Annotated in this window: 43 protein-coding genes (2 of these 43 cut by a window edge); 26 read left to right on the top strand and 17 right to left on the bottom strand. The window is 58.7% G+C overall.

Annotated elements, in window-relative coordinates:
• The 11 genes from nuoE to METAL_RS07350 all read left to right on the top strand — a co-directional run.
• On the top strand, positions 1-64 hold the 3' end of the coding sequence (gene nuoE / locus METAL_RS07400; protein WP_005371055.1) for an NADH-quinone oxidoreductase subunit NuoE. The gene continues 419 nt to the left of window position 1, outside the view; the window shows 64 of its 483 coding nt (coding positions 420-483); its start codon lies beyond the left edge, outside the window; it ends in the stop codon at positions 62-64.
• 15 nt (positions 65-79) lie between these two features.
• Positions 80-1360: an NADH-quinone oxidoreductase subunit NuoF gene (gene nuoF, locus METAL_RS07395; RefSeq protein WP_040578483.1), complete on the top strand. Its 1281-nt coding sequence runs from the start codon at positions 80-82 to the stop codon at positions 1358-1360.
• Positions 1360-4053: an NADH-quinone oxidoreductase subunit NuoG gene (nuoG, locus tag METAL_RS07390; protein WP_005371052.1), complete on the top strand. Its 2694-nt coding sequence runs from the start codon at positions 1360-1362 to the stop codon at positions 4051-4053. The genes nuoF and nuoG overlap by 1 nt, the downstream gene beginning before the upstream one ends.
• Positions 4050-5003 carry an NADH-quinone oxidoreductase subunit NuoH gene (gene nuoH, locus METAL_RS07385; RefSeq protein ID WP_005371051.1) on the top strand — a complete coding sequence of 318 codons (954 nt, stop codon included), beginning with the start codon at positions 4050-4052 and terminating at the stop codon, positions 5001-5003. The genes nuoG and nuoH overlap by 4 nt, the downstream gene beginning before the upstream one ends.
• 22 nt (positions 5004-5025) lie before the next feature.
• The gene (gene nuoI, locus METAL_RS07380) at positions 5026-5541 is read left to right on the top strand and encodes an NADH-quinone oxidoreductase subunit NuoI (protein ID WP_005371050.1); all 516 of its coding nucleotides are present in this window, start codon (positions 5026-5028) and stop codon (positions 5539-5541) included.
• A 10-nt stretch (positions 5542-5551) separates the two neighbouring features.
• Positions 5552-6070: an NADH-quinone oxidoreductase subunit J gene (gene nuoJ / locus METAL_RS07375; RefSeq protein WP_005371049.1), complete on the top strand. Its 519-nt coding sequence runs from the start codon at positions 5552-5554 to the stop codon at positions 6068-6070.
• The gene (gene nuoK / locus METAL_RS07370) at positions 6067-6375 is read left to right on the top strand and encodes an NADH-quinone oxidoreductase subunit NuoK (protein ID WP_005371048.1); all 309 of its coding nucleotides are present in this window, start codon (positions 6067-6069) and stop codon (positions 6373-6375) included. Before nuoJ ends, nuoK begins: the two co-directional genes overlap by 4 nt.
• Before the next feature lie 232 nt (positions 6376-6607).
• Complete coding sequence (gene nuoL / locus METAL_RS07365; RefSeq protein ID WP_005371046.1) at positions 6608-8422, top strand: NADH-quinone oxidoreductase subunit L; 1815 nt, start codon at positions 6608-6610, stop codon at positions 8420-8422.
• Positions 8419-9921: a complex I subunit 4 family protein gene (locus tag METAL_RS07360; protein ID WP_005371044.1), complete on the top strand. Its 1503-nt coding sequence runs from the start codon at positions 8419-8421 to the stop codon at positions 9919-9921. The genes nuoL and METAL_RS07360 overlap by 4 nt, the downstream gene beginning before the upstream one ends.
• Entirely contained in the window at positions 9921-11378 is a 1458-nt protein-coding gene (locus METAL_RS07355) for an NADH-quinone oxidoreductase subunit N (protein WP_005371043.1), read from the top strand. Before METAL_RS07360 ends, METAL_RS07355 begins: the two co-directional genes overlap by 1 nt.
• Positions 11379-11437: 59 nt before the next feature.
• Positions 11438-11983: a DUF3782 domain-containing protein gene (locus METAL_RS07350; RefSeq protein WP_005371041.1), complete on the top strand. Its 546-nt coding sequence runs from the start codon at positions 11438-11440 to the stop codon at positions 11981-11983.
• Between the two features lie 66 nt (positions 11984-12049).
• Here METAL_RS07350 and METAL_RS07345 read toward each other — a convergent pair whose 3' ends face one another.
• Together METAL_RS07345 and METAL_RS07340 are read right to left on the bottom strand one after the other, a co-directional pair.
• Entirely contained in the window at positions 12050-12205 is a 156-nt protein-coding gene (locus METAL_RS07345) for a hypothetical protein (protein ID WP_245549489.1), read from the bottom strand.
• A 778-nt stretch (positions 12206-12983) separates the two neighbouring features.
• Positions 12984-13376: a helix-turn-helix domain-containing protein gene (locus tag METAL_RS07340; RefSeq protein ID WP_005371039.1), complete on the bottom strand. Its 393-nt coding sequence runs from the start codon at positions 13374-13376 to the stop codon at positions 12984-12986.
• 467 nt (positions 13377-13843) lie between these two features.
• Between METAL_RS07340 and METAL_RS20610 the strand changes: the two genes are divergently transcribed.
• The 3 genes from METAL_RS20610 to METAL_RS19885 are packed head-to-tail and all read left to right on the top strand — an operon-like array spanning position 13844 to position 23560.
• Entirely contained in the window at positions 13844-14047 is a 204-nt protein-coding gene (locus METAL_RS20610) for a hypothetical protein (RefSeq protein WP_005371037.1), read from the top strand.
• Positions 14048-14102: 55 nt separating this feature from the next.
• The gene (locus METAL_RS21825) at positions 14103-16247 is read left to right on the top strand and encodes a DUF4347 domain-containing protein (protein ID WP_005371035.1); all 2145 of its coding nucleotides are present in this window, start codon (positions 14103-14105) and stop codon (positions 16245-16247) included.
• A 26-nt stretch (positions 16248-16273) separates the two neighbouring features.
• Positions 16274-23560, top strand: a complete 7287-nt coding sequence (locus METAL_RS19885) for a cadherin domain-containing protein (RefSeq protein WP_005371028.1) — start codon at positions 16274-16276, stop codon at positions 23558-23560.
• A 254-nt stretch (positions 23561-23814) separates the two neighbouring features.
• Here METAL_RS19885 and METAL_RS07325 read toward each other — a convergent pair whose 3' ends face one another.
• Positions 23815-24147 (bottom strand): Uma2 family endonuclease, encoded by a 333-nt coding sequence (locus METAL_RS07325; protein WP_005371027.1) that lies wholly within the window; start codon positions 24145-24147, stop codon positions 23815-23817.
• Positions 24148-24272: 125 nt separating this feature from the next.
• Here METAL_RS07325 and METAL_RS07320 point away from each other — a divergent pair, with 125 nt between their 5' ends.
• From METAL_RS07320 to METAL_RS07305, 4 genes are all read left to right on the top strand, one after another.
• On the top strand, positions 24273-24752 hold the full coding sequence (locus METAL_RS07320; RefSeq protein WP_005371026.1) for a nuclear transport factor 2 family protein: 480 nt from the start codon (positions 24273-24275) through the stop codon (positions 24750-24752).
• A 254-nt stretch (positions 24753-25006) separates the two neighbouring features.
• A complete protein-coding gene (locus METAL_RS07315) occupies positions 25007-25342 on the top strand; it encodes a rhodanese-like domain-containing protein (protein ID WP_005371017.1) in 336 nt (111 codons plus the stop codon).
• Between the two features lie 25 nt (positions 25343-25367).
• Positions 25368-25901 carry a formaldehyde-activating enzyme gene (fae, locus tag METAL_RS07310; protein WP_005371016.1) on the top strand — a complete coding sequence of 178 codons (534 nt, stop codon included), beginning with the start codon at positions 25368-25370 and terminating at the stop codon, positions 25899-25901.
• A gap of 69 nt (positions 25902-25970) precedes the next feature.
• Positions 25971-27260: a PepSY-associated TM helix domain-containing protein gene (locus tag METAL_RS07305; RefSeq protein WP_005371015.1), complete on the top strand. Its 1290-nt coding sequence runs from the start codon at positions 25971-25973 to the stop codon at positions 27258-27260.
• 62 nt (positions 27261-27322) lie between these two features.
• Here METAL_RS07305 and METAL_RS07300 read toward each other — a convergent pair whose 3' ends face one another.
• The gene (locus tag METAL_RS07300) at positions 27323-29521 is read right to left on the bottom strand and encodes a patatin-like phospholipase family protein (protein ID WP_005371014.1); all 2199 of its coding nucleotides are present in this window, start codon (positions 29519-29521) and stop codon (positions 27323-27325) included.
• Positions 29522-29645: 124 nt separating this feature from the next.
• Entirely contained in the window at positions 29646-30371 is a 726-nt protein-coding gene (gene aqpZ, locus METAL_RS07295) for an aquaporin Z (protein ID WP_005371013.1), read from the bottom strand.
• Between the two features lie 386 nt (positions 30372-30757).
• Here aqpZ and METAL_RS07290 point away from each other — a divergent pair, with 386 nt between their 5' ends.
• Entirely contained in the window at positions 30758-30937 is a 180-nt protein-coding gene (locus METAL_RS07290; RefSeq protein WP_031431395.1) for a hypothetical protein, read from the top strand.
• 200 nt (positions 30938-31137) lie between these two features.
• On the opposite strand, the gene METAL_RS07285 is transcribed toward METAL_RS07290, so the two are convergent.
• The 4 genes from METAL_RS07285 to grxD form a co-directional block, all read right to left on the bottom strand.
• Complete coding sequence (locus METAL_RS07285; protein WP_005371012.1) at positions 31138-31836, bottom strand: metallophosphoesterase family protein; 699 nt, start codon at positions 31834-31836, stop codon at positions 31138-31140.
• Positions 31837-31944: 108 nt separating this feature from the next.
• Positions 31945-33801 (bottom strand): cytochrome c peroxidase, encoded by a 1857-nt coding sequence (locus tag METAL_RS07280; RefSeq protein ID WP_036304485.1) that lies wholly within the window; start codon positions 33799-33801, stop codon positions 31945-31947.
• A 60-nt stretch (positions 33802-33861) separates the two neighbouring features.
• Positions 33862-35427 (bottom strand): hypothetical protein, encoded by a 1566-nt coding sequence (locus METAL_RS19880; protein WP_005371010.1) that lies wholly within the window; start codon positions 35425-35427, stop codon positions 33862-33864.
• A 233-nt stretch (positions 35428-35660) separates the two neighbouring features.
• Positions 35661-35984: a Grx4 family monothiol glutaredoxin gene (grxD, locus tag METAL_RS07270; protein WP_005371009.1), complete on the bottom strand. Its 324-nt coding sequence runs from the start codon at positions 35982-35984 to the stop codon at positions 35661-35663.
• A 172-nt stretch (positions 35985-36156) separates the two neighbouring features.
• Between grxD and METAL_RS07265 the strand changes: the two genes are divergently transcribed.
• The 5 genes from METAL_RS07265 to cpdA all read left to right on the top strand — a co-directional run bounded on the left by METAL_RS07265 (position 36157) and on the right by cpdA (position 41288).
• On the top strand, positions 36157-37344 hold the full coding sequence (locus tag METAL_RS07265; protein WP_005371008.1) for an acetylornithine transaminase: 1188 nt from the start codon (positions 36157-36159) through the stop codon (positions 37342-37344).
• On the top strand, positions 37341-38243 hold the full coding sequence (argF, locus tag METAL_RS07260) for an ornithine carbamoyltransferase (protein WP_005371007.1): 903 nt from the start codon (positions 37341-37343) through the stop codon (positions 38241-38243). The genes METAL_RS07265 and argF overlap by 4 nt, the downstream gene beginning before the upstream one ends.
• 39 nt (positions 38244-38282) lie before the next feature.
• Positions 38283-38960: a TIGR04211 family SH3 domain-containing protein gene (locus METAL_RS07255; RefSeq protein ID WP_005371006.1), complete on the top strand. Its 678-nt coding sequence runs from the start codon at positions 38283-38285 to the stop codon at positions 38958-38960.
• Positions 38961-39188: 228 nt separating this feature from the next.
• Entirely contained in the window at positions 39189-40505 is a 1317-nt protein-coding gene (argA, locus tag METAL_RS07250) for an amino-acid N-acetyltransferase (protein WP_005371005.1), read from the top strand.
• Positions 40506-40514: 9 nt separating this feature from the next.
• Positions 40515-41288 (top strand): 3',5'-cyclic-AMP phosphodiesterase, encoded by a 774-nt coding sequence (gene cpdA / locus METAL_RS07245; RefSeq protein WP_005371004.1) that lies wholly within the window; start codon positions 40515-40517, stop codon positions 41286-41288.
• A 45-nt stretch (positions 41289-41333) separates the two neighbouring features.
• Here the strand turns inward: cpdA and METAL_RS07240 are convergent, their stop codons facing one another.
• A complete protein-coding gene (locus METAL_RS07240) occupies positions 41334-41915 on the bottom strand; it encodes an RNA pyrophosphohydrolase (RefSeq protein ID WP_005371003.1) in 582 nt (193 codons plus the stop codon).
• 152 nt (positions 41916-42067) lie between these two features.
• On the opposite strand from METAL_RS07240, the gene METAL_RS07235 reads away from it, so the two are divergent.
• The gene (locus tag METAL_RS07235) at positions 42068-42754 is read left to right on the top strand and encodes a histidinol-phosphatase (protein WP_005371001.1); all 687 of its coding nucleotides are present in this window, start codon (positions 42068-42070) and stop codon (positions 42752-42754) included.
• Positions 42751-43926: a lytic transglycosylase domain-containing protein gene (locus tag METAL_RS07230; protein ID WP_005370999.1), complete on the top strand. Its 1176-nt coding sequence runs from the start codon at positions 42751-42753 to the stop codon at positions 43924-43926. The genes METAL_RS07235 and METAL_RS07230 overlap by 4 nt, the downstream gene beginning before the upstream one ends.
• Here the strand turns inward: METAL_RS07230 and METAL_RS07225 are convergent.
• From METAL_RS07225 to METAL_RS07195, 7 genes are all read right to left on the bottom strand, one after another.
• The gene (locus METAL_RS07225) at positions 43920-45239 is read right to left on the bottom strand and encodes a hemolysin family protein (RefSeq protein ID WP_005370997.1); all 1320 of its coding nucleotides are present in this window, start codon (positions 45237-45239) and stop codon (positions 43920-43922) included. The two genes, METAL_RS07230 and METAL_RS07225, sit on opposite strands and share 7 nt — an antisense overlap.
• Positions 45240-45780: 541 nt before the next feature.
• A complete protein-coding gene (locus METAL_RS07220; protein ID WP_005370995.1) occupies positions 45781-48891 on the bottom strand; it encodes an efflux RND transporter permease subunit in 3111 nt (1036 codons plus the stop codon).
• Positions 48888-50060 carry an efflux RND transporter periplasmic adaptor subunit gene (locus METAL_RS07215; RefSeq protein WP_005370994.1) on the bottom strand — a complete coding sequence of 391 codons (1173 nt, stop codon included), beginning with the start codon at positions 50058-50060 and terminating at the stop codon, positions 48888-48890. The genes METAL_RS07220 and METAL_RS07215 overlap by 4 nt, the downstream gene beginning before the upstream one ends.
• A complete protein-coding gene (locus METAL_RS07210; RefSeq protein ID WP_245549488.1) occupies positions 50057-51424 on the bottom strand; it encodes a TolC family protein in 1368 nt (455 codons plus the stop codon). Before METAL_RS07210 ends, METAL_RS07215 begins: the two co-directional genes overlap by 4 nt.
• A 934-nt stretch (positions 51425-52358) precedes the next feature.
• On the bottom strand, positions 52359-53795 hold the full coding sequence (locus METAL_RS07205; protein WP_005370991.1) for a TolC family protein: 1437 nt from the start codon (positions 53793-53795) through the stop codon (positions 52359-52361).
• Positions 53796-53797: 2 nt separating this feature from the next.
• Positions 53798-56956, bottom strand: coding sequence for an efflux RND transporter permease subunit (locus METAL_RS07200; RefSeq protein WP_005370988.1), 3159 nt, complete (start codon positions 56954-56956; stop codon positions 53798-53800).
• 19 nt (positions 56957-56975) lie between these two features.
• Positions 56976-57671 carry the 3' portion of an efflux RND transporter periplasmic adaptor subunit gene (locus METAL_RS07195; RefSeq protein WP_040578302.1) on the bottom strand. The gene runs 414 nt beyond the window's last position, so the window shows 696 of its 1110 coding nt (coding positions 415-1110); its start codon lies off the right edge, out of view — the gene reads right to left on this strand; its stop codon occupies positions 56976-56978.

Here is a 57671-nt window from a genome sequence, read left to right as displayed (position 1 = left end):
GGTGAACGGCGAACTCAGGCCGGATCTGACCGACAATATCGTACGGGAACTCCTCGGAGAATAAGGCGAGATGGCGACGATGGACAGACCGTTAACCCAGAACATCCGCGCGGACCGTGACTTCGCCACCCTGGCGGATTACCGCAAAACCGGCGGTTACGAAGGACTGAGGAAGGCCGTAACCGACCTCGGCCCGAAGGCAGTGCAGCAATGGGTCAAGGACGCGGGACTCCGAGGCCGGGGCGGCGCCGGCTTCGGCACCGGGCTCAAATGGAGCTTGGTGCCGATCGGCCAGGCGCCGGACCACCCCCCTTATCTGGTGGTCAATGCGGACGAGATGGAGCCCGGCACCTTCAAGGACCGGCTGCTGCTCGAAAAGGACCCGCATCAGTTGATCGAAGGCATCGCCATCGCCGCTTATGCGATCCAGGCGCAAACCGCTTACATCTTTCTGCGCGGTGAATACCGCCTGGCCGCCGAGCGCTTGACGCGGGCCCTGCAGGAGGCCCGTGCGGCACATTATGTCGGCGCGCATCTCCTCGATTCGGATTTCTCGCTCGATATTCATCTCCATACCAGCGCCGGCCGCTATATCTGCGGCGAAGAGTCGGCGCTGCTGAATGCACTGGAAGGCAAGCGGGCCACGCCGCGCCCAAAACCGCCCTTCGCGGTGGTCAGCGGCCTGTGGGGCCGACCGACGGTCGTGAACAATGCCGAGACGATCTGCAACGTGCCGCATATCCTGCGTCATGGCGCGGACTGGTACAAAGGGCTCGGGCGCGGCGCCGATGCGGGCACGAAGCTGTTCGGCGCCAGCGGCCGCGTCAAACGCCCCGGCCTGTGGGAACTGCCGATGGGCACGCCGATTCGCGAAATCCTGGAAGAGCATGCCGGCGGCATGAAGGACGGCTACCAATTGCGCGGCTTCCTGCCCGGCGGCGCTTCGACCGATTTTCTGCTGCCCGAGCATCTGGACGTGCCGATGGAGTTCGATACGGTCGCCAAGGCCGGCAGCCGGATGGGCACCGGCACGATCATCGTGCTCGACGATAAGACCTGCCCGGTGCGGATGGTGTTGAATCTGGAACGGTTTTTCGCGCAGGAATCGTGCGGCTGGTGCACCCCGTGCCGGGACGGCCTGCCGTGGACAGTGACGCTGTTGCAGGACATCGTCGAAGGCAGGGGCCGTCCCGAAGATCTCGATACCCTGTCCCGATTGACCCGGATGCTCGGCCCCGGCAACACGTTTTGCGCGCTCGCGCCGGGCGCGATGGAACCGCTGCAGAGCGCGCTGAAATATTTCCGCGAAGACTTCGAACGCTACATTTTTCAAAACCGCCCGCTCAAGGAGGCCGTCTGATGGCCCGGATCGAAATCGACGGCAACCTGCACGACGTGAAGGACGGCGACAATGTACTCGCTGCCTGTCTGTCGCTGGGACTGGATCTGCCCTATTTTTGCTGGCATCCGGCGATGGGGTCGGTCGGCGCCTGCCGGCAATGCGCGGTGATCCAGTACAAGGATGCGGAAGACCCTCGCGGCCGCCTGGTGATGGCCTGCCTCACGCCGGTCGCGGATAACCTGCGCATTTCTCTGAATGCCGGCTTGGCCCGGCAATTCCGCCAGGACAACATCGAGCTGTTGATGACCAATCACCCGCACGACTGCCCGGTCTGCGAGGAAGGCGGCGAATGCCACCTGCAGGACATGACGCTGATGACCGGCCACACCGCGCGCCGCTATCGTGGACGCAAGCGGACGCACCGGAATCAATATCTCGGCCCTTTCGTGAATCATGAAATGAACCGCTGCATCGCCTGCTACCGCTGCGTCCGCTTCTACAACGACTACGCGGGGGGCAACGATCTCGAAGTGCTGGGCATCCACAACAACGTGTATTTCGGCCGCTTCGAGGACGGCACGCTCGAAAACGAATTCAGCGGCAACCTGGTCGAAGTCTGCCCGACCGGCGTCTTCACCGACAAGCCGTTCAGCAACCGCTATACCCGGAAATGGGATTTGCAGACCGCGCCTTCGGTCTGCGTGCATTGCAGCCTGGGCTGCAATACCACGCCGGGCGAACGCTACGGCGAGCTGCGCCGGATCGTGAACCGCTACCACGGCGACGTGAACGGCTATTTTCTGTGCGACCGGGGGCGCTTCGGCTACGGCTTCGTGAACAGCGATCTGCGGATTCGCTGTCCGCGAATCGAGGGACAACCGGTTACCGTGGCCGGAACCGCGATCGAGCATTTCAGAACCTGCCTGCAAAACGCGAAAGGCGTGATCGGGATCGGCTCGCCGCGCGCTTCGCTGGAGGCGAACTTTGCATTGCGCAAACGGGTCGGCGAGGCCAACTTCTTTCTCGGGCTCGATGACACCGAACACGACCTGCTCGAATCCATCCTCGACATCATGGCGAACGGCGGCATTCAGACGCCGACGCTCCGCGAAACCGAACAGGCCGATGCGGTCCTGATTCTGGGCGAGGACCTCATCCATAGCGCGCCCCGCCTCGCCCTGTCGCTCCGTCAGGCGGTAAGGAACGCGACGTTGGATCTGGCCAAAAAACTGAAAATTCCGCATTGGCTGGACAACGCGGTCCGGCAATTGCAGGGACAGGCGCAAAGTCCGCTGTTCATTGCCGCCGTGCGCGCCTCGCGCCTGGACGATATCGCGGCCGGGACCTTTCACGGCAGTCCGGAAGCGATCGCCCGGCTCGGCTTCGCGATCGCGCATTACCTGAATCAAGAATCGCCCCTGCCCTTCGGCCTGGACGAAGCGGACAATGCACTGGCAAGCCGTATGGCGGCCCAGTTGCGCCAGGCGAAACGGCCGCTGATCGTTTCGGGCACAAGCGGCTCAAGTCTGGCGGTGATTCAAGCGGCCTACAATGTCGCCAAAGCGCTGCCGGCTCAGGACAAAGGATTGATTTTCGCGTTGCCCGAGGCGAACAGTTTGGGCCTGGCGATGCTCGGCGGCAAGCGGCTGGAAGCAGCTTTCGCGCGCGTGAAAAACGGTTCGGCCGACACGGTCGTGATTCTCGAAAACGACCTTTACCGGCGTGCGCCGCAAGAACAGGTCGATGATTTTTTAAATTCTGCACAACAAACCGTCGCGATCGACCATCTCGAAAACACGACGACCGCGAAAGCCGGCCTGCTGCTGCCCGCCGCCACCTTTGCCGAATCCGAAGGCACTTTGGTCAGCAACGAAGGCAGAGCCCAGCGTTATTTCCCGGTTTATCCGGCCAAAGAACCGGTGCTCGCCGCTTGGCAATGGCTGAGCCGCGTTATTGAAAAAAACCGCTGGAGCCATTTCGGCGATTTGTCTTCGGCCTGTGCGGCGGAAATTCCTGCGCTTGCCGGGCTTGCGCGCCTCGGCCAGGCAAATGCGCCGGCCGTCGAGGGAAAAATCCCCCGGCAACCGCACCGCTACAGCGGACGCACCGCGATGTACGCGAACATCGAGGTCAGCGAGCCCCCTTCCCCGGAAGACCATGAAACGCCGTTCGCTTTTTCGATGGAGGGCGACACCGTCCATGCGCCGCCCGCGATGGTGCCGGTCGTGTGGGCGCCGGGCTGGAACTCGAATCAGGCGATCGGCAAGTTTCAGGACGAAATCGGCGGCCCGCTGCACGGCGGCGATCCCGGCACCCGGCTGATCGAAGCTTCGGGAACCCTGCCCTGGTTCGACGGGATTCCGCCGGCTTACACGCCCGATCCAAAGCTTTGGCGAGTCATCAGGCTGCCGAATATTTTCGCCGGCGAGGAATTGAGCCGGCATTCGCCGCCGATCGCGGAACGGCTTCCGGACCTGTGCATCTTCATGAATCCCGTGGATGCCGAAGCGCTGGCTGTGCGCGACAACGATCCCGTCGAGATTGCCGATGTGGCCGGATTCGCCTTACATAAGCTTCCGGTCCGGATCGAACCGACCTTGTCGCCCGGTTTGCTCGGCGTGACCGCGGGCCTGCCGCCTTTTCAAAATATGCGAAACGACGCCCGAGTCGTGCTGAAAAAAGCTTCGGTCCAAGAGGAGGATCGCCTATGAACGCCGAACTCGGCGAAGCCGCCGACATCGCCGGTATTTTGATTGCGGTGATCGTCGTCGCCGCACTGCTGATCTGGGTCGAGCGGCGCCTTCTGGCTGTCTGGCAGGACCGGCTCGGTCCCAATCGCGTCGGACCGTTGGGGCTGATGCAGGTGGTCGCGGACATGATCAAGATGTTTTTCAAGGAGGACTGGATACCGCCTTTTGCGGACAAACCGATCTTCGTAATCGCCCCGACGATCGTCTTCATGACGGCGCTCGCGGCTTTCGCGGTGATCCCGTTCGCGCCGGGCGTCGGGATCATCGATTTCAATTTCGGGCTGCTTTATTTTCTGGCGCTGTCTTCGCTGTCGGTCTATAGCATCGTGCTGGCCGGCTATGCGTCCAACAACAAATATTCGCTGCTCGGCGGCTTGCGCGCGGCCGCGCAGACGGTCAGCTACGAGGTCTTCATGGGCATTTCGATCATGGGCGTCGTGATGCTGGCCGGTACGTTCGATTTAAGAGAAATCGTCGAGGCCCAGCGCGGCGGCTGGTTTATCGTGCCGCAGTTTTTGGGTTTCGTGATCTTTCTGATCGCGATCGTCGCGGAAAGCCGCCGCGGCCCGCTCGACCTGCCCGAAGCAGAGCAGGAACTGGTAGCCGGCTTTCATACCGAATATTCCGGAATGAAATTCGGGATGTTTTTCGTCGGTGAATATGTCGCGATCATCCTGAATTCCGCGATCATTGCGACGCTGTTTTTCGGCGGCTGGCTGGGACCGTGGCTGCCGCCCCTGGCTTGGTTCTGCCTGAAGACGGGCATCGGGGTCATGTTTTTCATCCTGATCCGGGGCGCCTTGCCGCGCCCGCGCTACGATCAGTTGATGGCCTTCGGCTGGAAAATCCTGCTGCCGGCCGGCCTGTTGAACTTAGTGATCACCGGCGCGCTGGCGCTCCCGCCGGGCTGACCATCGAGACCGGGAGTCTTCCATGCTAAGCCAGTTGCGATCGTTATGGGAAGTGTTGAAACACACGTTCGTCAAAGCGGACACGGTCGAATACCCGGAACAGAAACCGGCGCTGTCCCCGCGCTACCGGGGACGCATCGTGCTGACCCGCGACCCGGACGGCGAGGAGCGTTGCGTCGCCTGCAATCTCTGCGCGGTGGTATGCCCGGTCGATTGTATCGCCTTGCAGAAAACCGAGAACGAAGACGGCCGCTGGTATCCCGAGTTTTTCCGGATCAATTTTTCGCGCTGCATTATGTGCGGATTTTGCGAGGAAGCCTGCCCGACCTGCGCGATCCAGCTGACGCCCGACTTCGAGATGTGCGAATACGACCGGCAGAACATGGTCTACGAAAAGGAACATCTGTTGATCGACGGCACCGGCAAATATCACGATTACAACTTTTACCGGGTTGCCGGGATGGCGATCGGCGGAAAAACGAAGGGGCAGGCTGAAAACGAAGTCCCGCCGATCGATGTGAAAACCCTGTTGCCCTGAAGGAAACCCTATGGCGCCGATCCTGTTTTACCTGACCTCCGCAGTCGCGGTGTTCGCGACGGTGATGATGCTGACCCGGCTGAATGCGGTCCACGGGCTCCTGTACCTGATCCTGTCGCTGTTGGCGGTCGGCGTGATCTTCTTCCTGATGGGCGCCTATTTCGCCGCGGTGCTGGAAGTGATCATCTACGCGGGCGCGATCATGGTGCTGTTCGTATTCGTGATCATGATGCTCAACCAGGGTCAGACGACAACCGCCCAGGAGCGTGCTTGGCTGCAGCCCGGCGTCTGGATCGGGCCATCGTTGCTGGCCCTAATTCTGCTCGCCGAAATGGCCGTGATCATCGTTCACGGCGGTCATATGGAAACCGGCCGGATCGTAAGTGCGAAACAAGTCGGCATCGCCTTGTTCGGCCCTTATCTGATCGCGGTCGAACTGGCCTCGATCCTGCTGCTGGCCGGGCTGGTCGGCGCTTACCACCTCGGCAGGCCGATACCGAAAACGTTACCTCCGGAGAACGGCCCATGAACACGATTCCTTTGGAATTCGGGCTGATGCTGTCGGCGGTGCTGTTCGTGCTCGGCTTGATCGGCGTATTGGCGCGCCGCAATCTGATCATGATGCTGATGTCTCTGGAAGTGATGCTAAATGCCGCCGGACTGGCGTTTATCGTGGCGGGTTCGCGCTGGGGACAGGCGGACGGACAGATCATGTTTTTGCTGGTGCTGACGCTGGCCGCCGCGGAAGTCGGTATCGGACTGGGGCTGGCGCTGCAGATTTTTCACCGTTTCAAAACGCTGGACGCCGATGCGGTCAGCGAAATGCGGGGTTAGTACAGGTAGGATGTGCCGACGTAAGGAGGCGCATCGTTCGCGATGCGATACCCTGAAAGGCATTTGATGCGCTTCACTTCGTTCAGCACATCCTACGCATTTTTCATCTGCCGAGGTATGGATGGCCGCCTCATAGTTGTTAAATAAAAACTTTATTTTGCCCTCATCCTAACCCTCTCCCCAAGGGAGAAGGAATCGTTCTTTGAACTTAGCCGTACAGGAGGATTCGACCGTGTTGCAATTGTTAGGCTGGATACCGCTTTTTCCGTTGCTCGGCTTCCTGAGCCTGGTTTTTTTCGGCCGTCTCCTGTCCAAGCCGACGATTGCCCGGATCGGCGTCGGCAGCGTGGGAATTTCGGCCTTGCTGGCCTTCCTGGTCGGCTTCGAATTCCTGCGCGGCTCGATGGCGCCCTACCGGCTGGCGCTGGGCGCCTGGATCAGCAGCGGTGACCTCGCGATTCCGTTCGACCTTTATCTCGATGCATTGTCGCTGACGATGCTGTTCGTGGTGACCGGCGTCGGCTTTTTGATCCACCTGTATTCGGCCGAATTCATGGAAGAAGATGCCGGCTATGCGCGTTTTTTCGCCTATATGAACCTGTTCGTTGCCGCGATGCTAGTGCTGGTGCTCGCGGACAATCTGCTGCTGCTCTATCTGGGCTGGGAAGGGGTCGGACTCGGCAGCTATCTGTTGATCGGCTTCTGGTACGAAAATCCGGAAAACAGTTACGCCGCGCGCAAGGCGTTCGTGATGACCCGCGTCGGCGACATGGCGCTGGCGTTGGGCCTGTTTTTACTGTTCACCGAACTGCATACGCTCGATATTCAAACGGTGATGGAGCGGGCGCAGAGCCAATGGACGGTCGGCGCGACCCTGCCTGTGGCTGCGGCGGCGCTGCTGCTTGGCGGCGCGGTCGGCAAATCCGCGCAGTTGCCGCTCCAAACCTGGCTGCCGGACGCGATGGCCGGCCCGACGCCGGTCAGCGCATTGATCCATGCCGCCACGATGGTCACCGCGGGAGTTTATCTGATCGCGCGGACGCATGTATTGTTTACACTCGCCCCACCTGTGCAAACCGCAGTCGCCGTGGTCGGCGGGATTACTTTACTGATCGCGGGGTTGTCGGGCCTGGTGCAGACCGACATCAAACGGATCCTGGCCTATTCGACGATCAGCCAGATCGGCTACATGTTTCTCGCGCTCGGCGGCGGCGCCTGGTCGGCGGCGATTTTCCACCTACTCACGCACGCCTTCTTCAAGGCGTTGCTGTTCCTGGCGGCCGGCGCGGTGATCTTCTGTTTCCACCACGAACACGACATTTTTAAAATGGGAGGCCTCCGCAAAGCGATGCCGCTTGCATTCTGGAGCTTCCTGATCGGCAGCGCCGCGTTGGCCGCGCTGCCTTTCACTTCCGGTTATTACAGCAAGCATGAAATCCTGCTGGCGGCCTTCTCGCGTTCGCCGGCGTTATGGGGAGTCGGCTGTCTCGGCGCCTTGCTCACCGGCATCTACAGCTTCCGGCTGGTCTTCGTGGTGTTTTTTGGTAGCCAAACCCGGCAAGTCGAGACGACCATCGGCCACCGGATGGGCATTCCCCTCGTCCTGCTGAGCATTTTGGCGTTGGCGGGCGGCATGCTGCAAATCCCGCTCGATTCGGTCTTTCCGGTCTCCCACGCCGAGGCTGTTTCTCCGCTGGTCTCCCTTGTCACGCTGAGCATGCCGATACTGGGTTTGTTGATCGCGGCGCTTTTTTATCTGACCGGCACGTTTTCGCCGGCCGCTTTCGCGAACGAGCCGATCAGGCGGCTGCTATTCTCGGGCTGGGGCTTCGACGCTATCTATCGGGCGCTGTTGATTCATCCTTTCGCCGCACTGGCCCGATCGAATAAAAACGATCGGGTGGACAGCCTGTACGCCGGCATCGCCCGGCTGAGCCGGCAACTGCACGCACTCGCCACAGTCACCCAAACCGGAAGCGTCCGCGGGTACGCTACGTCGATGGCGTTAGGCTCCGCCATCGTGATCGCGATAGGGCTGCTGTCATGATGCTGTCTTCCTTGATCGCCGTTTTGTTCCTCGGCGGCATCGCAGCCTGGACGGCCGAACGCTGGAACCCGAGCGCGCCGCGCTGGATCGCGATCGGTACGCTGGCCCTGGAAGCCCTGCTGGCCGGCTCGCAATTTGCGGGGCTTGATGCTAGTGCCACCCTTCTCTCTACACCAGGTCTATCATCCGCATGGCTGGCCGAAGTCGATTTGCCCTGGATTCCCCGCTTCGGCATCGATTTTCACCTGGCCGCCGACGGTCTGAGCCTGTTGCTGATCGCACTGACCGTACTGCTCGGCTTTATGGCGGCCAGCAGTTCCTGGACCGAAATCGGCCAACGGACCGGCTTCTTTTACTTCAATCTTTTAACCTGCCTGGCCGGCACGGTCGGCGTGTTTCTGGCGGTCGACCTGTTCCTGTTCTTTCTGTTCTGGGAAGTGATGATCGTCCCGATGTATTTCCTGATCAGCATCTGGGGGCACGAAAACCGGATTTACGCGGCGATCAAGTTCGTGATTTTCACGCAGGTCAGCAGCCTGTTGATGCTGATCTCGATCATCGTGCTGGCGCTGGTCCATTACCATGCCACAGGCGCCTTCACGTTCGATTATTTTGTTCTGTTGAACGCCAGGCTCGATCCCGAATTGTCCATCTGGCTGATGCTCGGTTTTTTTATCGCGTTTACGGTCAAGCTGCCGGCGGTGCCCTTCCATACCTGGCTGCCGGACGCGCATACGCAGGCACCGACCGGCGGCAGCGTGATTCTGGCCGGCGTGCTGCTGAAGACCGGCGCCTACGGGCTGCTGCGCTTCGTGATCCCGCTGTTTCCGGATGCCGCGCACCGGTTCGCGCCGGTGGCGCTCGCGCTCGGCGTGGTCAGCGTGCTGTACGCGGCGCTGATGGCGTTCGCGCAATCCGATTTCAAACGGCTGGTCGCTTACACCAGCGTCAGCCACATGGGTTTCATTCTGCTGGGCGCATTTTCCTGGAACCTGCTCGCGATGCAGGGCGCGGTCGTGACGATGCTCGCGCACGGGCTCAGCGCCGGCGCCCTGTTCATGATTGCCGGTTCCCTGCAGCACCGCCTGCATAGCCGGGAATTCGGAAAGATGGGCGGCTTGTGGCAGGTCATCCCGCAATTGTCCGCCTTTACGCTGTTTTTCATAATGGCGACGCTGGGGCTTCCGGGACTCGGGAATTTCGTCGGCGAGTTCCTGGTGCTTATCGGGGTCTTCCAGGCAAATACGGCCGCGGCCGCAGTCGCCGCGCTCGCACTGATCCTATCGCCGGTCTATGCGCTGATCGTGATCCAGCGAGCCTACCACGGTCCCTTGCAAACACGGCCCCTGCTGGCTGATTGCAGCGTCCGCGAACTGGCCTCGCTGGGGCTGCTGGTCGCGGCCCTGGTCTGGCTGGGCCTGCATCCCCAGGCCGTCCTGGACGTTTCGAAGCCGGCGCTGCAGCCGTGGGTGCAGAACCTCAATGCAAAGGAGACCTGATGAAACTCGGTTCGCTGATCGCTCTGGCGCCTTTTCTGGCAATGACCGTCACGGCCGTTGCCGCGATGCTCGCGATCGCGGTCAAACGGAATTTAGCGCTGATTAACGGGATTGCGGGCGCCGGCATCGTGATCTCGCTGCTGTTGCTCGCTCCGGCCCGACAGCAGGCTCCGGCACAAGTAACTCCGCTGCTGCGGATAGACGATTACGCGCTGTTCTTTATCGCCTTGCTGCTGTGCGCAGGTCTTGCGGTGCTGGGCCTATGCCATGATTATTTCAAGGAACGCGGCGGCGAAAACGAAGAACTTCCGCTGCTGCTCGTCACCGCGCTGCTCGGCGGCTCGGTGCTGGCCGCCAGCAGCCATTTCGCGGCCTTTTTTCTGGGGCTCGAAATACTGAGCATTTCGTTGTTCACGCTGATCGGCTATCCGGTCAATCAATTGCGCCCGCTCGAAGCCGCGATCAAATATCTGATATTGTCCGGCGTGTCTTCCGCCTTTCTGCTGATGGGCATCGCATTCCTTTACGCACAAAGCGGCGAATTGAGCTTCAACGGCATGAGCCGTTTTATCCTGTCCCAGCCGGCAATGAACACCGTCGTGCTGAGCGGCATCGTGCTGATCGTGGCCGGACTCGGTTTCAAACTGTCGTTGGTGCCGTTCCATTTGTGGACGCCGGACGTCTACGAAGGCGCGCCCGCGCCGGTCACCGCTTTTATCGCGACCGTTTCCAAAGGCGCCGTTTTCGCGCTGCTGCTGCGCCTGTTCGCCGAGACCGGCAGCTACGCGTACGCACCGCTCCAGCCGGTGCTCGGCTTCATCGCGGTCCTGTCGATTCTGGGCGGCAACCTGCTGGCGCTGCTGCAAAAGAACGTCAAGCGCCTGCTGGCCTATTCGTCGATCGCCCACATGGGCTATCTCCTGGTCGCCTTCATCGCCGGCGCGCGGATTGCCAAGCCCTTGGTCGTGGAGTCGGTGGGCTTTTATCTGGTGGCCTATTTCATCACCACGATCGGCGCGTTCGGGGTCGTGTCGGTGCTGTCGTCGGCGGATCAGGAAGCCGGCGATATGGCCGTTTACCGGGGCTTATTCTGGCGGCGCCCCTGGCTGGCCGGTACATTTACGCTGATGCTGCTGTCGCTGGCCGGAATTCCTTTGACCGCCGGCTTCATCGGCAAATTCTATATTTTCGCCAGCGGCGCCGACGGAAAGCTCTGGGGCTTGCTGGCGGCGGTCATCGTCGGCAGCGGGCTGGGGCTTTTCTACTATCTCAGGATTATCGTGACGATGTCTACGGAGGAGGATGAAGGAAAAGAAACCGAACTTCGAACAATGCCCGGCGAACAGTTATCCGCCCTAACGCTTGCCGTTTTAAGCCTGTTGCTGGTCTGGTTCGGAATTCTTCCCGAGTCTCTTATCCATTCTATTCGCGCCGTAGCAGATATTTTCGGCAAATAACCCAAACGCGAAAATGTGTTATAGTGCAAACCCTTATTTTTCCACTGAGTTAAACCTCCATGTCCACACCGGCTGAAGACATCTGGGCCATTTTGCGGGAAGTGGCCGAATCGCAAAAAGAAACCGACCGCAAGTTTCAAGAAACCGACCGCAAACTCAAGGAACTCGGCAAGCAAATCGGCGGCTTGGGAGAAAAATTCGGCAGCTTTACCGAAGGTTTGGCGTTGCCGTCGATGGAAAAAATCCTGCGCGAACGTTTCGGCATGGAGGTCGTCAGCCCCAGCGTGCGCGTCAGCAAAGGCGGCGAACACATCGAAATCGACGTGCTGGCCTACACCAACGGCGAGCTCAATCGCGCCTACGTGGTCGAAGTCAAAAGCCATGTGCGCGAAGAAGCGATCAGCCAAATCCTGACTTTGCTGAAACGCTTCCGCGACTATTTTCCCGAGCATAAAAACAAAACGGTCTACGGCATTCTGGCGGCGGTCGACATGACGCCGGCGTTACGCGAGCGCGCGCTCAGTGAAGGGCTTTATGTCGCGCGCATCCATGACAGCGTCTTCGAGATGGACACGCCGGAGAAATTTGAGCCGCAGGCGTATTGATTGTTTAGAGATTAGATAAATAGAAGGGAAAAAGCCCTTATGGCGGAACCGCTAGCGCGTTCCGCCCTACGCGCTCTCGGTCAGCAATCTCTCATAAGGAATATGCAACCCGTCGTGCAAGCGCTTAATCATCCTTAAACTCAACGGACGCTTGCGGTTAAGCACTTCCGAGACCCGGCCGCTGCTGCCGATATAGCCGAGTAGGTCGGGCAACAGCTTCATCGTTGCCCGACGATAGGCGGCAATCTTGCTTCGCTATTGCAACAACCTGGAGCCGCCACCCCATTGGACCCCGGCCATGTCGGGCACAAAAAAACGTGCCCGACCTACGCGGCTATCTGCTGTAGGGCGTTTTCGCGATAGCAAAACGCCAATAGCCGGGTAGGTCGGGCAACAGTCCCATCGTTGCCCGACATTCGGTGGCAATCTTGCCTCGCTATTGCGACAATCCGCAGCCGCCACCCCATTGAACCCCGGCCATGTCGGGCACAAAAAAACGTGCCCGACCTACGCGGCTATCTGCTGTAGGGCGTTTTCGCGATAGCAAAACGCCAATAGCCTTCAAAGCGGAGGCGGATTGCCTAACGGCGAATCCGCCCTACAAGAGCTCGCGTGGAGCCGGGTAGGTCGGGCAACAGTCCCATCGTTGCCCGACATTCGGTGGCAATCTTGCCTCGCTATTGCGACAATCCGCAGCCGCTACTCAATTGAAACCCTGCAATGTCGGGCACAAAAAGCGTGTCCGACCTACTCGGCTACCTGCTGTAGGGCGTTTTCGCGATAGCAAAACGCCAATAGCCTTCAAAGCGGAGGCGGATTGCCTAAAGGCGAATCCGCCCTACAAGAGCTCGCGTGGAGTCCAAAGCTTGCTTTGGTTGATTTTCCAAAGCAAGCTTTGGACTCCATTTTTCTTAACTTAATGACAGCGCGTAGCACGGGTAAAGGCGCCAGCCGAAACCCATCCATCGAAAAAACAAGAACATGCAACGTCCGGAAGTCATCATGATTTACCGTTTCTGGGCGCCTTCAGCAAATCGATAATTTCTTTCAAATACGCCACTTCTTTGTCTTTCTGCTCGACGAGCAATTGCAGTTTTTCCAGCTCGACTTGCAAGTGCATGGATTCGGGCGAGGACTCACCGATGTACCAATTGCCCTGCTTGTTATGCGTGCCAGTCTGGTTGAAAACATTTTTTTCATTTAGCTCCAGCAAATCCACGAGCTTGATGCCGAACAAGGCGGCAATCTGCTCGAGCCGCGACAAATTCACGTCCGTTTCGCCGCGCTCGATACTGCCGTAACCGTTCGGCGACATTTCCAGCTTACTGGCCGCCTCTTCCTGCGACCAGCCTTTCAACTGTCTGAGCAGGCGAATTTTTTCATGTACAGCCATAAAAAACACATCCCATGGGTGAAATACCAAGTCTGGCTTGATTGTAGCAAACTCGCGGCATTTTTATAATTCGAGCAGCAACGTAAAACGTAAGGTGGATTTGCCGACACGACTGCCGGGTAGCGTCGGGCACAAAAAAACGTGCCCGACCTACTCGATCATTTCAGTCAAATGACCGATAACAGGCTCGCATGCCATGAAATAAATTAGCCGGGTAGCCGAGTAGGTCGGGCAACAGCTTCATCGTTGCCCGACGATAGGCGGCAATCTTGCTTCGCTATTGCAACAACCTGGAGCCGCCACCCTATTGAACCCCGGCCATGTCGGGCACAAAAAAACGTGCCCGACCTACGCGGCTACAGCTCTCTTCGGCAAACATTTCAGTCAAATGACCGATGACAGGCTCGCATGCCATGAAATAAATTAACAAGCTCCATGTTATTTCTACCGTTAGAAGACGTTTCTCCATGTGCGACAAAAAAAACAGCAACGATAACCGCCGCAAGCGAAAACAGCCGCTTGCCGACACCCTCATTCCCAATGCCGTTAAATTAAGCCGTCATCTCGGCACGGATTGCCGAGATCCAGACTACAGGGATGTATTGAAGCTCGCCATCCCTGGCGCCTGGATTCCGGCATTCCTTGCCGGAATGACGAATTCCTCCTCTTAACTTAACGACATTACTCCATCCCCTGTACCCAATCATTGAATAAGGAACCCCCCCAATGAGCCTTCGTATCGCCTTTATCGACGCCCGTATCGGCAATTATCAAGCCCTGATCGCCGCCCTGCCGGACGGTGTCGACGCCATCGTGCTCGATCCGAACCGGGACGGCCTCGAACAAATCGCCCAGGCCCTGCAAAACCGGCCCGCGCTGGACGCGATCGACATCGTGTCGCACGGCTCGCCGGGATCGCTGACCCTGGGCGCCGGCGTCCTGAACGGCGGCAACCTGGCGGATCATGCCGCGCAACTGGCCGAAATCGGCAGCCATTTGACCGTCGGCGGCGACCTGCTGCTCTACGGCTGCGACGTGGCCCTGGGCGATGCCGGGCAGGCGTTCATCGAACGGCTCGCGCAATTGACCGGGGCGGACGTCGCCGCATCGACCGACCTGACCGGCGCGGCCGGGCTGGGCGGCGATTGGCGGCTGGAAGCGGCGACCGGCCCGCTGGAAACCGCCAGCCTGGCGCTGCCTTATGACGGCCTGTTGCTGAACGTTTCCGGCACGGACGGAAACGACACGCTCACCGGCACCGACGGCGACGACGTATTGACCGGCGGCCTGGGCGACGACCTTCTGCAAGGCGGTTTGGGCAATGACATCGCGGTATTCACCGGCAACCTGGCCGACTACCGAATCGCCGCCTTCGGCGACGGCAGCCTGCAAGTACGCGACCAGAATCCCGCCGACGGCGACGAAGGCACGGATACGCTGTTCGGCATTCAAACCTTGCGGTTTGCCGATCGCGATATCGGCGTGGCCGGCGTGGGCAACGAATTTCAGGTCAATACCACCACGGCCAGCGATCAATGGTATCCCGCCGTCGCCGCGCTGCACGACGGCGGCTACCTGGTGACCTGGGAGTCTTCTGGCCAGGACGGCAGTGGCACGGGCATCTACGGCCAACGCTACGCGGCCAATGGTAGCACCGTGGGCGGCGAGTTTCGGGTCAACACCACCACGGCCAGCGATCAACAATATCCCGCCGTCGCCGCGCTGAACGACGGCGGCTACCTGGTGACCTGGCAGTCTTGGAACCAGGACGGCAGCGACATCTACGGCCAACGTTACGCGGCCAATGGTAGCACCGTGGGCGGCGAGTTTCAGGCCAATACCACCACGACCAACAATCAAGACACTCCCGCCGTCGCCGCGTTGGACGATGGCGGCTATCTGGTGATCTGGCAGTCTATCCAGAACGGCAGTGACTACGACATCTACGGCCAACGCTACGACGCCGGCGGCAGCGCCCAGGACGTCGAGTTTCGGGTCAACACCACCACGGCCAGCGATCAAACCTATCCCGCCGTCGCCGCGCTGAACGACGGCGGCTTCCTGGTGACCTGGACGTCTTATGGCCAGGACGGCAGTGGCTGGGGCATCTACGGCCAGCGTTACGACGCCGACGGCAACGCCCTGGGCGGCGAGTTTCAGGTCAACACCACCACGGCCGACTCTCAATACGATCCCGCCGTCGCCGCGCTGAACGACGGCGGCTACCTGGTGACCTGGATATCTTATGGCCAGGACGGCAGCGACCGGGGCATCTACGGCCAGCGCTACGATGTAGACGGACAGCCGGTCGGCAGTCTGAAACTGATCGGCAGCCCTAAAAACGACAGCCTGAGCATCGCGGCCGACACAGCCCTTCCCGTCATGTTGCTCGGCGAGGCGGGCAACGACATTCTGTCTGGCGGCGGCGGAAACGACCGGCTGCTGGGCGGGCCCGGCGAGGATATCGCCCAATACGCCGGCAACCGGGCCGATTACCAATTCAGCCTGGACCCCCAAGGCCATGTTACCGTGCGCGACACCCATATGGCCGATGGCGATGAAGGCACCGACACCTTGCTCGACGATCTCACGCTGCGTTTTGCCGATGGCGACTACGTTGCCACGCCCCAGATCAGAGGCGGCGAGTTTCAGGTCAATACCACTACGGCCAGCGATCAATGGTATCCCGCGGTCGCCGCGCTGAACGACGGCGGCTTCCTGGTGACCTGGCAGTCTTTTGGTACCAGGATGGCAGTGGCTACGGCATCTACGGCCAGCGCTACGACGCCGACGGCAACGCTCTGGGCGGCGAGTTTCAGGTCAACACCACCACGGCCAACGATCAAGAGTATCCCGCCGTCGCCGCGCTGAACGACGGCGGCTACCTGGTGACCTGGATGTCTTATGCCCAGGACGGCAGCGGCTACGGCATCTACGGCCAGCGCTACGGCGCCAACGGCGATCTCCAGGACGAGGAGTTTCGGGTCAATACCACCACGGCCGACAATCAAGTCTATCCCGCCGTCGCCGCGCTGAACGACGGCGGCTACCTGGTGACCTGGATGTCTTATGCCCAGGACGGCAGCGGCCGGGGCATCTACGGCCAGCGTTACGGCGTCGATGGCACCCCCCAAGGCAGTGAGTTTCGGGTCAATACCACCATAAACGACTATCAAAACTCTCCCGCCGTCGCCGCGCTGAACGACGGCGGCTTCCTGGTGACCTGGATGTCTTCTGGCCAAGACGGCAGCGGCTGGGGCATCTACGGCCAGCGCTACAACGCCGACGGCGATCCCCAGGAAGGCGAGTTTCAGGTCAACACCACCACGGCCAGCGATCAACAATATCCCGCCGTCGCCGCGCTGAACGACGGCGGCTTCCTGGTGACCTGGCAATCTCAGAACCAGGACGGCAGCGGCTACGGCATCTACGGCCAGCGCTACGGCGCCGACGGCAATCCCCAGGAAGGCGAGTTTCAGGTCAACACCACCACGGCCAGCGGTCAATGGTATCCCGCCGTCACCGCGCTGAACGACGGCGGCTACCTGGTGACCTGGATGTCTGATGGCCAGGACGGCAGCGGCTACGGCATCTACGGCCAGCGCTACGACGCCGACGGCGATCCCCTGGACGAGGAGTTTCAGGTCAACACCACCACGGCCAACCAGCAAAGCAATCCCGCCGTCGCCGCGCTGGACGACGGCGGCTACCTGGTGACCTGGATGTCTGATGGCCAGGACGGCAGCGGCTACGGCATCTACGGCCAGCGCTACGGCGCCGACGGCCAGCCGGTCGAGTCGGTGGTGCAAGTGACGCTCAACCATGCGCCCGCCACCACCCCGGTCGCGCTCGACGCCGCCGACGAAGACAGCCCCGGCGTCACGATCACCGCCGCGCAACTGCTCGCCGGCGCCAGCGACGAGGACGACGGCGATACCCTGCAAATCACCGCGCTGAGCCTGAACGATCCCGCGCACGGCCAGTTGACGGCGGAACCGGACGGCACCTGGACCTTCGTGCCCGCCGCCAACCTGAACGGCCCGGTCGATTTCAGCTACACGGTCAGCGACGGCCACGCCGCCTTCGCCAGCGGCAGCGCCAGCCTGACGCTGACGCCGGTCAACGACGCGCCGAGCGGCACCGACAAGACGGTAACGGTGCCGGAAGACGGCAGCCACGCGTTTACGGCGGCGGACTTCGGCTTGACCGACCCGAACGACACGCCGGCCAACAGCCTGCTGGCGGTCAAGATCACCACGCTGCCGGCGGCCGGCAGCCTCACGCTCGACGGCGTGGCCGTGACGGCGGGCCAGGCGATCGTGGCGGGCGACCTCGGCAAGCTGGCGTACGCGCCGGCGGCCAACGCCAACGGAGCGGGCTACGCCAGCTTCACTTTCCAGGTGCAAGACGACGGCGGCACCGCCAACGGCGGGGTAGACCTGGACGGCACGCCCAACACCCTCACGGTAAACGTGACGCCGGTGGACGACGCACCGAGCCTTGCCGATGCGAGTCGTTCGATCGATGAGAACAGCGCCAACGGCACGCTCGTGTACGACGTAAACGACAGCGTGACCGGCACCGACTCGGACATCGACAGCCAAGCCATTACCTACGGCATCACCGGCGGCAATAGCGCGGGCGGCTTCGCCATCGATCCGTCGACCGGCAAAATCACGGTGGCCGACGGCACGAAGCTGGATTTCGAAACCCAGCCAAGCTTCACGCTGACGGTGACGGCCAGCGACGGCGCGCTGAGCGATACGGCGACCATTACCGTCAATCTCGACAATCTGGACGAAGTGGCGCCGGTGTTTACCTCGGGCACGACGGCGACGGCGATCGATGAGAACAGCGGCGCCGGGCAGGTGGTGTATAACGTGGTAGCGAACGATCCGGCGACGGACGGCGGCCCGTCCAACCCGCTGGTCTATAGCCTGAGCGGTGCCGACGCGGCGGCGTTGACGATCGACAGCGGTACCGGCGTGGTGACGCTGACCGGCAACCCAAACTTTGAAGCGAAACCCAGCTACAGCTTTACGGTGGTAGCCACCGACGCGGCCGGCAATGCCGCAACCCAAGCGGTGACGTTGGCCGTCAACAACGTGGACGAAGTGGCGCCGGTGTTTACCTCGGGCGCCACGGCAGCCGCGATCGCTGAAAACAGCGGTGCCGGCCAGATGGTATACACGGCCACCACGACCGACAATCCGGATGGCAGCCATCCAAGCGACGGCCCGTCGACGCGCACCTACAGCCTGAGCGGCGCCGACGCGGCGGCGTTGACGATCAACGGCAATACCGGCGCGGTCACGCTGACCGGCAACCCGAACTTTGAAGCGAAACCCAGCTACAGCTTCACGGTGGTGGCCACCGATGCGGCCGGCAACGCCGCAACCCAAGCGGTGACGCTGGCGATCAACAACGTGGATGAAGTGGCGCCGGTGTTTACCTCGGGCGCCACGGCGACGGCGATCGCCGAAAATAGCGGCGCCGGGCAGGTGGTGTACACGGCCACCACGACCGACAATCCGGATGGCAGCCATCCAAGCGACGGCCCGTCGGCACGCACCTACAGCCTGAGCGGCGCCGACGCGGCGGCGTTTACGATCGATTCCGAAACTGGCGAAGTGACGCTGACCGGCAATCCGAACTTTGAAGCGAAACCCAGCTACAGCTTCACGGTGGTGGCCACCGATGCGGCCGGCAACGCCGCAACCCAAGCGGTGACGCTGGCGATCAACAACGTGGACGAAGTGGCGCCGGTGTTTACCTCGGGCGCCACGGCGACGGCGATCGCCGAAAATAGCGGCGCCGGGCAGGTGGTGTACACGGCCACCACGACCGACAATCCGGATGGCAGCCATCCAAGCGACGGCCCGTCGGCACGCACCTACAGCCTGAGCGGCGCCGACGCGGCGGCGTTGACGATCAACGGCAATACCGGCGCGGTGACGCTGACCGGCAATCCGAACTTTGAAGCGAAACCCAACTACAGCTTCACGGTGGTGGCCACCGATGCGGCCGGCAACGCCGCAACCCAAGCGGTGACGCTGGCCGTCAATAACGTGGACGAAGTGGCGCCGGTGTTTACCTCGGGCGCCACGGCAGCCGCGATTGCCGAAAACAGTGGCGCCGGGCAGGTGGTGTACACGGCCACCACGACCGACAACCCGGATGCAGGCCATCCGAACGACGGCCCGTCGGCACGCACCTACAGCCTGAGCGGTGCCGACGCGGCAGCGTTGACGATCAACGGCAATACCGGCGCGGTGACGCTGACCGGCAATCCGAACTTTGAAGCGAAACCCAACTACAGCTTCACGGTGGTGGCCACCGACGCGGCCGGCAACGCCGCAACCCAAGCGGTGACGCTGGCGGTCAATAACGTGGATGAAGTGGCGCCGGTGTTTACCTCGGGCGCCACGGCAGCCGCGATTGCCGAAAACAGCGGCGCCGGCCAGATGGTGTACACGGCCACGACAACCGACAATCCAGATGGCAGCCACCCGAACGATGGCCCGTCGGCACGCACCTACAGCCTGGGCGGCGCCGACGCGGCGGCGTTTACGATCGATTCCGAAACTGGCGAAGTGACGCTGATCGGCAATCCCGATTTCGAAACGAAAGCCGGCTACAGCTTCGAGGTGACCGCGACCGACGCGGCCGGCAACGCCGCGACGCAAGCGGTGACGCTGGCCGTCAACAATCTGGACGAAGTGGCGCCGGTCTTTACCTCGGATACCACGGCGGCGGCGATCACTGAAAACAGCGGCGCCGGGCAGGTGGTGTACACGGCACAGGCAACGGACGCAGGCCAGCCGTCGGCGCCGTTGGTGTATAGCCTGGACGGCGCCGATGCGGCGGCGTTCAGCATCGATGAAAACAGCGGCGAAGTGACGTTGATCGACGATCCTGACTTTGAAACGAAATCCAGTTACAGCTTTACGGTGGCGGCCATCGACACGGCCGGCAACGCCGCGACGCAAACGGTGACGCTGGCGATCAGCAATGTAGACGAAGTGGCGCCGGTGTTTACCTCGGGCGCCACGGCAGCCGCGATCGCTGAGAACAGCGGCGCCGGTCAAGTCGTTTATACTGCGGCGGCGAACGATCCGGCGACGGACGGCGGCCCGTCCAACCCGCTGGTCTACAGTCTGGGCGGTGCCGACGCGGCGGCGTTGACGATCGACGCCGAGACCGGCGAAGTAACGCTGACCGCCGACCCGAATTTCGAGATAAAAGCCGGCTACAGCTTCGAGGTGACCGCGACCGATGCGGCCGGCAATGCCGCGACGCAAACGGTGACGCTGGCTGTCAATAACGTGGACGAAGTGGCGCCGGTGTTTACCTCGGGGGCCACGGCAACGGCGATCGCTGAAAATAGCGGCGCCGCTCAAGTCGTCTATCGCGCGCAAGCCACCGATGACCCGGATACCGAGCACCCCGGCGATGGTCCATCGATTCCGTTGGCGTATAGCCTGGGCGGCGCCGATGCGGCGGCGTTCAGCATCGATGAAAACAGCGGCGAAGTGACGTTGATCGACGATCCTGACTTTGAAACGAAATCCAGTTACAGCTTTACGGTGGTGGCCATCGACACGGCCGGCAACGCCGCGACGCAAACAGTGACGCTGGCGATCAACAATCTGGACGAAGTGGCGCCGGTGTTTACCTCGGGCACCACGGCAACGGCGATCGCTGAGAACAGCGGCGCCGGTCAAGTCGTTTATACTGCGGCGGCGAACGATCCGGCGACGGACGGCGGCCCGTCCAACCCGCTGGTCTACAGTCTGGGCGGTGCCGACGCGGCGGCGTTGACGATCGACGCCGAGACCGGCGAAGTAACGCTGACCGCCGACCCGAATTTCGAGATAAAAGCCGGCTACAGCTTCGAGGTGACCGCGACCGATGCGGCCGGCAATGCCGCGACGCAAACGGTGACGCTGGCTGTCAATAACGTGGACGAAGTGGCGCCGGTGTTTACCTCGGGGGCCACGGCAACGGCGATCGCTGAAAATAGCGGCGCCGCTCAAGTCGTCTATCGCGCGCAAGCCACCGATGACCCGGATACCGAGCACCCCAGCGATGGTCCATCGATTCCGTTGGTGTATAGCCTGGGCGGCGCCGATGCGGCGGCGTTCAGCATCGATGAAAACAGCGGCGAAGTGACGTTGATCGACGATCCAAACTTTGAGGCGCAGGCCGGCTACAGTTTTGAGGTGATCGCGACCGATACGGCCGGCAACACGGCTATCCGAACGGTGGCGCTGGCGATCGATGACCTCAACGAAGCGCCGGTATTTACCTCCGGCACAACCGCGAGCGTCGCCGAAAACAGTCCGCCGAGCACGGTGGTCTACACGGCGATCGCTAGCGATCCCGACGCGGGACAAACGTTGACCTACAGTTTGGACGGCAGCGATGCCGGCTTGCTTGAGATCGACGCCGAGAGCGGCGCGGTCACTTTAAAGACCATCCCTGATTTTGAGACGCGAAATAGTTACCGTTTCACGGTCATCGCAACCGATAACGCCAGTATCGCACTGAATGCTTCTCAAGCGGTGATCCTGACCGTGACGAACGTGCCGGAATCCGACGACGACAACGACGGCGTTCCGACAGAGATAGAAATGAACGTTCCCGTGTTGGCCGACGGCAATGGCGCGATGGTCGCCGGCGACGGCAACGGTGATGGCGTGGCCGATAGCCGACAAACCAACGTGCTCTCGCAGGCAGTCTTGAATACGCCGACGGCCGTCAGCCATTCCGACGGGGCATTGCCTGTGTATGTGACCCTGGTCGCCGATTCGAATGCCGGTAAAGCGAACGTGACAGGGCCGTCGGCTTCGCGCATCACCGAGTTTGAGCAACTCGATGCGCCCGCCGATTTTCCGGACGCGGGCGCTATTCCCCTGGGCTTGTTCGGTTTCTCCGCGACGACGCAAGAAGAAGGTGGCACCGAGACCTTCAGTCTCTATCTCGACGACGATATTCATGTCAACGGCTATTGGAAAAAAGACGCTCAGGGCACCTGGGTCAATTTGGCCAGTGCCGCTTATGGCGGCGCGATGACCACGGAAGGCGATAAAACGCGGCTCGACTTTCAAATCACCGACGGCGGCGAATTCGATAGCGACGGTCTTGCCAACGGCGTGATTCGCGATCCGGGCGCGCCGGCGTTTTTGCCCCCGCTCGGTCAGCTGATCAATGACAATAACAAAGGGAATCATGTGTATGGCGAGAACGGCCGCAACGACGTGCTGTTAGGTAATAACGGCAATGACCATTTATTCGGAGGTTCCGGCGATAACTGGCTGGTCGGCGGCAAGGGAAAGGATACCTACCATTTTTCCGCTACCGATCGGGTGGCCGGCGGCATGGATCGGATCGTCGACGACAACGGCAGCCTCATCGCCTTCGACAGCGCCCTGTTGAGCCAGTTGAAATTGAACGGCACGGCCTTGAGTCAGTTAACGGGCGGAAAAAATGGCTTGGGCAGCGTGATCGACGCCAATAACGGCTTGGCGTTTAAAGACGGTATTTTGCAAGTCGATGCGAATGGCGATGGGGTCTTCAATGCCGATGACGACTTTCAGGTGCGTTTTTATAACCGTACGGCCGATACGCTGCGGTTCGATACCAACAAAGACCTGTTGATCTTGAACGGCAAAGGGCCGAAAGCGGCGCTGCCGATGACGGGCAGCCCGCAGTCCGATACTCTGATTGGCGATAATAAAGCCAATGATCTGAATGGCGGCGCCGCCGACGATATCCTCTATGGCGCCGGCGGCCGCGATAAACTGACCGGCGGCAAGGGCGCCGATATGCTGGTCGGCGGGGCCGGGCGCGATCTGTATTATTGGGCGGCCGCCGACCTGGAAGCGAACGGGCACGATCGGCTCATCGACGGTAAAGGCAGCCGGCTCGGCTTCGATGCGGCGATATTGAGCCAGTTGAAGCTGGGCGGGCAGGCGCTCTCCGATATCACGGCGCGCAAAGTGGCCATCGGCGCGACGTTGAATGACGATAATGGCGTAGCCTATCGAAACGGTGTATTGCAGATGGATCTGAACGGCAATGGCAGTTTTGACGACGGCGATTTTCAGATCGAAATTGTCGGCACCACGCCTTTGAAAGGGCTGGTTTTCGACGGCGCGCTGGATGTGATCAAGTTGGTATAGCGTTGTGGGAGCGACGCCTTCGTCACGATGCTCGATGGCCGTTGATATTGAAACCCTGATGGCGGAACCGCTAGCGCGTTCCGCCTTACCCATCCTCTGTTGTAGGGTGTTTTCGCGATCGCAAAACGCCAACCGGCTGCAAAGCGATGGCGGATTGCCTGACGGCGAATCCGCAAGGGCTATTGCGACAATCCGCAGCCGCTACCCCATTGACCCCCTGCCATGTCGGGCACAAAAAAGCGTGCCCGACCTACTCAGCTACCTACTGTAGGGCGGTTTCGCGAAGCAAACCACCTCATCCAAACAAAATCCGGCTCGATCAAGACATATTCCTGCAATGACGGCAGGTTGATGTAGCGTAAAAGTTTCACCGCCGTATCGGTTTTTCGGGTTGACTTCGACAGCACTTCGACGATCAGCGCCGGGTTTTCCGAAAACATGTCGGAACCGCTCATTTTGCTGCAATCGACGACGACATCCGGATAAACGTAGTCCCTACCGAGCCGGACTTTCATGTCGGCCATAAAAGGTGTACACGGTTTTCCTTCCAGGTGATTGCCGAATTTGCGCGTCAAATTGCCGGCCATGCAGTTATGGTTTATGAGTGAAAAGGGATGAGATATTTTCTCGTCGAGATTTCGGAATACAATAGGCCTGCCGGCATTAAAATCCGGCATTTCTCCCGTCTTCACTCACCGCTAAGGAGTTTTCCGTGACCGTCATCCATGAACCGCGACCGCCCTTTCCTCCGTTTACCCGCGAAACCGCCGCGCAAAAAGTCCGCATGGCGGAAGACGCCTGGAATAATCGAAATCCCGAACGTGTCGCCTTGGCCTATACCGTCGACAGCCGCTGGCGCAATCGGGCCGAGTTTCCGGTCGGCCGCGAACAGATCGTCGAATTTCTGATCCGCAAATGGCGGACCGAGCTTGAATACCGTTTGATCAAGGAATTATGGGCCTTCGAAGGCGACCGGATCGCGGTCCGCTTTGCTTACGAATGGCACAACCATGAGGACGAATGGTTCCGCTCATACGGCAACGAGAACTGGGAATTCGATGAGAACGGCCTGATGCGCCGCCGTTATGCCAGCATCAACGACTTGCCGATCGCGGAATCCGAACGCAAGTTCCATTGGCCGCAAGGGCGCCGGCCGGACGACCATCCGGGGCTCAGCGACCTCGGGCTTTAGAGGCGGATGTTTGCAAAGCGAGCTTTGCAACACCTCCCATCCTGACTTAACGACATCGGTCCGCCTCCTTCCTGCCGCGAATGAAACCGGCCTCGCGAACGGGCGTCGGGATTTATTTCCGGCGCCCGCCCTCTAATAAAAAACCACTAAAAACAACCCGGCCGGAATCGCCGCCCGAACCGGCGCATTACCGGAAAAAAACGGACGGCAGTCCGTTAAATGCGATTGAAACACTCAGTTAAGGAGGTGCGAAAATGAACATCCTGACGCGAAACGAATTGAAAAATATGCAGGATAATCGGGAAGATTTTCTGCTGCTGAACGTGCTCTCGGAAGATGCTTTCCGAAAAGCCCATATTCCGGGCTCGCAAAATGCGCCGGTCTCCGGAAGCGAGTTTCTACAAAAAGTGGCCACGCTGGCAGGACCGCAAGGCAAGGACCGTCCGATCGTCACCTATTGCGCCGGCTTTCATTGCAATGCCTCGAAAGAGGCAGCCAATCGGCTGGCCGCGGCCGGTTATTCGCAAGTCTCCGCATTCGAAGGCGGCCTGGAAGACTGGGCGAATGCCGGCTATTCCATTGAGCCCTAAAGTTACAGCTAACCGGAGAAATATCATGCCGAATATCAATATCCCCAAACCCAAAATAGATCATGTATTGGTTGGTGAAGCGCTGGTTGGAGAAGGGAACGAAGTGGCGCATATCGACCTGATCATGGGACCGCGCGGCAGCGCCGCGGAATTCGCTTTCTGCAATGCATTGACCAACCAGAAACGCGGCGATAATGCGCTGTTGGCGCTGATAGCGCCCAACTTGATGACCAAACCGGCGACGGTCATGTTCAACAAGGTGGAAATCACCAACGGGCGGCAGGCGGAGCAGATGTTCGGCCCGGCGCAAAGAGGGGTCGCCACGGCGGTTGCCGACTGCGTCAAGGAAGGCATCATTCCGTTGGAGGAGGCTACGCATATATTTATCTGCGTAGGTGTCTTCATTCACTGGGACGCTACCGATAACAGCAAAATCCAGGACTGGAATTACGAAGCCGTCAAACTGGCGATAAAGCGCGCTGTCAAAGGCCAGCCGTCGCTGGAAGAAGTCATCGCCGAAGAACACTCACAGCACCATCCGCTGGCCGCGCACGATTGATGCGCCCGGCCTGACAGAAAAAGCCGATCCGTGGGATAATTCGCAGTTTTTCCGAAGCCCTTTTCCCGAATGACCCACGCGATCATCAAGGCCCGGCGCGGTCGGGCCGTCTGGCTCAAACTGCATCTGCTGCTGGCGCTCGGCGCCGGTTTTTTGTTTGCCCTGCTGGGCCTGACCGGCAGCCTCAGCATTTACCGGGAAGATATCGACGAACTGCTGAATCCACGCCTGGTGATCGACCATCCCGAAGGCGCTCACCAATCGCTGGACAAGATCATCGCGGCGGTGCGGTCGGCACATCCGGACCGGCACGGCGCCTGGACGCTCGAAATGCCGAGATCGCCGCACGGAATGATTACCGCCTGGTTCGAAAAACCGCGCGAAACGTATTTCGAGTGGTACGCTCCCTTGATGGTTTCGGTCAATCCTTACACCGCCGAGGTCGCTGCGAGCCGCTTCTGGGGCTCGACCTTTACGACTTGGTTCCTGGATTTGCACAGCCATCTGCTGCTCGGCCTGACCGGACGGAAAACGGTAGGGGCTTTGGGACTGCTGTTGATGCTGTCGGCGGGCAGCGGGCTGTATTTGTGGTGGCCCGGCATCAAAGGGCTACGCAAAGCGCTGACGATACGGCGGCAATCCGGCCTGCTGCGTTTTGCGACCGATTTGCACCGGATCACCGGTTTTCTGAGCGCCGCAGCGATCCTCACGCTGGCCGGCACCGGCGTCTTGCTCTCTTACCCGGCACTGGTGGAAACGCTGACCGGCGAGGCCGGGATGGGCCACGGCGAGGCGAACGGCGCGATCGTCAGCACCGCCGTACCGAACGATCATCCAGTCGGTCTGGAAGGCGCCGAGTTCATCGCCCGCGCCCCGTTTCCGAACGCCGAATTACGGCGGATCAGCACGCCGGTCGGCGACAGCGGGGTGTTTGAAATCCATTTTCGCCAGGACGGCGAAATCAATCAGCGCCATCCTTTCACCACGGTCTGGGTAGACCGCTGGAGCGGCCACATTCTGGAAGTGCGCGACCCGGCCCGCTTTACGGCCGGACAAACCGCGGCGGCCTGGCTATGGCCGCTGCATTCGGGCGAGGCCTTGGGCGCCTCGGGACGCTTGCTCTGGTTTTTGGCAGGACAGGCGCTGTTTTTTCTGTATCTGAGCGGCCTGTTCCGATGGCTGTGCCGGCGCGGCGTGCTTCGGGATCGCGCGGTCGATTTTACGCCTGTGAAAAAAGCCGGTTACCGAATCCTCGCCCTGGCTTGGCGCCTGGGCCTTGCGCTCGGGCGGCGGGCCGCTGAATCCGGGCGAAAAGCCCTGCCGCAAGCCGTTGCGTGGTGGCAAAAGCTGAGCCGGTAACCGTCGGCGGCCGGGACATCGGCGTTCAAGTCCCCCTTGCATGAAAGCGCAACGCAGATGCGTTACACTTCCGGCACGCCTTCGACGTCCTCCTGTACCCCTTCGACGGCTGCTTGCGCCGCTTCCGCGAAAATCTCCGAAACCGGGGTAATTTCTTCGCTGGAAAGCGACAGCGCGCTGCACATCTGCGCGGTCAACCGGAACCCCAACTCCCGGTACGCCTCGACCTGAACCTCATCAAAAAACTGGTCGTTCGTGGACTGATTCGGAAACTCCTCGTGCTGGGCGCGGTAACTGTAGATTTCCGCAGGCAAATCCTTGGCCAGCGTCGCCCTGACGATATACAGGGTACCCTTTTTGGCGGGCCCCAGAGCGCTGGCCGGGTAATGGATCGTGCCTCTGTCGAAGCCCATTCTCGAAAAGCCGAAGCGCTTCGCGTACACGCTTTCTCCGTCCGATCCCGGCATCAGGCTTTCCAGCTCGTCATGGAAAGTAATCGTGACGTCGAAATCGACCTGGATCCGCACCAGAAGACTGCCGATATCGTCCAGGGTGAAATTCGGGTCCGCGCCGGCCGAAGAAAAATAGAGGGTATCAACGCGCCTTCTGATCAATTCATACAGCCCGGTATTGTCGAAATGGCCGCCGTCGGTCAGCTCCAGATAGCCCACGTTTTCCCTGAGATCCTGTCCCAGTAACCCCTGAAAAAAGCCCGGATAGAAAAAGTTGGGGCGCCTGTTCATATCCGACAGGATTTTCCGCCAGCCGGTCACCGCCGGATTCTGTATCCAGAAGCCCAGCCGGATATTGAAAAACGTCAGCAGAAACGAAACCAGGCGGTTGCGGGTGGTGCCCTGCCCGGAGTTGGCGGCGTTCGGATTCAACGCGGCGCCCGAAATCGACACCGCCGTCGCGAGCGTCATTTCGCCGTCGGACAGCGCATCCATCGGATGAAAACCGACCGCGTCGCCGCCGCAATACAGATGGGACATGATGAAATTGTCCCCGGCGCGGCCCCGGTATTTGGCATTGGGAGAATCGACCAGAACGGCATTGGTATTGATGATGTGGTAAGGCCCCCATTGATCGGGTCCGGAAACTTGGGTAAAAAAAGCCACATCGGCTTCGGTCGCCAGTTCCCAGCGCGTGTTGTTCACCGCTTGCGGATTCGGCAGAAAGGCTTCCATCAGGCGGTCGCGGTCCATTCGCCCGATGCCGAACAGGTTCAGGTTGACGAACCATCCGGTCAGGACGACGCCGGCGATCACCAATCCGTAAAGCCACTGCATGTCCGAATGATCCCAATCCAGCGCGAATTTATAACCGACCGCCATGATGCCGAAGATCAGCAATGCCGAGGTCAGCAGAATACGAATCTCCGTCATCGCGCCTTTGCCGGCCTGGTTGCCCTTTTGCTGCTGGAAAAACTCGTAGATCGATCCGATCATGCCGAGCAGCGCCGGAAAGGAAGTGGTCATATATTCCATTCCGCGCAGTTTATCGCTGACGAATTGGTTGATTCCCGGCAGCAACGCCAATACCCAGAATGCAAGCGCCAGCAAAATGATCTTGCCCTGCACGCGCTGAAACCAGAAACGCCCGCGATACCCGCGCTGCTCCGTCCCTAACTTTCGCCAGGTCATCCAGGCATACAAAAAACTGGTGATCCCGAAGACCAGCACCATGGCCAGCGAGGCTTGGGTGAAAAAGGAGGCCGGCTGCCAGCCGTTTGTAAACGGCAGCATCCAGGGTTTCGGCACGAACAGTTGCAGATTGACGAAAAGATAAAAGAGGCTGACGATCACCGCGAGATAAACCGAAGACGCCAGCGCGATATTACGCAGCAGGACGCCCAGCAGCGACAAGGCCGACAGCCCGTTCGGCAGCAGGTAATTGCCGTTCTGCCTCAGGAAATTCAGCGGCGAATGGACTGCATCGGAAGCGAACGGAAAAGTCCAGGGCGAACCGTTCTTCTTGTTCTGATAATTGAACCAGGTCAGCGAGGAGCCGATATAGCCGCCGCCCGAAACGGTCGACAAATAGTCCACCCGACGCAAAATATGGTATTTGTTCAAACCCTGCAGGACGCCCAACGCGAACGAAGCGGAACGGATACCGCCGCCGCTGATCGCCAGTCCGGCAAGGTGTGCGGCTTCATCGGCTTCCCGAATATCGCCCCGGTTCAGCCGCTGGCTTTTGATGACTTCCAGTTCTTCCTGACGAACTTGCGCAAAACCGGTTGCGGATCGATCTTTTTCCATACCCTCCCCCTCTCTGCATAATAATGCCCTTGCCATCCATCTTCAGTATCCAGGCTTCTCGAAACCTTTCTCTCGTCAAAAAAAGCCGAGAAGCTCAGATGTCGGTTCGATGAATGAACGATTTTTATTGTTGTTTGACGAAGCCGGGAGCCGCCGTATCTTCAATCCGCTCTTCGGCAATCAACCGATAAATGTAAGCGCCCAAAAGCGCGCCCGCAATCGGAGCGACCCAGAACAGCCAAACCTGCCCGAGCGCCCAGTCGCCGGCATAAACCGCGACGCCCAGGCTTCTGGCGGGGTTGACTGAGGTGTTGGTGACCGGTATGCTGATCAGGTGTATCAGGGTCAGGCCCAAGCCTATCGGGATAGGGGCAAAACCTTGCGGCACGCGGCGATCGGTGGCGCCAAGAATGATCAGTATAAACATCATGGTCATCACGACTTCGGTCACTAACGCGGCCCCCAGGGAATAACCGCCTGGCGAATGTTCGCCGTAGCCGTTCGCCGCGAAACCGGCAGCGGCATCGAAACCCGCCTTGCCGCTGGCGATCAGATAGAGAATGCCGCCTCCGACCAATCCTCCGGCCACCTGAGCCAGAATATAAGGCAACAATTTATTCGCGGGAAAACGTCCGCCGGCCCACAAGCCGATAGATACGGCGGGATTCAGATGGCAACCGGAAATATGGCCGATCGCATACGCCATCGTCAAAAGCGTAAGCCCGAAAGCAAACGCAACCCCCAGTAACCCGATGCCCACATTCGGAAACGCGGCCGCCAGTACTGCGCTGCCGCATCCGCCCAAAACCAACCAGAAAGTTCCCAAAAACTCGGCGCCTATTTGCTTCATGTTCATTCTCCTGCAATTCATGATAAGTAAATCGGGTAATCCTACGGATGCGCATTCCTTACGGAATGCTTCCTCACCGTCCCGAACCCAAAGTCCGTAACGGTCAACCCATCCCAAACCTAAATTAAAAAACAAACGAATAACAGCCAGCTTGAGGGTATCAAGCCTTTACTTTCCCAACTGCTGACGGGAACGGTCAAACAATAAAATCAATTGCCTCGCCATTTTTAAAAATGACGAGGCAATATAGACAGGCTTGGTGAAACTGTCAATTTCTTTCCGGTTGATAACATCCGGATAAAGAGACGGGGATAAACGCTTGAATCCTTATGCGAGGATAAAAATCGACTCATCTCTGCATCCCCTTTCAGGAATACCTGTCGAAATTGCTTAAAACTATCGGCCCGTCGATTTGCCTGACCGCAAAAGCCACCCGCTTCGGCCGCCGCTGGGAAACATTCGGAGTCTGGAAGACGATTTTATTGATGTGGACGTTACGGCTTCGGAATTTTTTCGGCGCCGATCCGTTCGACCTGGCGGAACTTTACCACAAGGGACGCTGTTGAAAAGCGTAATTCGCTTATCCGCCGCACCGGGCATTTTCTCGATCATGGCCGGCTGGAAATGCCGGCTTGCGAATGATCATCAAGCCGGACATGGCGCGAAGAGACGGCTGCTACGGGTTTTCTCCGGCTGCCTGTCAAAACCTTACGCCGAAACGGGGCAGTGACAAATTCCCAGGCGCCGCCGGTTCGAAAAAGCAGACCTAATCCGAAACGGCCAGTTCCCCGGCGTTCACCAGATTGCCGGCCAGATCGGCCACCACTTGATCGGCGACACCCACCACGCGGATATTGCGCCGAATCGTGGCAGCATAATTTTCGTGCAGATGGCCATGAAACACATGTTTCACTCCCATCGCGGAGGCCAGCTCGCCGATTGCCGCAAACCCGAACCGATGCGAGGACGGGGCTTCGTGCGTGACCAGGATATCGGCCTGCAGGGCTTTCATCGCTTCGAACTCGTCATGCCAGATCGCGGACCGGTATTTTAGCGACAGTTCGGAATAGCGCTGCGCAGTTTTCTGGCTGTTCAGAAAATGGCGTTTGTTGATCCACTTCGGCTGGGCAGGCGGATACCAGACCCTGCCCAAAAAAATCCCGCCGAGTCCCGCGATCCGCAACCCGGCGATTTCCTTCACGCGAAGGTGCAGACTGTAGTCGGCAAGCGAGGAGTTGAACAGGCTGTGGTATTTGCAGGGCGACTGGAAGTCATGGTTACCCGCGATCCACCAAATTTCGGTCAAGCCGATGATCTCGGCCAGATAGTGCTCCAAAGGGCACTCCAAATCGTAATCGCCGAGCAGCACGACCGCTTCGGGACGGCATTTTCGGACCGCCTCGATCAGCGGCCGAAAATTTCCGTGCGGATCGCCGGCAAACAGGATTCGGTGATTGGGGTTCATGATCGCTCTTGAGCGCGGATTTCGTTGATTTTAAAGTCCTCATGTTATCATCAAACGGTTGAGCTTCTCCAGCACCAAAATCCGTCGTAGCCAGAGAAACCCGATTTGTCATTTCGCATCGCCGATCGGCGCCGCAAACGCATCGCCGACCAAGTCGCCGACGTTCGAACCGGTCAGGCTCTTCAGAAACGCGACCAGCGCCGCCGCTTCCCGATCGTTCAGCGGCAAAGGCCGGATCAGCGGATCCAGGTTTTCGTTCGGACGACCGCCTTGCCGGTAAAATTGCACGACTTCCTCTAACGTCCCCAGGCTGCCGTCATGCATGTACGGCGCGGTCAAACCGATATTGCGCAGGGAAAGCGTGCGGTATTTCCAGCGGTCCTCGGGTTTTTGGGTGATTTCATAACGGCCGAGATCGTTGCCCTTATCGCCGGATACCGAATCGATCACCTCGCGGTCGACTTCGACGAAAGTGCCCGGCGCAATCTGCACGCGGCGCTTCGCGTTCGAGCCGTCCATCGCCGCGGCAAAACCGATTCCGGTATTGTGGAAGCCGTTGTCGGTAAACAACGCAAATTTCGAATCGACCGTGTGGCACCCGGAACACCCGGCTTTGCCGGTAAACAATTTGAAACCCTGCTGAGCCTCTTCGCTCAGCACTTTCCGGTCCTTGCCGTAGAACCAACGGTCGAACGGCGAATCGGCCGAGTTCAAGGTACGCTCGTAGCTGGCGATCGCCATCCCGAGGGTTTCCATGCCCGGCCCTTTGCCGAAGGCTTTTTGAAACAATCCCCGGTAGTCCTCGCTGTTGGCGACCGTCTCCAACACATAGCCGATCGACGGATTCGCCATCTCGTCGTGCGCGAGTAGCGGCCCCCATGCCTGTCGCTCCAATGCCGTTTCGCGGCCGTCATGAAACAGCTGATCGAGATAAGCGACATTGTACAGGGTCGGCGAATTGCGGCGGACCGTCCGCCCTTCGACGCCGACCGCGGTCGCCATTTCGTTGCTGGTAAAGCCCTGCTCCGGAATATGGCACATCGCGCAGGAAAAGGTCTTGTTCAGCGACAGGCGGCGATCGTAAAACAGTTTGCGGCCCAGGCCGATTTTCGCCTCGGTCAAGGGATTGTCCTTCGGCACCGGCACGGGCGGCAAACCCCGCATCGGTTTTCGAATCGTCGCCAGCAGGTCGATCGCTTTGCCCCGCCGTTCCTTCATTGCCAGCGAATGGGTTTGATAGCCGCCGCTTTCGTAATCGGACTTGTCGTCCCCGGCCCGATACAAGGACGGCTTGCCGGCCGCAGGCGTCTTGACCGCTACGGTCCGGGGTTCGCCGCTCAGCAAGGTCTTGATGTCATTGATCAACGTATCCGCATGCAGAAACGAGACGCTGTAAATGTTCCGGATGCGTTTGTCCGCATCGATCAGATAAACCCGCAGCACATGCGAAAACGTCCCGGTGCTTTTGCCTTCCGCGTCGTAAACCTTCTGCACCGTATGGTTGTAACCGCCGAGAATCGGCTGCAGATCGGCCTCGGAACGCGTCGTCAGAAAATGCCATTCGATGCCCGGCGCCTGAAACTCCTTGCCGTATGCCGCCATCGTGTCGGGCGTATCGTGTTCGGGGTTGAAGCTGAGCGTAATCAGTCTCAATTTGGCGGCGATATCCTTCTCGTTGGCAAGGCGCCGTTTGATTTTATGCAGCACCGCGATCGCCAAGGGGCAGCCGTTCACGTCGCTGCAGGTCGAATAGACGAAACTGAGCAGCACGATCTTGTCGCCCATCAAATCGTACAGTTCGAGCGCCTTGCCGTCGCTGTCCAGCACCTCGCCGTTGGCGGCCTCGCCCAAAGGCGGCAACGCATAAGTGCCCGGTGCCGGCAACGCGAATTGCAGATTGCCGTAGCCGGGGGCGAGCGGCGGTTGCTCCGCCGCCCGGAGACCGACAGCGCCTATAAGATTCATGAACAGGAAGGCAAGAAATGCTTGCCCAGGGATAATGCGCGATTTCATGGCTGTTCTTTTTTACAAACCGTAAACGCGAACGATTTCGGAGATCGCCTGGGTGACTTTTAGTTCCAGGTCCGCTTGCCAGTTTTCTTCGTTCTGACCGTAGAGAATCACGCGCCGGGTGCTCAAATCGATCGGAATGTCGCCGGCGTTCCGGGAAATGATCAGCACGGGTTTGGCGAGCGTGTGCGCGATGCCGAGCTCATAGAGCACGTTCGGATTGCGGCCGGTGATGTCGGCGATCACGAAATCGGCCATATTGAGGCTCCTCCAGATATCGACCAGGATATCGGTGGGCGTGAACACGTCATCGCCGCGCACCGCCTGCACCGACAGCGCTTTGCAGGCATCCGCCAGAAGCTTGTGGACGTCGCTAGACCAAGCGTAACTGAAAGGCATCACCAGGAAGCACGTTCTTGTTCTCGAACCGTCATTATCCGTTACGGACGCAGGAAACAGTTTTTCCGGCCCCAGAAAAATTACATCCTTCTTCAGCCGGCGCGCGGAAGCATCCAGAAAGTCGAGATAAGCCCCGAGACCGGTCGATTGCAGCGCCGCAGAGATGCGCGTATCGGCCGTGCGCCACTCCTCCCCGGTCAGTCGGTTCCGCAAGAGGTGTTTTGTATGGGATTTCAGATATCTCACCGTCTCGTCGAAACGATCGGTCAGCCAGACCTCGATCACGACCAGCGCAACCACGAACAACACCCCATAAAATGACTTCCAGACCCGATGAATCGGCAAAAAGCCCACCGCGACCGCCAGCAGCAGCCCGCCCAGCGACAGCAATATCAGCAGCGCCGAAAGGCCGGATCGCCCCTTGCCCGGCTCCTGGCCGCTCTCGGTTTTCTGTGGCGTGCCGGAAAACTGGGTCAGGGCGGCCAGCATCAATAATTGCCCGAACATCCAGACCGCCTCGATGCCGTACGGCACATCGTTGTCGCTGTAGGCCAGATCGCTTGCCAGCAGCAAGGCGGTCGCCACCAGCGTCATGCTCACCGCCGGCGATTGTTTCAACAGGACCGCGATCAGGCCGGAAACCAGTATCAGGAACTCGAAGCCCGACACCACCGCATCCAGACGGCCCGCTGCCTCGCCGAGCAGCGGCAAATATTGGGGATAGTAGAAATTGGCCAGAATCAAGAACAAACCGGCGAACAACAGCGCAAAAACGCCCTGGGTCAGCGCCGTCGGCGGATAGCTCCGCCATTGTTCGAGTACCAGATAACCCCACGCGCACACGCCGAAGAAGACGAATCCGCCGTAGCTGATGTTCGAATAGGACGGCAGGTCGCCGCTGAAATGGAAAGACCGATGAACGTCCGCCGGATCGAAGGTAATCCAGGACACACTCATCATGATCAGGCTCAGGCCGTGGAAAACCAGAAAAAACGTATAAGGCCTCGCGGTTTTCCGGGCAGTAAGGAATGCGGCCAGTGCCGCCGCCACCGCTGCCGAAGCCTGATCCCAGTTATAAAAATTCAGGCCGAAAGACTGATCGCCCAACACGACCCAGAACGTCAACCAGAGCAGATACAGCGCGGTCAAACCGCCCAGCCATAAAGTTGTCCGCTCTCGCATTCGCCTGCGCCCTGTCGTGTAAGTGTAAGCGCTGTAGCTTAACAAGCATTGTCGATACTGTCTAACCGGGACCACGAGCGGCGAAATCACGGACGCATCCTGTCGCGGCGGATGCCTTATCGCATTCGGGTTTGAACGGACCGGCCCGATTGCCGTAGCCGGAAACGACGGCGCCGTCCCGGATTCCGCGGAACCGGCGGGACGAGACTCGGAAAGAAATAATGGATGGCGGGTTATTCGGCGACCGAATTGGCTGCGCTCAACATTTTAGCCAGTTCGCCTTTTTGGTAGAGATCGATCATGATGTCGCAGCCGCCGACCAGTTCGCCGGCGATATAAAGCTGCGGATAAGTCGGCCAGTTGGAGTAGCTTTTCAACGCTTCGCGCAATTCGGGGTCTTCGAAAATGTTCACATAGGCATATTTTGCGCTGCAGGCATCCAGAATGTGCACCGCCTGCCCTGAAAATCCGCACTGCGGAAAATCGGGCGAACCTTTCATATACAAGATCACAGGATTGGATTCCAGTTGGGATTGAATTCTTTCGATAACGCTCATGATTTTTTAACACTCGATAATGAAAATTGGTTGATTCTAACAAGTTTAAACTCATTAAAAAAGCAAATCTTTAAGCCTCTACTTGCCTGATACACAATAGAAATTTATAATCGGACCTTTTTTTCTGCCGGCTGGGGTTTACTGCCGGTTTTTTCATTTACAGGTCAATGAAATGAACAGTCACATCATGCCGACTTACGGGCACCTGCCGGTGACCTTCGTGCGCGGGTCCGGCGCATGGTTATGGGATACCGACGGCAAGCGCTACCTGGACGCCTTGTCCGGCATCGCGGTTTGCAGCCTGGGGCATGCGCACCCGGCCGTTCATCGCGCGATCTGTAAACAGAGCGAAACCCTGCTGCACACTTCGAACGTCTATCAAATCGCCGTTCAGGAAAACCTCGCCGCCAAGCTTGCCGCCCTGAGCGGAATGGACAATGTCTTTTTCTGCAATTCCGGCGCCGAAGCGAACGAAGCCGCGATCAAAATCGCGCGCAAATACGGCCATGGCCTGGGCATCGATATTCCTCGGATCATCGTGATGGAAAAAAGTTTCCACGGGCGCACGCTGGCCACCCTGAGCGCGACCGGCAATCCGAAGGTCCAGCAGGGCTTCGAACCGCTGGTCGAAGGCTTTATCCGCGTGCCTTACAACGACGTGCCCGCGCTCGAACGGGCGCTGGCCGAACACAGCGGCGTGGTCGCGGTGCTGGTCGAACCGGTGCAGGGCGAAGGCGGCGTGAATGTGCCGTCTGCGGACTATCTGAACCGGATCCGCGCCCTTTGCGATCGACATAACCTGCTGATGATGCTGGACGAGATCCAGACCGGCATCGGCCGCACCGGCAAATTCCTCGCCTTCCAGCACAACAGGATACTGCCCGATGTCGTCACGCTTGCGAAAGCGCTCGGCAACGGCGTGCCGATCGGCGCCTGCCTGGCGCACGGCAAAGCGGCGGAGGTCCTCACCGCAGGCAACCACGGCTCGACTTTCGGCGGCAATCTGCTCGCCTGCAGCGCGGCCCTGGCCGTGCTCGACACGCTGGAACAGGAAAAGCTGGCCGACCAGGCGGAACGCCACGGCCGGGCGATCCAGGCAGCATTCAGCGAAAGCCTGGACGGCATGCCGGGCGTCGTCGACATTCGCCACAAAGGCATGATGATCGGCATCGAGCTGGATCGCCCGTGCGGCGGTCTGGTTTCCGCCGCCCTGGAGAGAGGCCTGCTGATCAACGTAACGAACGAAAAGACGATCCGCCTGCTGCCGCCGTTGATCTTCGACGAGGCCCAGATCGAATTGCTCGTCGCCATTTTATCCGGTCTCGTCAAAGACTACACAGCACAAGATGTAACCCTATGAAAGTCAGACATTTCATCAGCCTGCTCGACATTACCGGCTACGAGTTCCGGAAACTGATCAGCCGGGCCATCGAACTGAAAAAACATCGCGACCGGAATTATTATCCGTTCAAAGGCAAGGTGCTCGCGATGATCTTCGAGAAATCTTCGACCCGCACGCGCGTCTCGTTCGAAGCCGGCATGGCGCAATTCGGAGGCAGTTCGATGTTTCTTTCGCCCAGGGATACCCAGTTGGGCCGCGGCGAACCGATCGAAGACAGCGCGAAAGTGATTTCGAGCATGGTCGATTGCGTGATGCTGCGCACCCATAGCCATGAGATGGTGGCCACCTTCGCACTGAACTCCCGCGTGCCGGTCATCAACGGCCTGACCGACGAGCAGCACCCCTGCCAGCTATTGGCCGACATGCAGACCTATTTTGAAAAGCGCGGCGACATCAAGGGCAAGACGGTCGCGTGGATCGGCGACGGCAACAACATGTGCCATTCCTATATTCATGCCGCGATGCTGCTCGATTTTCATCTGCATATCGCCTGTCCGGACGGTTACCGCCCGAATCAAGCGATCGTCGAGGCGGCCGGCGATCATGTGAAATTCTTCGCGGCCCCGATCGAGGCGGCCCGGAACGCCGATCTTCTGGTCACGGACGTCTGGGCCAGCATGGGACAGGAAGAGGAACAAAAATTGCGGGAACTGGCATTCAAGAATTACCAGATCACCGCCGAAGTGATGCGCGCCGCCAGGCCCGACGCGCTGTTCATGCACTGCCTGCCCGCGCACCGCGGCGAAGAAGTCGCCGCCGAGGTGATCGACGGACCGCAGAGCGTCGTTTTCGAAGAAGCCGAAAACCGCCTGCATGCCCAAAAAGCGCTGCTCGAATTTCTCATCCCGGGTAAATAACGTTAAAATCGGACTTCCTCATACCCTAGAGATTCCATCGTGAAACGCCTACTCATCGCTTCCCTGCTGGTCGTCGGCGCCGTCCATGCGGCAGAGCCGAACAAGACGGTCTATGTGACCGACACCCACATCATCGCCTTGCGCAGCGAAGAAAGCAACAAAGGCGCCCTGGTGCGCTCGCTTGAAACCGGCACCCCCCTGACCGTGCTGGAAGTCAGCAAGAAAAGCGGCTATTCCCGCGTCCGGCTGGAAGACGGCACCGAGGGTTATATTCTGACCCGCAACACAATGAAAGAACCGCCCAGCCGGACGCAGTTGGAATCGGCCACCCGTGAAAGCGCCGCGCTGAAATCCGAAAATGCGGCGCTGAAACTCGAACTGATCAAGCTGAAACAATTCCTGACGCCCGGCACGACGCTCGAACAATCCCTGGCCAAGGAACGCGATAAATTGATCCATGAACTCAGCGAGCTGAAAAAAACGTCGGCCGATGCGATCCGGATCAAAGCCGAACGCGACAATTATGAGGAACGCTACGTACAGATCGAAAAAGAAGCCAAGCAGCTGGAACGCGAAAATGCGGCACTCAAGGACCGCTCGGAGCAGGACTGGTTTCTCTATGGCGGCATGGTCGCCTCGATCGGGATGATCCTGGGATTCGTGCTGCCGAAGCTGAGCTGGCGGCGCAAATCGAGCAATTGGGATACTTTTTATTAACCGTCAACACCGGCGCCCGCTGTTCTTCTTTGCTTTTTCAACTTTTCCCGGAACAGAGACATGCCCGGCTGCATGCACACGGCGAATATGATGGCTTCCGCGATCGAAGAACGTAGATTGGGTTAGGCGCCAGCCGTAACCCAACGCATCGAAGACTGCAATGTTGGGTTACGGCTGGCGCCTAACCCAACCTACAAAAATCACATTTTCGATCAATCCTTTCCTTTGATGCTACCTAACCAATCCTTCGTCAACTGGTTCAGAGATTCCTCGCCCTACATCCACGCGCACCGAAATAAAACCTTCGTGATCAATTTCGGCGGCGAGGCGCTGCTCGACCCGGACTTCGACCATCTGGTCCACGATTTCGCGCTGTTGAAGAGCCTCGGCATTCGGCTGGTGCTGGTGCACGGGATTCGTCCGCAGATCGACGAGCGGCTGAAGAAACTGGACGCTCCCGCGCTATTCCACAACAATCTCCGGATTACCAGCGAGCTGGCGCTGCAATGCGTGAAGGAAGCGGCCGGCACCGCACGGGTCGAGATCGAGGCGCTGTTGTCCTTGGGCCTCGCGAACACGCCGATGGCGGGATACGGGCTTCGGGTTGCTTCGGGCAATTTCGTGACCGCCAAACCGATCGGCGTGATCGGCGGCGTCGATTACGGCCATACCGGCGAAGTCCGGCGGATCGACGGCGCGGCGATCGAACGGCAGCTCGACCAGGACGCGGTCGTGCTGATCTCGCCGATCGGCTATTCGCCGAGCGGCGAGGTGTTCAACCTGTCCGCCGAACAGGTCGCCACCCAGGTCGCGATTGCCTTGAGAGCCGAAAAGCTGATCCTGTTGACCGAGCAAAGCTTTTGCGATCCCGGCAGCGGCCAGCAGATCCTGCAAATGACCACCGCCGAAGCGGGCGATTTCCTCGATCGGCATCCGGAGCTGCCGAATATTGTCGCCCTGCCGCTGAAAGCCGCGATCCAGTGTTCGAACGCGGGCGTGGGCCGCGTCCATCTGGTCGATCGGAGGACCGACGGCGCCCTGCTGCTCGAACTGTTTACCCGCAACGGTGTCGGCACGCTGATCAGTGCGATGCCGTTCGAAGAATTGCGGTCCGCAACGCTGAACGACATCGGCGGCATTCTGGAACTGATCAAGCCGCTCGAACAGCAAGGCATTCTAGCCAAACGTTCGCGCGAAAAAATCGAAATGGAAATCGCCGATTATATCGTCGTCGAACGCGATGGGCTGATCATCGGCTGCACCGCGCTGCATCGGGATGAACCGAGCCGGAGCGGCGTAATCGCCTGCCTCGCGGTCCACCCGGACTACCGGGGCGGTTCGCGAGGCAGCCGGCTGTTGGATCATGCCTATGCCAAAGCCAGGCAGTCAGGCCTGAAAAGGATCTACGCCTTGTCGACGCAAACGATGCACTGGTTCATCGAGCGGGGATTTGGCCAATCGGACCTGGCCAGCCTGCCGGATTCGCTGAAGAACCTTTATAATCCGCAGCGGAACTCCAAGATACTGAATAAAAAAATCGACTGAAATCCAGCCATGCCGGCGCACGCGCATACCCTCCTGCAAATTTCCGATCTGCATCTTCTCCCGCATCCGGGAGATACGATGTACGGCATCGACACCGAATATTATTTTCACCGGGTGCTCGAACACGCGCTGGCGGCGCATCCTGACATCGACCTGATCCTGGCCACGGGCGACCTGACGCAGGAACCTTGCCTCGACAGCTACCGGCGCATCGCCGAAAAGCTGCAGAGCGCGGGAATTCCCTGCATCTGCCTGCCGGGAAACCATGATGATCCGGCGCTGATGCAAAGCGCTTTGAACAGGGGACGGGTCAGCTGCAATAAACAAACGTTTCTCGGCAATTGGCAGACCATTGCCTTGAGCAGCCTGATTCCGGGTAAACCGGGCGGACGGCTCGATGAACAGGAATTGCGGTTTCTGGAAGACTGCTTGCGCGCTTGTCCGGACCGGTATGCGCTGATTGCGGTGCACCATCACTGCCTGAAAACCGGCAGCCTTTGGATGGATACGATGATCATCGACAACAGCGGGGAATTTCTTGCGGTACTGCGCCGTTACCCGAAGGTCAGGGCGGTCACCTGCGGCCATATTCATCAGGTGATGGACAAGCGGACCGATGCGGTACGCGTATTCAGCGCGCCTTCGACCTGCTTTCAGTTCGAACCCGATAGCCTCGCTTTCAGCCTTGACGACGCCGGGCCCGGTTATCGGATCGTTTATCTTTACCCCGATGGCAGCCTGGAAACCGCCGTTTACCGCCTGCCCCAAAAACCGGCGGTTTAGGGTCTCAAATAGACCTTTATTGACAGCCTTCTTGCCTGAAATCCGTTATGCCCTGGCGGCGGCCTTTTTATGTCTCGGCCGGCGGCTGCCTTTCAGCCTGGCAGGCGGCATCCGATCCTTAACCGTTTTGCCGGCCATATCGACGGGCAAGCCTTCGATGGCCAGAATCTCGCTCAATTCGGTCATCGCCCGCTGATAAACCTTGCGCTTGAAATAAACGACATCTTTCAGCGGTTCCCAGTAATCCACCCAGCGCCAGCTGTCGAATTCCGGTTTCGGGCAATGGTCGAAACGCACGTTCGATTCATGCGTGAGCAGCCGCAGAATAAACCAGATCTGCTTTTGTCCGATGCAGATCGGCGCGGTATTCTTACGGATATAACGTTCGGGCAGTTTATAACGCAACCAATAGCGTGTCCGCCCAAGTACCTGAACATGCTGCTGCTGCAGCCCGGTCTCTTCCCACAATTCACGATACATCGCCGTTTCGGGGTCTTCGTCTTGATTGATACCGCCCTGAGGAAATTGCCAGGCATTCATCCCCATCCGTTTTGCCCAAAACACGCGACCCTCGTCATTGCAAAGGATGATCCCGACATTGGGCCGGTATCCTTTCGAGTCTATCATGTTAAAACCTTGTTGTTTACCCCACCTTTTCCCCGGCGCGCGTATGATAAAATGACGAGGCAGGTAAGGCAGTTATAATGAATACCTCATTGAACCATAAAATCAACCGAGTTTCCATAGGCAGCTAGCCTTTTAATCTGGACAGGATACCCGTGAGTTTAGCCATTTTCGATTTGGACAATACCCTGATAGCCGACGACAGCGATTACCTATGGGGGCAGTTTCTGGTGGATCGCGGCATCGTCGACAAGGACGAGTACGAGCAGGCGAACGTGAAGTTTTACGACGACTACAAACGCGGCACCTTGAATATCGTCGAATTTTTGCAATTTTCGCTGCGCCCCCTCTCTCTGCATAGCGCCGATCGACTTCATCAATGGCGGGCCGAGTTTGTCGAGGACGTCATCCGTCCGCTGCTGCTGCAGCCTGCTCTGGAACTGGTCGGCAAACATAAAAAGCGCGGCGATACGCTGCTGGTGATTACCGCCACCAACCGCTTCGTGACCGAACCGATCGTGAAGCTGTTCGGGATCGAAAACCTGCTCGCGACTACGCCCGAATTCAAGGAAGGACGTTACACCGGCGGTTTCATCGGCCTGCCCTGCTTCCGGGAGGGGAAGGTCGCCTATCTCGAAAACTGGCTGCAAGATTCGAACGAGACATTAAAAAACAGTTGGTTTTACAGCGATTCGCACAACGACCTGCCTCTCTTAAGCAGGGTCGAAAATCCGGTCGCGGTCGATCCCGACGCGACATTGAAGCAGCACGCCGAATCGGCGAACTGGCCGATCATCAGCCTGCGCAACGGCGTCTGTCCGGACAATCATTTGCATAAATGACCGACAGCCGCGCGATGGAAAAGCAGGAGCGACTTCCCGAAACGGAAACGGCCGACACGGCCGGGGCAAAGCCGCCGAAACCTGCCCGGACACGCAATCCATCGCCATCGGCACCACGCAGAAAAGGCGCCTCGAAATCGCCAGCCGCCTCAAAATCAACCACCAAAAAGAAGAAAAAAACGCCGCCTCCCGGTTATCTGCAGCGCAAGCTGGCCCTGCTTACAATCGAAGTGATCAGCCTCATCGGAGTCGCGATTTCGGCCATCATCGTGCTGCTCGGCTATTCCGCCGCGCACTTCACCGGCACCGGCTTTTTCGCCAACCTGCTGCCGTTCGCGTTCGGCATCTTGCTGCTGGTCCTGCTGGCGGCATTTTTCCTGCTCGGCTGGTGGCGGCTGCGCCAATCGCTGCATCAGAAAGCCGAGATCCTGGCGCCGGCGGTTGCCGCAGGCCTTGCCGTCGTGATCGGCTGGATCAGCGTGCAGGATAATTTCGCGCTGGCTTACAGACATTTCAGAACGCTGGTCGGCGGCAAGGTGGAAGCCGGGCGGGTGACGCTGGCGCATCAGGTCTATGCGGCATACCGGCGTTACGGCACCAAAGCGATGCAAAAAATGCTGGACCGGGCCGCGGCCTTCAAGCCCGCGATCGAGGCGGCGGCCGAAGCGTTCGACGTCGACGCGAATATCCTGCACGGAATCGCGGCTGCCGAGTCTTCGTTCATGCCGCGGGACAGCGCGGACGGCGGCCGTGGCCTGTTCCAAATCACCCAGGTGCCGAAAACGATCGCCCGCGAAGCCGCCGAGCAACTGGAGGTCGACAGACTGGATCTGCAAAACCCGAAGCACAACGCCTTCATTGCCGCCGCAACGTTCAAACACTACCTGAACGAAATGAACGGCGACCTGTTCCTGGGCCTTCTGGCCTACAACATCGGCCCGGCCAACGGCGGTTTGCGCTTCATCATGGACAAGTACCATGCTTCCGACTTCACGACCATCCAGCCCTATCTGCAGGAAATGCCGCGCGGCTATCCGGTGCGGGTATTATCCTACGCGCTGGCTTTCCGGCTCTGGCGCGAGGAAGGCAGACTGCTGGCCTACGAAGAAGGCCGCAATGCGGTTCACATTCAGAATATCGGCATACCGGGCCTGCACGGCAATTTTTATTGAGCCGGCCTCTTGTTTTTGAGATCGGCCTTCTCATTTGCAACCAGAACTTTGTCGATTCGCGTGCCGTCCACATCGACCACTTCGAAATACCAGCCGTCGTAAACGAAGTGATCCGCCACATGGGGTATTTTTTCCAGATAGAACAGAATGAATCCGCCGACAGTATTGAACGCCGTTACCGCCTCGCCGGGAAACGGCCCCGTCATGCCGATCGCCGATTTCAGCCGGACGATCGAGACGCTGCCGTCCACCAGCCAGGAACCGTCATCGCGCCGTACGATGTCGGGATCGAATTCAGCTTCCGGGCTCGGCAAATCGCCCACGATCGCTTTCAATACATCGCTCAAGGTAACCAGACCTTCCAGTTCGCCGTATTCATTCACGATCAGCGCAAACTCGTCGTGCATTTCCCTGAAAAACTCCAGAAGCTCGGGCAGCATCAACGAATCCGGCACATACAGGGGCGCGCGCAGCACAGGCCCAACATCGAATTCGCCCCCGTCCATCAGGATTTTCAACAAATCGCTGCGGTGCAGAATGCCCAATATGTTTTCAACGCCGCCACGGCAGACCACGGCCTTCGCATAAGGACAGTCGGCAATCAGGCGTTTGACCGCCCGCTCGTCATCCTCCAGATCGACGATAAAAATATCCTTGCGTGGCGTCATGATGGCGCCGACCCGCTGCTCGTCGAGCTTCAGCACATTCGAGACCAGCTGCCCTTCCTGGTCATGGAACACACCCGCTTCCGAACCGATGTCCATCAGGATTTTGATTTCTTCGTTGGTCACTGTAACCTTACGGGGCTTATGGGCGCCGATCATGCGCAGCAGCACGTTGCTGGAAGCGGACAGCAGCCACACCAACGGCGCGGCGACCAGGGCCAGGCCGTTCATCGGCCCGGCCATCACGCGGGCGATGCTTTCCGGACGCAGCAATGCCAGGCGTTTGGGCACCAGTTCGCCCACCACGACCGAAAAATAAGTGATCGAGACGACCGTTGCCGCTAAAGCCAGATTTTCCGCATAAGGCGCAAGATATGCTACTTGCCGAAACTGGACGGCCAGCGGCTCGGCCAGTGCACCCTCACCTACCGCTCCGCTCAGAATGCCTACCGAGGTGATCCCGACCTGGACGGTCGATAAAAACCGCGAAGGTTCCTGATGAAGCTTCAAGGCGGCTTGGGCGCCGGGCCGATGCTCGTCCGCCAATTTCTGCAGCCTCGCTTTGCCGGAAGAAACCAACGCCATTTCCGACATGGCGAACAGGCCGTTTATCAGAATCAAAATGACAATAAGCGCAATGTCCATCATGCCGGCCGCCAGCCTCGTCAGGTACGGTTCAAGTATTTAAAGCACGGATTTTACACGAACGGCGCGTATTCAGCTCGAAGGCGCTTGAAATCGAGTCCCATCGAAGCCTGCCGGCACTAAAGCATTTTCATATCGCGTGTAGGGAAATGCTCACCGCCTGAGGGGTGCCATGCCGTTAAGTCCAGCCAGCCCCATAGGGTACGCTGTGCGTACCATCAATGTCGAAAGGTACGCACAGCGTACCCTACGGGAGCTGAACCCGTAAGATACGGGTGCCGGACGGGATATTTATCCCGTCCGTAACATTTAAAGCGGGATGGATAGGAAAGATGATTTGGTGTTGGCGGAGAATTTTCAAACAGCGGGGACAGGGTGATAAACCCCGTCCCACTCAGTCCGGCGGAAGTTTCAACATAGCGCGATTGCCCTGCTCAGACCAAAGGTTTATCCCAAGTTCAGGTTATGTACGCTCTTCCGGCTCCGGCGCGAAGATGGAGCAATGCGTTCCGCTCTATCCAGCGAGCTTTGAATCAAAATGGAATCAGTCCTTATCCAATTCGAGCTCTTCCTTTGTCGGCAAATTGATCGGCGGCTCGAACAAGCGATAGAGCACCGGCACCAGCAGCACGGTCATCACCGTGGCGCTGAACAGTCCCCACACAATGACGGTCGCCAAAGGCCGCTGGACATCCGACCCCAGGCCGGTCGCCAGCGAGGCGGGCACCAGCCCCAGAATCGCGACCAGCGAGGCAATCAGAATCGGCCGGACGCAACGCACCGAGCCCTGAATGATCGCGGCTTCGAGCGCGGCACCGTTCATGCGCAATTCGGTGATCGTACGGACGATCAGCACCCCATTCATGATCGACACGCCGAAAACCGCCGCGAATCCGACCCCCGAAGACACGTTCAAATGCATGTCGCGCAGATACAGCGCCATTACGCCGCCGACAAACGCAAAAGGAATCGCGAACAGCAGGATCAGCGCCGCGCGCAGCGAACCGAAAGTCGCCAGCAGCAACATAAAGATCACGCCGATGCTCATCGGCACCAGAATGGTGAAATGTTGCGCGGCGCGTTCCAGATTTTCGAACATGCCCAGCCAGGCCGCCCGGTAACCACTCGGAACGGTAATTTCTTTCGCGAAAAGATTTTTGGCTTCCGCCACGAAACCGCCCTGATCGCGGTTCACGATATCGGTGCGCACCGTCAATCGGCGGCGGCCGTCTCCGCGCGCAATGATCGTCTGCCCATCGACGATATCGATATGCGCGACCTGCGCCAAAGGAATCGGTATGCCCTCGGTATTGTAGACCGGCAGCCGCCCTATCGCGGCGGGCGAGCTCAGGTATTCTTTGGCAAAGCGGGCAACGATGTCGATGCGCCGTTCCCCTTCGAATAAATGGCCGATCGGCGAACCGCCGACCGCAACGTCGATGAGCCGATTCACATCCTCGATGCTGACATTGTAGCGCGCGCACAGGAAACGATCCGGTTTGATCACCAATTGCGGCTGAGGACCTTCCTGTTCGATGCTGACGTCCTCCGCCCCCGGCACCCTCGCCAGCAACTCCTTGGTTTTTTGGGCGAGGCGCAACAGCACATCCGAATCGGCGCCTGAGAACTCCACCGCCAGATTCGCCGAGGTGCCGTTCGCATCCTCGGTCACGCTGTCGATGATAGGCTGGGTAAAGTTAAAGCGCGTGGTCGGAAACTCGGCGCGAAAGCGGTTTCCCAGCGCGACCAGGAGTTCCTGCTTTCTTGAAAACTGTACCCACTGATCGCGCGGCTTGGGGCTGATCAGCATCTCTATCCGGCTGGGCGGAAAAGGATCGGTGCCGCTGTCGCTCCGTCCCGCCTGCACGACGATGAAATCGATATCGGGAAATTCGAGCGCAATCTGCCGCAGCCGCTGCCCGAATTTGGACGTCTGCTGCAAGGCTGTGCCTTCCGGAAAATTCGCCCGCACCCAAGCGACGCCCTCGTCCATGTAAGGCAGAAATTCGGTGCCGAGGCGCGGCACGACGGACACCAAACTGACCACCAGCACGATTGCGGCGGCCATTACGGTAGGCCAGCGGCGGCGCATCAAGGTCTCGAGCAGCATGGAGTAGCGCGGATAAAGCCACCTCAGCAGCGGATTTTCCCAATCCCGGTAACCGTGTCGAAACAGATAACTGGCCAGAACCGGCACCACGAACAGCGCAAACAGCATCGCGCCGAACAGCGCGAACAGTATCGTCAACGCCATCGGCCGGAACAGCAAGCCTTCGATGTGCGTCAATGTCAGCAACGGTAAAAAGGCGCCGACAATCATCAGGATCGAAAAAAAGACCGGGCGTTCGACCTCCAGAGACGCATCGAGCACCGTTTTGGCGGCGCCGGTCCGGCTTTGTTGCAGCGTCGCCTCGTGCATGCGATGGGCGATATTTTCCGCCATGATCACTGCGCCGTCGACGATGATGCCGAAGTCGATCGCCCCGATCGAGAGCAGGCCGATAGGAATGCCCATCGCATTCATCAGCACCAGCGCGAACAACAGCGAAAACGGAATCGTCAAGGCGACGAGCAGGGCCAGGGAGGGGCGTCCCAGAAAAAACAGCAGCACCACCGTCACCAGCGAAATACCGAGCAAGACGCTGTGGCTGACCGTATGCAGGGTGCTGTCGACCAGCATCGAACGGTCATAGAATGGCACCACCTGCACGCCCTGCGGCAGATCGACCTGGTTCAGCACTGTAATGACGTCCTTGACGTGGTTCAGCACGGTCGAAGGGTTTTCGCCCCGCCGCATCAGCACAATGCCTTCGATCGTCGCATCGTTGCGGTTTTTGCTGAGAATCCCGGAAGGCACTTTCGAATCGATCTCGACATCGGCAACGTCGCGCACATAGATCGGCGTACCGCCATGCGATTTAATGAAGATATTGCCGATTTCCTCGACGCTTTGCAGCGCGCCGCGTCCTCTGATGACGAAAGACATGCTGCCGCGCGACAGCACGCTGCCGCCGGCGCTTTCGTTGTTGGTCCGGATCGCCTCGACCACATCGCTCAAAGACAGGCCGAAACGCTGCAATTGCGCAGGATTCATCAGCACGGCGTACTGTTTTTCGTAACCGCCGAAATTACTCACGTCGGCGACGCCGGAAGCGCGCAATAAATGCGGTATCACGATCCAGTCATTGATCGAACGCAGTTCGATCAGATCGTAGCGCCCGTCCGAAATCAGCTCATAACGCAGGATTTCGCCGTAAGCGGTCGCCAAGGGCCCTAATTCGGCCGAGGCGCCGTCGGGCAAATCGAGGCCGGTCAGCTTTTCCTGGACCCGCTGCCTGGCCCAATACCCCTCGACGCCCTCTTCGAAAATCAACTGCACGACCGACAAACCGAAGATGGTGCGCGAACGGATCGTATCGACGCGCGGCACGTTACGCATCTGAATTTCGATCGGCACCGTGACCTGGCGTTCGACCTCTTCGGGCGCCCTTCCCGGATAGGTCGTGATTACCTGCACCATTTGCGCCGAGATGTCGGGATAGGCATCGATCTGCATCCTGGAAAAAGACCACAGCCCCAATAGCGTAATAATCACCGCGATGCCCAGCACGATCAGGCGATGGTGCATCGCATTGTTCAACAGGCGCGGGATCATTCCTTCACACCCTCGGGCTGCATTTCCTTGGCAATATCCTCATTCAGCAACGCCTGCACCAGCATCGGTTTCAACAGGATCGCGCCATTGCCGATGATTTTTTCGCCGCCCTGCAGGCCCTGCAGAATTTCGACCCGGTCGCCGATGCTTTCCCCGACCTGAACTTCAGTGATTTTCCATAATCCCGGACCAGCGCCTATGAACACAAAATCGGCGTTCCGGCTGTGCAAAACCGCATCCGACGGCACCAGAACCGCCATCCGGGGATCGGTGCCGAGGCCGATTTCCGCGTACATGCCCGGCTTGAATTTATTATCCGGATCCGGCAGCTCGAAGAACACCCGCAAAGTATGCTGTTCCGCCGACAAAGCCGGAGCCAGACTCTTGACTTTGCCGATGAAGGACTGTCCCGGCAAGCCATAAAATTTGGTCACGCAGGCCTGCCCCACCGCAACCAAATTGATCTTCAATTCCGGAACATCCGCCTTGATCAACGACGTGCCGGAAGCGGCGTTTTCCAGCAACGAAGGATCGACGCCGTCCTGCAGCAAAGTTCTTTCCAGCGCCGCGCGGTTGCGCGTCGCGACCGTCAACGCGGTCTCGGCCTCGTAGACTGCCTTCTGGCCTTCCAGTTGCACTTGCAACAGATTCGCCTCCGCGGCAGTCAGATCGCGGATCGCTTCGGTGCCGGTCGCGACCAGTTTGCGTAAACGGTCCACCACCAGTTTTTGTGACTGAGTCTGTGCGGCGGTCAATTCGCGGATCTTTTCCAGCCGTTTGATATTGAATTCCTTTTCCGCCCGTGCGCGCTGCCAGTCCGCATAGACTCCCGAAAGCTCGATGCTGTTGAACTGCCAGCGGTCTTCGCTCGGGTTGGAGCCCGGTGCCAAATGGGCGACGACGGAACCCGTCGCCAGCAACAGCGGGGTGGTGATCTGATCCTTCGGAACGGTCGAAATATCCAGCTTTTGTTCGAGAAGGCTGCCCGCCCTGACGGCAACGGTCCTAGGACCGGCCAGCTTTACTACCGCCGTGTTGTCGGCGGCGTTCTGATCGGCATGGCCGGGACGCCCGGAAGCCATCATCAACAAAAAGGCCGCGGCGATGACGATGCAGCAACCGTAAAAAAACACACGCCTGCCGAAACGGGGTAAAAAAGGATGGTTCATTGCAAGATTTCTTTGCCGACGGCAGCATTGAGTTGAGAAAGCGAATGCCAGTAACTGGAACGGCTGGTGATATGCAGACGGTAGGTCTCAAGGTAGATTCGCTGGGCATCCAATACCTCGATCAGCGTCTTGCCGCCCAATTCATACGCCTGGTTGATTTTGTCGCGCACATTTCTGGCCGCATCCAACTGGCCGGGGTCATCGTTGATCAAAACTTGGTGAGCGGAGGCAAACGCCCTGACCGCCTGATCGATTTCGCTGCGCAACGCAGTCAACTGCGCTTGCAGATTGGCTCTGGACTGGATCAATACCGAGCGCGCCTTGGCAATATTGCCCTGATTGCGGTCGAAAAGCGGCACGACGATGTCGACACCGGCTCCCCAGGAATTGGCATCCGGATAACCGATGGCCTGCTGCTGAAACTGGCGGGTATAACCGATTTTCGGCACGACTTGCGGATAGGCGTTGCGTTCCTGCAAGGCAATATCGGCATTCGCCTTGTCGAGCTGGCGTTGCAGAGACAAAAGATCGGGCCGGTTTTCCTCCGCCAGCTCGAAAGCCTTTTCAATTTCGATCGGCATAGCGGGATCGGCCACATCCAGACTGCCTTTAACCGCAACCTGCACATTTCCGGCAATGCCGAGCAAGGCGCGCAATTGATTCTGCGCCGCATTCAGCTCAAGTTCCCGCGCATGGACATCACGGTGGCTGCTGAAGATGGACAGGCGAATCCTATCCGCCTCTATCGTGCCGACGCCTCCCAAGGCCACGCGATTTAGAATAATCCGCTCGACTCGGGTCAGATTGGCATTGTTTTCCTGCGCCAGCTCCAGCATGGCCTGCGCTTCAAGCACGGTATAAAAGGCGGAAATCGCCGAAGCGATCCGAAGCCTGACCGTATTGGCGAAATCCGCCGCCGCAATATCCACGCCGTGCCGGCCGGAAACTATCGCGGCGGCACGCTTGCCGAATAAAAACCAGTCGATCGGCATCGAAATCCCGGCATCGAATTGCGGCGGACCGCCCTGCCGGTCCACGGTAAACGTCCGATCCAAAGGCATCAGGGAGCCGCTCACCGACACGTCGGGATTCGGCAAAAGCCCGGCCGTGATCAGGTCCGCTTCCGCCTGATGAATATTCTCAAAGGCCGACTGAATGACCGGATCGGCCTTTAAGGCGGTTTGAATGACTTGATTTAAATTGAATTCCTTCGCCTCGATTTGCGGCGAAGAGGGCTTTTCATCCTTGAGAGGTAACGCTTCGGCTTCAGGAATGGAGACCGAATCGTCAGCAGTCTCCTTCAAATCCTGCATGTAGGCCGGCGGCAGGAGGGGCTGATACGCGGGCGGAGTACACCCATTCATCACAATCAGCGCGGAAATTGCAGAAGAAAAACGCTTACTCTTCAAATGCATGCGGGTGCTTATACGCATGTTGTCAATTCTATTTTGTTAACGGAACGGATAGGGTTCAAACATCGGCAAACTCCATGAATCTCAAGAAAGGACTATAGAAGATAATTCCAGGTTTCGGCAGTTCGAATAAAATTTGGCGCAATTATTTTTTTCGATTCGCTATTATAACGCATCGCGCAAACTTGGCGCGGATCCCCTTCGATCACTGACCTCGGCCCCGCCGAGTCCTGCCGACACTAGAGCATTTTCATATCGCGAATAGGGAAGTCCTCACCGTCTGAAGGGCGCCCTGCCGTTAAGTCCAGCCAGCCCCGTAAGGTACGCTCGACTGCAGGGATGCAGGAGGTACGACCCCAGGGATGGGGAAGGTAGATCGCGTCGGGAACACGCGATCAAGAGCAATGCAGGAGCAATTGCCGAGTGCGTACCGTCAATGTCGAAAGGTACGCACAGCGTACCCTACGGGGCTGAACCTGCTAAGATACCGATGCCGGACGGGATATTTATCCCGTTCGTAACGTTTGGAATCGCGCGAACACAGACGATGATTTTATGCTGGCGATAGGTCTTCAAACGTGGGAAACGGGGTTATCAACCGTGTCCCGCTCAGGGTATGCGCATAACCAAGGTCGATTAAAATTCGAAGATTCGGGCGGAGCTCTGTATAAACCTAAAACGTAAGCAATTCTAATGCCAGAAACCATTTGCATAATATACCTTTTAAAAACAGTTATTTACACAAATCTTAGAAGATATTCATCAAAGGACAATGGTTTGAAAAAACCATGAATTCGAAAAAACACCGTTTAATAATGAACGGCACGCATGAAACCCGGAGGCGCCTGGGCAGGGTGCCGCCAGATCCTGCCGGCGCTTGACGCGATTATCGCCAGCCGCCGCCCAATGCCCGGTAAATATTGACAGTCGACAGCCGTTCCTGTTTGATCACGTCGATTAATTCGAGATTGGCCTGCAAAGCGTTCTGCTGCGCGATCAGGACTTCCAGATAGGTTGCCCGCGCGGACCTATAAAGCTCCTTGGAGGTATCGACGGACTTTTGCAGCGTTTCGCTCTGCTGCTTTTTCAACTCTTGCATGCGTTGCAGATTCCGGAGATTGGAGAGCTGATTCGCCACTTCGACATAGCCGTTCAAAATGGTTTTCTGGTAGTTGTACATGGCGGTCAACTGATTGGCCTTGGCGGTATTGAACTGGGCTTTCAGCGCATTCATGTTGATCAGCGGCGCCACCAGGGTCCCCATCAGCGAATAGGCGAGCGAGGCCGGCGACTGAAACAGAAATTCCGGATTGAAGGCCTGAAAGCCCAGCGTCGCGGTGATGTTGAAATTCGGATAGAAAGCCGCCTTCGCCGCCTTCAGATCGAACTTGCTGGCCTCGATCTCGAATTCGGCCGCGCGGATGTCGGGGCGGTTTTCCAGCAGTTGCGAAGGAATGCCCGCCAAAATCTGCCGGGAAACGGCCTGGAACAAAACGTCTTTGTTTCGCGGCAGGGGCTGCGGATAGCGCCCGAGCAGAAAGTTGATCCTGTTTTCGGTTTCGGTGATGCGCTGCAGCGTCTGTTTTTCAAGCACCTCGGAATTGAGCAACTGGGCGCTGAATTGCTGCACGGCCAATTCGTTGGCGCGGCCGGTTTCTTTCTGGAGCTTGATCACCTCCAGCGCCTCCTGCTGTTTCCGGAGCGTCTGCCGAATAATGTCCAGTTCGTTGTCCAGCGCCAGCAATTCGTTGTAATGGATCGCCACATCGGCGACCAAGTTAGAAATCACGAACCGGCTCCCTTCCACGCTGGCCAGGTATTGCGAAATGGCGGCCTTGCGCTGGTTCCGCAACTTGCCCCAAACATCCACTTCCCAGGACGCCTGCAGCCCCAGGAAGATATCGGTTAAATTTTCCGGAACGATTTGGCCGGGCGTGATATAGGTGGACGCGTTTCCCGCCCCGTCCATCGTGTACAGCCCGAATTTCCGCACCCCGCCGCCCACGTTCAGGCCCACTTTCGGAAGCAGCGCGCCGTTCGCCAGCTTCACGCTGGAACGCGACATCTCGATGCGTTGCAGGGCGATTTGCAAATCGAGGTTATTGCGTACCGCGGTATCGATCAGCTCGACCAGCAGCGGGTCGGTGAAGTATTGGCGCCAGTCGATGCCGGCGATCGTGGCATCGCCTTTTGGGTTCGGAAAGGTTTTGGGGATTTCCTTTTCCGGAACGGACAGGTCGGTATTGAGCGTTCCGCAACCGGTGGCCGCCGAAATCACTAAACACAGGACCGTGCGGGAAAAAATTCGACATTTCAATTTCATTTTTAGAGTGTTTCGGTGTAGGCAATTTCTTCTTTTCTTTTTTCGGGATTGCGCTTATCGGCGAGGGTTGCAAACACCACATACAAACCGGGGATCACGATCACCCCGAACAGCGTTCCGAAAATCATGCCGCCCGCCGCCGCGGAGCCGATGGTATTGTTGCCGATCTTGCCCGCGCCGGAAGCGAACATCAGCGGAACGAGCCCGGCGATAAAGGCGAAGGAGGTCATCAAGATGGGACGCAAACGCAGCGTCGCCGCCTCGATGGCTGCTTCGAACGGCGTTTTTCCGAGCCGGTGCTTCAGGGTCGCGAATTCGATGATCAGAATGGCGTTCTTACCGAGAATACCGATCAGCATGACCATCGCGATCTGCGCGTAGATATTGTTCTCCAGCCCCATCAGCCACAGAAAAAACAAGGCGCCGAACACGCCGGTCGGCAAGGAGAGGATCACCGGCATCGGCAGGATGAAACTTTCGTATTGCGCCGCGAGCAGCAGGTACACGAACAACAGGCAGATCAGAAAGATGTACACCGCCTGATGGCCCGCCTGGGCCTGATCGCGCGACGAGCCGGCCCAATCGTAGCCGAAACCTTTCGGAAGTTTCGTGGCGGCGACTTCCTTGATCGCGGCGATCGCCTGGCCGCTGCTGTACCCGGGCGCGGGCTGTCCGTTGACCATCGCCGAGGGATACATGTTGTAGCGCGTCACCTGTTCCGGACCGTAGACTTTTTCGACGCGCAGAAAGGACGAAAAAGGGACCATGTTCCCGGCATCGTTTTTAATGTACAGCTTCATCAGGTCGTCGGGCTGGGCGCGGTATTCGGGCAGCGCCTGCACCATCACTTTGTACATCTGGCCGAAACGGATGAAATTGGTCGCGTATTCGCTGCCGATCAGGGTTTGCAGGGTGCTCATCGCATTCTCGGCGGTAATGCCTTTTTGCGCGGCCTTGTCGCCGTCGATATGCAGCAGGAATTGCGGAAAGCGGGTGTTGAAGGTCGTAAAGGCATTCACGATCTCGGGCCGCTTGTTGAGTTCCTCGACGAAGGCGTCGACTGTTTTCTGCAGGCGATGGAGGTCGCCCTCGCCGGTTTTGTCCAGCAGGCGCATTTCGAAGCCGCTGGAATTGCCGTAACCCGGCACGGGCGGCGGCGTGAAAAACTCGATGCCGGCGTCCTGGATATGCCGGGTTTTTTCTTCGAGCAGGCGGATGATCTCCTTATCGGAAGCGCTGCGTTGTTCCCAGTTTTTCAGACTGATCAGATTCATGCCGTAAACGGCGCCCGTGCCTTCGGACAGCAGGCTGAATCCCGCCAGGCTGGACACCGAATTCACGTCCGTCAGGCTCGAAGCGATCCGCTGCACATCGTCCGAGACTTTTTCGGTGCGTTCCAGCGTCGCGCCGGTCGGAGCGGTAATATTGACGTAAATCGTCCCCTGGTCTTCCTCGGGAATGAAGCCGGAAGGCACCAGGGCGCCGATCAGGCCGGCGCCCGCGGAAAAACCGAGCAATATCCCGAACGTGACAAGCCTTCTGTCGGCGATCGCGCCCACCAATTTCCGGTAGTTTTCGGACAGCCCGTCGTACCAGGCATTGAAGCGGGTAAAAAACCGGTGGGCCCCGGATTTTTTCGGATGGTCGGGGTCATGGCCGTTTTTAAGAAACACCGCGCACAGCGCGGGAGTCAGGGTCAGCGCGGTGATGCCGGAAAGCACGATGGAACAGGCCATCGTCAGCGAAAACTGTCGGAAAAACACGCCTTCCGGGCCCTCCATGAAAGCGACCGGCACGAACACCGCCGACATCACCAGCGTGATCGCGACGATCGCTCCGCTGATTTCGCGCATCGCCTGCTCCGTAGCTTTACGCGGCCCTATCCGCGCATGTTCCAGCTTGGCGTGCACGGCCTCGATGACCACGATCGCATTGTCCACCACGATGCCGATCGCGAGCACCAGCGCGAACAAGGTGATCAGGTTCAGCGAAAAACCCATCATCTGCATGAAGAAAAACGTGCCGATCAGCGATACCGGCACCGCGAAGATGGGAATGACGGTAGAACGGAAATCCTGTAAAAAGACAAACACCACCAACGCGACCAGCAAAAAAGCTTCGGCCAGGGTTTTGATCACTTCATGGATGGAAGCGTCCAGAAACTCGGAAACGTCGTAACTCAGCGTATAGTCCATGCCCGGCGGGAAAGAAGCCGATTTGATCGTCGCCATCGTGGTTTTGATCCGCTCGATCACCTCCTTGGCATTGCTGCCCGGACGCTGCTTCAGCAAAATCGCGGCGGAAGGCCGCCCGTTTTCTTTCGACAGGACGTTGTAATCCTGCGAATCGAATTCGATCTCGGCTACGTCCTTCAGCCGCAGAATTTCGCCGTCCTCTCGGCTTTTCAGGACGATGTTTTCGTAAGCTTTTCGGGTGTTGAACTTGCCCGTGTACTTCAAAACGTATTGCAGCGCCTGGGCTTTTTTACCCGAGCTTTCGCCGATTTTGCCGGGCGCCGCCTCGACGTTCTGCGCCTTGAGCGTATCGATGATTTCGGCGGCCGAAATGCCGTACATCAGCATCTTGTCGGGCTTGAGCCAGACCCGCATGGCGTATTCCCGGGACCCCAATATTTCGGCGAAGCCCACGCCCTCGATTCTTTTCAGCTCTTTTAAGACGTTGATGTCGGTAAAGTTGTAAAGGAATTTTTCGTCCAGCGACGGATCGGAGCTGAGTATGTTGATATACAGCAGCATCGCGTTTTGCACTTTCTCGACGATCACGCCCGCTTTAATCGCTTCGGCGGGCAATTCGTCCAAAGCGGAAGATACCCGGTTCTGGACATTGACCGCCGCCACCTCGGGGTCGGTCCCGGCCTTGAAAATAATCTGGATTTGGCCGGCGCCGTCGTTACCGGAAACGGACGACATATAGGCCATGCCCGGTACGCCGTTAATCACCCGCTCGAGCGGCGTGATCACCGCCTTGACGACGACTTCCGCATTGGCGCCGGTGTATTGGGTAGTGACGTTGACCTCGGGCGGGGCGATATCGGGAAACTGCGTCACCGGCAGCCGGATCAAGGACAACAGGCCGATCAACGTAATCAGAATCGAGATCACGATCGACAGGACCGGACGATGAATGAATTTACTGGTCATGAGGATTTCTTGCCGTCGGTTAGAACTTGCCGGTTGTCGGCATCACTGCAGCCGGATCGACGGGAACGGGCCGGATTTTCTTGCCCTCCCTTTCGTCGCCGGCGCCTTCGAAGAGAACCCACTCGTTTTCCGACAGGCCGGATTCCACGACGTAAAAATCTTCGAAACGCATTTTCGGGACGATGTTTCTTTGTTTCAGGCGCCCTTCGCTATCGACCACGAACAAATAAATCTTGTCCTGAATTTCGAAAGTGGACTTCTGCGGCACCAGCAGCGCATTGTTAAGCCGTTCGTCGACAATGACCTTGCCGTTTGCACCGTGTTTTAACAGGCCGTCCGGATTCGCAAAACGGGCCCTGAAAGCGATGTTACCCGTCGAACGGTCGAATTCGCTTTCGATCGCTTCGATTTTGCCTTTATAGCCGTAGTGCTTATTATTCGCGAGCTTTAAGCCGACTGTGCCGATTTCCTTTTCCCCATTCGTCCTGTAATTTAGGTAATCGATTTCCGAAAGATTGAAATAAGCGAACACCTCTCGGTTGTCGGAAATGGAGGTCAGCATATCGCCTTCCAGAATCAGGCTGCCGACCTTGTTCGGTATGCGGTTGATGGTACCGTTGAAAGGCGCCCGGATTTGCGTGAAGGCAATGTGTAAAGCCGCTTTTTCGCTGTTTGCCTTGGCCTCTTCCACGTCGGCCGCCAAAGCCTCGGTTTT

It is taken from the genome of Methylomicrobium album BG8, assembly GCF_000214275.2.
GTDB lineage: Bacteria > Pseudomonadota > Gammaproteobacteria > Methylococcales > Methylomonadaceae > Methylomicrobium > Methylomicrobium agile.
The sequence above is the reverse complement of the archived record's forward strand: the minus strand, read 5'-3'. Positions and strand labels throughout refer to the sequence as shown.

Bases quoted from the DNA above. Each gene is read 5' to 3' on its own strand.
- METAL_RS07210 (WP_245549488.1), bottom strand. From the start codon at position 51,424: ATGAATGGGTGTACTCCGCCCGCGTATCAGCCCCTCCTGCCGCCGGCC.
- nuoH (WP_005371051.1), top strand. From the start codon at position 4,050: ATGAACGCCGAACTCGGCGAAGCCGCCGACATCGCCGGTATTTTGATT.
- METAL_RS07360 (WP_005371044.1), top strand. From the start codon at position 8,419: ATGATGCTGTCTTCCTTGATCGCCGTTTTGTTCCTCGGCGGCATCGCA.
- fae (WP_005371016.1), top strand. From the start codon at position 25,368: ATGCCGAATATCAATATCCCCAAACCCAAAATAGATCATGTATTGGTT.
- METAL_RS07285 (WP_005371012.1), bottom strand. From the start codon at position 31,836: ATGAACCCCAATCACCGAATCCTGTTTGCCGGCGATCCGCACGGAAAT.
- METAL_RS07200 (WP_005370988.1), bottom strand. From the start codon at position 56,956: ATGACCAGTAAATTCATTCATCGTCCGGTCCTGTCGATCGTGATCTCG.
- grxD (WP_005371009.1), bottom strand. From the start codon at position 35,984: ATGAGCGTTATCGAAAGAATTCAATCCCAACTGGAATCCAATCCTGTG.
- METAL_RS07315 (WP_005371017.1), top strand. From the start codon at position 25,007: ATGAACATCCTGACGCGAAACGAATTGAAAAATATGCAGGATAATCGG.
- METAL_RS07300 (WP_005371014.1), bottom strand. From the start codon at position 29,521: ATGGAAAAAGATCGATCCGCAACCGGTTTTGCGCAAGTTCGTCAGGAA.
- argF (WP_005371007.1), top strand. From the start codon at position 37,341: ATGAAAGTCAGACATTTCATCAGCCTGCTCGACATTACCGGCTACGAG.
- nuoJ (WP_005371049.1), top strand. From the start codon at position 5,552: ATGGCGCCGATCCTGTTTTACCTGACCTCCGCAGTCGCGGTGTTCGCG.
- METAL_RS07220 (WP_005370995.1), bottom strand. From the start codon at position 48,891: ATGATCCCGCGCCTGTTGAACAATGCGATGCACCATCGCCTGATCGTG.
- METAL_RS07265 (WP_005371008.1), top strand. From the start codon at position 36,157: ATGAACAGTCACATCATGCCGACTTACGGGCACCTGCCGGTGACCTTC.
- METAL_RS07230 (WP_005370999.1), top strand. From the start codon at position 42,751: ATGACCGACAGCCGCGCGATGGAAAAGCAGGAGCGACTTCCCGAAACG.
- METAL_RS19880 (WP_005371010.1), bottom strand. From the start codon at position 35,427: ATGCGAGAGCGGACAACTTTATGGCTGGGCGGTTTGACCGCGCTGTAT.
- METAL_RS07205 (WP_005370991.1), bottom strand. From the start codon at position 53,795: ATGAAATTGAAATGTCGAATTTTTTCCCGCACGGTCCTGTGTTTAGTG.
- METAL_RS07345 (WP_245549489.1), bottom strand. From the start codon at position 12,205: ATGAAGCTGTTGCCCGACCTACTCGGCTATATCGGCAGCAGCGGCCGG.
- METAL_RS20610 (WP_005371037.1), top strand. From the start codon at position 13,844: ATGTGCGACAAAAAAAACAGCAACGATAACCGCCGCAAGCGAAAACAG.
- nuoI (WP_005371050.1), top strand. From the start codon at position 5,026: ATGCTAAGCCAGTTGCGATCGTTATGGGAAGTGTTGAAACACACGTTC.
- cpdA (WP_005371004.1), top strand. From the start codon at position 40,515: ATGCCGGCGCACGCGCATACCCTCCTGCAAATTTCCGATCTGCATCTT.
- nuoF (WP_040578483.1), top strand. From the start codon at position 80: ATGGACAGACCGTTAACCCAGAACATCCGCGCGGACCGTGACTTCGCC.
- aqpZ (WP_005371013.1), bottom strand. From the start codon at position 30,371: ATGAAGCAAATAGGCGCCGAGTTTTTGGGAACTTTCTGGTTGGTTTTG.
- nuoG (WP_005371052.1), top strand. From the start codon at position 1,360: ATGGCCCGGATCGAAATCGACGGCAACCTGCACGACGTGAAGGACGGC.
- METAL_RS07350 (WP_005371041.1), top strand. From the start codon at position 11,438: ATGTCCACACCGGCTGAAGACATCTGGGCCATTTTGCGGGAAGTGGCC.
- METAL_RS21825 (WP_005371035.1), top strand. From the start codon at position 14,103: ATGAGCCTTCGTATCGCCTTTATCGACGCCCGTATCGGCAATTATCAA.
- METAL_RS07305 (WP_005371015.1), top strand. From the start codon at position 25,971: ATGACCCACGCGATCATCAAGGCCCGGCGCGGTCGGGCCGTCTGGCTC.
- METAL_RS07340 (WP_005371039.1), bottom strand. From the start codon at position 13,376: ATGGCTGTACATGAAAAAATTCGCCTGCTCAGACAGTTGAAAGGCTGG.
- METAL_RS07325 (WP_005371027.1), bottom strand. From the start codon at position 24,147: ATGGCCGGCAATTTGACGCGCAAATTCGGCAATCACCTGGAAGGAAAA.
- METAL_RS07215 (WP_005370994.1), bottom strand. From the start codon at position 50,060: ATGAACCATCCTTTTTTACCCCGTTTCGGCAGGCGTGTGTTTTTTTAC.
- METAL_RS07240 (WP_005371003.1), bottom strand. From the start codon at position 41,915: ATGATAGACTCGAAAGGATACCGGCCCAATGTCGGGATCATCCTTTGC.
- nuoK (WP_005371048.1), top strand. From the start codon at position 6,067: ATGAACACGATTCCTTTGGAATTCGGGCTGATGCTGTCGGCGGTGCTG.
- argA (WP_005371005.1), top strand. From the start codon at position 39,189: ATGCTACCTAACCAATCCTTCGTCAACTGGTTCAGAGATTCCTCGCCC.
- METAL_RS07225 (WP_005370997.1), bottom strand. From the start codon at position 45,239: ATGATGGACATTGCGCTTATTGTCATTTTGATTCTGATAAACGGCCTG.
- METAL_RS07355 (WP_005371043.1), top strand. From the start codon at position 9,921: ATGAAACTCGGTTCGCTGATCGCTCTGGCGCCTTTTCTGGCAATGACC.
- METAL_RS19885 (WP_005371028.1), top strand. From the start codon at position 16,274: ATGTCTTATGCCCAGGACGGCAGCGGCTACGGCATCTACGGCCAGCGC.
- METAL_RS07280 (WP_036304485.1), bottom strand. From the start codon at position 33,801: ATGAATCTTATAGGCGCTGTCGGTCTCCGGGCGGCGGAGCAACCGCCG.